Here is a 54,167-nt window from a genome sequence, read left to right as displayed (position 1 = left end):
CGACCGACGCGCGGACGTGGGCGCCGCCGCCAAGCGGTACCTGCACCGTCGACCCCGTCTCGAGAGTCTCGATTGCCTCGACAGCCTCGTCGATTCCTGTCTGTTCGCTCCGATACGATTCGATCTCGGCTTCGAGCGCCTCTATCTCTTCTTCGAGCGCCTGGAGCTGCTGTGAGAGCTGCTGAAGCTGCTGTTGACCGCCACCCATCATGCTGCAGACACCTCGTTGATCTCGATCTGCGTACGCTTTCGGCCGTGTTGGCTCCCGACGAGCGTGTAGATGCGCTCGCGAGCGAGCGACTCACTCTCCGCGTCGACGTCTTTGGTAAACGGCTGGAAGCCGTCTCGGCTCTGGAACCGCCCGCTCACGGTGTACGTGCTCATGTCATCGACTGCGGTAGGGACAGGGAAGTATCTTCCTAAAGCATAAGCGGCGGCCGATGGTACTGAGGCCTAGTCGATGAAGCCGAGCGTCTCTTCTATTCGACCCAGCTCCGGACCGGTCGTGTCTTCGCCGACGACGTAGCCATCGTTGTTTGCGAGGAGTCCAGCACCGACAAGCGGCGCGCCGTAGTTCACCGTCCCAACGTCAGCGCGGACGTCAAGTGCAGCCTCTATCGCCTGCAACTCCGGTTCGCGGGCGTTCGGATGACAGAGCACCCCAGTGTTGTTCGCAACCGCTGCCGTACCGACAGTGTGAACGTCAGCAAGGTCACCGCGCTCAACCGGGACGGCGAGGGTTTTGCCGACCGTTTTCACCGCTTTACGCGGGAGATCGGGGTGGACGTACGCCCCGTAGTTGTTCGCGAGGACGACGTTGCCGGCCGCGTTTATCCGGCCCGGAAGCTCGGCGACCGGGCGATCTGCCGCCTCGGTGATCCGAGCGCGCTCTCGGTCAGTTACGCGTGTGGAGACAACGATACCGTTCTCGTTGCCAACCGCAAGCGAGCCGACGGTGTTCGACCCCCCGACCGTCGTCGCGAGGACGTCGGCATCAAGCTCAGCACAGAGTGTCTCGGCGAGGTCATCTTCGACGTCCGGTCTGACGAGGAGGAGGTCATCAACGACGCGGGCGAAGACCCCCACGTACGACGAGCCGGTGAAGGTCGCCCGTAGCACGTTATTCGGCGTGCTCGGCCTCGACGACCGGCTCGTCGTCTTCGACGAAGCGGGCCGCTCGGACGCGGAGCGTACTTGGTGGGTTCTGCCGGCCGTTCGCCCACACCGCCTCGTTGACAGAGGCGTCGAGTCGAACCTCCTCAGGTTCGACCGAGAAGTGTTTGGCGAGGTGCTGGCGGACGATCTTCATTGCGTAATCTGCACGCTGCTGGACGGGCTTCCCGTTGGCGTCGCGGAGTGGGACCGTAACGACGCGCTCTTCGAACTCTGCAGTGCTCATTTACTCGTCTAGGTCGTTCCGCCGCCAGTTGCGACGCTTGGGGTTTCGGGTGACGTTCATGTCCGTCTTCATCATTACCCACGCGGGCACGCGAGTGTTCTGGCGCTCGGCTTTCGCCAGTCGCTTCTTTTTAGCCTTCGACTTCTCTCCCATAGTGCACTGTACTTTCGTCGGACCGCATAAAACCCCTTCCATACCGCCACGCACCGGGTCACCACGTTTTCTCGGCGAGTCTCGTGTACGCCGCCTGGCATCGTTCGAGCACGCCGATGGAGACACTCTCAGTCTCGGTGTGTGCCTCTCCTGGCTCCGACGGGCCACTCACCACACACGCGGTGCCGGCCGCGGCGAGCCACCCCGCGTCAGTGGCGTGTGGCTTGACGACGTGTTCTGGCGTGTCGAGCCCCCGGCCCTCGTGGACCGCACGTGTCGCCTCGAGTGCAGCCGTCGCAAACGCATCGTCAGAACACCCCATCGGCGGAAGATCCTGCTCGACGACCCACTCGATGCCCGTGCAGTCAGCCACCTGCGCGAGGTCTGCACGGACGTCTGGGACCGTCCGCTCGTCTATCGTCACCGTACAGCGGTCCGGAATCACGTTCCAAGTGTCGCCCCCGTGGAACTCGGTGACCACGACCGAGCCGGTGACCTGCTCGCCGAACACCGTCGTCTCGGGCGTGTCGAGGTCGCGAAGCACGTCGACCGCATCACAGGCCCGGTAAATCGCGTTTTCGCCCGCGGCGGGCTCGGAGGCGTGTGCGGACGCGCCAGTTGCGACCAGCGTCGAGGCCCGACGCCCCTTGTGGGCGACCGCGACGTCCGTGACACCCGACTTCGAGTAGTTGGTTGAGCCCTCTGCGATAAGCGCGTAATCGGGGACGAACCCCTCGTCGATCGCATGTCTCGCTCCCTCCCCACCAGTCTCTTCGCCGACGAACGAGGCGACAGCGAGGTCACGGCCTGCTGGCACCGACGCGTCTCTAAACGCGATGAGACACGCGGCGACCGCACCCTTCATATCGGCGCTTCCGCGGCCGTATATCCGACCGTCTCGGCGCTCAACAAGATACTCACCCGTGATGCCCTCGTCGGTCGTCTGTCGCTCGGCGGGGGACACGACGTCGTGGTGGCCAACCAGCGCGAACAGTGGGCGGTCCTCGTCTGATTCGATGTCGGACCCTGCCCCATCCGCGTCTTCACCGCGTTTGTACGCGATGACGTTTCCGAGGGCGTCGCGTTCGACGGTGGCGTCGGCCTCCGCTCGGAGCCACTCTGTGATTGCGTCGCCGACAGCGGTCTCGTCGTCGTGTGACGGGATCGACACGAGTCGCTCGGTCAGCGCAGCGAGTTCGCTCATGGGTGTGTCTTCTGGGTTGCGTACTTAAATCCGTGCTCAGGTGGTGAACAACTCGGTGTCAGCCGGCACCGCAAAGAGACCTATCCGAACACCGGCGTCCAACCAGCCGTAGCCGTACGAGAATGAGGCAAGTGCGTTGACCGGATCGTTGCCCGCGCGGAAGTGGCGGCCGTCCTCGAGGTACGATGACGCCATCTCGTATACCTCGTCGGCCGCGACGCCGAGTGGTGAGTCAGCTGGTGGGCGGGACTCTGCGGCTTTAAGCGCCTCGGCGAGCATGTTCTCGTACCGGTCAGTCTTCTCTGTGAGGTCGGCACTCATGTATCAGTGCTCGGCGCGTATGTACAAAACCGGCGTGACACGATTTGACAGAAAAATCACTAAAGCTGCAGGTATTCTCCTCGGTTCTGTTTAACCCTACTAGAGACTCTGTGAGCGTCGAACTGCGACTGAAAAGAACAGTATGGGGCCGGAGGGAATCACGACACTCGGTGAAGCGTCTTCTCCGGGGCTGTACTCCTCGATCTCTGTCTTCTCAATTTTCTGACTCATTGATATCCAAATTCGTGTGCTTCTGCTGTCCATGCTGAAATGCCTCTTCGACGGTTGCCTTATCGTAGTACCGCCGGATCGTCGCTGGCTTCGCGTTCACCCGGCTGGCAACCCATTCGATGTCCCCGTCAGTCTCGTTGAGCAGCCACGTGACCGACCCTGTCCGGATCGCATGTGGCGACCGCGACGATGGACAGGACATGTCGAACAGACGCACAGAGTAGTGTGGCACCACACTAATTTTAAATAGGCTGGCCATTTCGGGATATGTATGAGCAGTGATAGCGTCGACTCTGAGAGCAAGGTATCTGGAAATCAAGCAAACATTCCCGCTCGCATCCGTCGGGAGCTCGATATCGATGACGGGGACAAACTCCGCTGGGAAATCGAAGACGACGGGACGCTCCGTGTCCAGATCGTTCAACAGCACACTGGGACGTTCAGTGAGTTTGAGGGGTACGACGGCAACCAACAGACCGACGTAACGGACGACCACGACGCGTGGGGCGTCGACATCGAATAGATGCCACGTGCACTCGTCGATACGACTGTCCTCTTTGCAGCGGCCTACCAGCCCGACGGAGCACACGGCGATGGTCTTGGTATCGTCTACGGGATCGATACCGCCGATCTCCCCGAAGCGGTTGTCCTCGATTATGTCCTGGCGGAGACGCTGAACGGACTGACGACGCACGCAGGCCATGAGTCAGCCGTCGACTTCCTCAACCGACTCGAAGAGAATACACGCTTCCATATCGACTCACTGACTGCCGATACGTTGGCAACGGCGAAGGCGCTCTTTCGACAGTACGAACGGTTCTCCTTCGTCGATGCCTGCATTGTCGCGTATATGCAAACCGAAGGACTTGGCTATCTATATGCGTTCGACAGTGATTTTGATTCGGTCGAAGACGTCTACCGTCTCAACACTGCTACAAATCCGTATCAACCGGGGTGACTCCGATGTCGGGTTCGTTGCTGCCTTACTAACTTGCGTTAGATGCACCTTCTCCGTTGGCTACTGGTCCACTTCTCAGAGCTTGTCACGCCACGTTAGCGAGTTTTGATTTAGCTCTTCTACAGCTGGCTGTCCATGTGTGAGCATCCGGTCAGCGATCTCGATCGCCTGTTGTAGTTCCTCTCGAGAGAGGTGCTTGTACGCAGGGCGGCCCTCAACGTGACTGTACCATTCGTCTTCAAACAGATTATCAAGTAGGACGCGACTGAAACAGTGGTCGAGGTGAATCGGCCAGCCGTCGCTACTCTGTGCTTTTGCTGGTAGCTTCTGGTTCACCTTACGGTCGTACTCCGCGTGCAACTGCGAGAGATCCTCGCCATTGAGCGTTTCCTGTCCCATGCTCGGTATTTTACAGAGCCGCTTAGTTATACTGTCTGCTTGCTGAAAGGGTGTCTATGACCAAACAAGCAGACAGTAGAATTGGATCTAGTACGACATGACGTGGGCGTATTACTGCGACGAGGAGCTGCCGTGTAAGGGCGCTGGACCCCCCGAGCAACGCAAACGGTAATATAAAGAACTCTTGCTCGCGTCTCTAGTGTACGGTCCTCAAATGGAAATTTCAGAGCAACTTCGCTGTCTGTTCTCAGGAAAGATCGAAGAGCGTGATGGGTCGTACGTAGTTGAGGTGCCGGAGCAAGAGCTCCGCCTTGGCGGGCTACAGGCAGACGAGACGTACCGTGTGGCTGTTCTACCGGCATCCGTGGCCAACGAGGCAGACAATACTGACGCTACCCCAGAGTCCGAGCAAGCGTCACAGACGCCCCCTGTTGAAGAGGGCGAACAACGCACCGTTGAAATCGAAGACATTGGCGACCAAGGCGACGGTATCACGCGTGTTGAGCGCGGGTTTGTCGTTATTGTTCCTGACACTAAACAAAGCGAGCGTGTCACGATCGAGATTACCGACGTACGCGAGAATGTCGCCTTTGCCGAAGTTGTTGAGCGCGTCAGTTACTACGAGTAGTCTGAAGCGAGCCTGTCATAGAAAACTTCGCACGGTCTGCCTATCCGGCTCTTGTCAAGACCCGCGTGCAAGATACAACGCGCGTATCTTGTACGTCGTTACTGACGGCAATTTAGCCGATCGTCGAACTAATGAAGTGGGCACCACACATCCATATTGGCTCCATTGCGCACGAGTACGTGGGTGGCGCCACTGGAATGGTACCGGTATCCCGTATTTTTTGTTCGTAGAGCCCCTCCATCTAGTAAGTTAATGTCTATAGGTGACCCACAGAAAGCGGTTGCTTCGCCAATAGAGGTCCTCCATATCGACGACGACTCAGGGTTTCTCGAGTTGACTGAGGCGTTCCTCACAAAGAACTAGAGCAAGCGACAATCACGACCGCAGTCGGGGCTGAGGACGGCCTCGAACGGCTCGCAAACGAGCGGTTCCACTGTGTCGTCTGTGATTACGACATGCCCGGGCAGAACGGGCTCGAAGTGCTTGAGACCGTCCGAGCTGAATACCCAGAGCTTCCCTTCATCCTCTACACCGGAAAAGGCAGCGAGGAAATTGCCGCTGAGGCAATTAACGCCGGCGTCACGGGTTATCTCCAGAAGGGTGGCCCCGACCAGCACCGCCGGCTCGCCAACCGAATCAAACACGCCGCCGCAGAGTATCGCAGCCGCATCGAGTCCGAACGCTACTCGACGGTGTTGCAGGCGCTCAACTACCCGATCTATGTTGTCGATGCCAACGCAGAGTTCGAGTACGTCAACAACGCGTTGCTCGAGCTGACCGGCTACAACCGCGAGGAGATTATCGGGAGCCAGCCAGAACTTATCAAAACCGACGAGGCAGTCGAAACGGCCAATGACATGCTCTCGGAGATCGTCTCTTCGAGCGGCCCAGATACCAAGCAGTTCCGGGTCGACATCCATACCAAAGACGACAACATGGTGCCGTGTTACGACCACATGGCGGCGCTGCCCTTCGACGAGGAGTTCCGCGGTTCTGTCGGTATTCTTCGAGACATCACGCAGGAACAACAGCAAAAGACCGAACTCGTTCGGAAGAACGAACGGCTTGAGGAGTTCACCTCTATCGTCTCCCACGACCTCCGGGCGCCACTGAACGAGGCTGAAACCGCTGCAGCGTTAGCAGAGTCAACCGGCGACGACGAGTTCTTCGAGCGTCTCGAGACCCAGCACGACCGGATGGAGCGGATGATTGAAGACCTGCTGACGCTCGCCCGAGAGGGCCGCACGGTCTCGGAACCCACGCCTGTCGACGTGACCGACGTGGCTGCCGAGGCCTGGGAGCCGTTCTGTGGGACTGGGGACAGCCTTGACCTCCCAACCGAGGCGGTGGTAATCGATGGCGACGCGAAGCGGCTTCGCCAGCTACTCGAGAACCTGCTGCGCAACGCTGTTGAGCACGGCTCGTCGCCAGTAACGGTGTTGATCGGCCGGTACGACGATGGCTTCTACGTTGCCGATGACGGCCCAGGTATCAACGAGGCCCGTCGTGAGGCGGTGTTCGACCCAGGGTATACCACCGCTGATGATGGCACGGGCTTCGGATTGACGATCGTGAAACGAATCGCCGATGCCCACGGTTGGGACGTCAACGTGACCGGGAGTGATGCTGGCGGTGTTCGCTTTGAGTTTGCCGTCGAACCGGAGGTGCGCGTTCCCGTCGAGCCACCAGCTGAGAGCTGACCGATACATAGGCGCAGTTGATGAGCACGCTCGCAACCGGGTCAGGGGCCGACGTCCAATCCTAGGCAGTGACGTTCGCTGCCCAATTGGATGCTAACTGTGACAAAGTCCGGCGGCTCCACGCCAAATCAGAGTAATCTGCTGTGTTGAATAGATTCTGAGTCACGGTTACAGCGGCTCACACAGTGGTTCTATGTTGGTGATGGCGAACATCAAGACGATTTCACGGAACTGCCGATACCAGCCCAGCGCTCGCACGGCGTCGCCGAGCGAGTGCTTCGTTGTCGAGTACGATGTTTCGGCCATCCAGCGCTGAGAGTAGCCGTTTGCTCGGTTGAGCGCGTTGTTCACAGTTGCGTTCGCTGACGACCCACGGTAATGAACAAGGTACTCCACGTCATATGCGGCGATTTCGTACTCGGTATGCCAGTCTTGGAAGCCGTTGTCGGCGGCGACGGACTGCAGGTCGTCCGCGTTTCGGCGGACGACCTGCGGTCCGGTCTTCGTATCATGCTTCCATCGAGCTGCGATGTGAACATCAAGAACAGCAAGCGATTCCACATCAGTCAATGTCGTCACTTTTAGCGTCTGTATCGTCCGTCCTGCCCGCTGGCGGAAGTACGCCGACGCACGTCGGCGGTCGAAGAACGTGCTGTCTAGAGCGGCGTGACCAGATTGCGGGTGCTGCTGCGCTGAAACGCGCAGCAGCGCCCGCCACACCCACATTTTCAGCCGATCGAACGACTTGTAGATCGTGCTGTAGTCCGGGAGGTCGTCCCGATCTAAGCCGAGTGCGTCACGAATCTCGGCCACATACTTCAGCCGATTCGGCGTTTCACGGTAGCTGTGGTCGTCTTCGAGCCGAAGACAGTGCAGAACGACGTGTTTCCAGCGGGCGAACCCGCCGCTGGCGGGCTCGCCCGCGTGCTTCCCCAACGCTTGTTTGACTAGGTGCCGACACTGCTCAACGAAATCGAGGAGATCGACTTCCATGGACAGAATCGATTTCCTCGGCTTCGTCCTTCTACTCCGTGATATAAGCCGATTAGATCGCTATTCAACACGGCACACTAAGTGGGTCTTCGGCGATAACTAATGGGGTACACTGAGGGTGGTTGTGAGACAGGTATTGAGCAGTGACCACGCCGGAAGTCAGAATCTCTTCTGGCGTCGCTCGGGTTCCGATTCCGGCTAGCTTCTCGCTGTATGACTGCCTGCTTCGAACGGCAGCGTTCGTGAGAAAGAGTAACTGGAATCCAGCGTCTCGAAATGTCTGGACGCCGTCGGCGGCGGTCCGCCCCGGCCGCACTGATCGAACACCACCCGACACACCCCGACCATGACCACACTCCACATCACCGTCGACGACCGAGAACAGCTCCGTCAGGACGCGATCCAGTTCGTCCAAGACGTCGAGGCCGACACTCTCGACGATCAGGATGTAACAGCAACGCTCCAGTTCGGCACCTACGACGACTTCGTCGACAGTCTCACGCCGCTGCGCCTCGAGCTCATTCGGGCGATCGCCGAAGAGGTGCCCGAGAGCATGCGCGAGGCAGCGCGTCTCGTCGAGCGTGACGTGTCCGACGTCCACTCGGACCTGAAGCAGCTGGAAGTACTGGGCATCCTCACACTCGAAGAGGGCGGGCCCAGCGGTGCGATTCAACCCGTCGTTCCGTTCGACCGCATCGAGGTCCACATCGACTACCCGCTCATCGATAGCGGAGACGCCGATGGGACACCCGCGAGCGCGTAGTCACCACCCACCGCTCTCGGAGTGTTGTGAGGTTCTCTCAGAGCAGGCTGTACTGAGCGATCCGGCCTACTCGAATTGGGAGATGATTCCGTGCGAGATACGCGCTCTGTATTCACCAGCGCCAACGAGATCTCCTCAGATCCTGTCAGTAGTGGGGTGCGAGATGCAGAGGATGTAGTCAGCACCTGAACGATGTTATTTTCTCCGTCTATATCCTGAATCAGCCGGTAGAATTCGCTTGCGTGTTGGCCGCCGGAAGCTCTGTGATTTTAACGCATGTTTCGGTGACCATGCTGGAGATACATGTATCTGTTAGGTAGTGGTGTAAGAATAAAGCATATTTTAATTAGTTTGTACCTCAGATCGCGGAGTTAACCCCAGAAGTCAAGCACATTATCGACTGCCCTGTCAACGAAACTTTCCTGATATCGTACGAGGAGTTGCATCGTCAACTCCTCGTCGGCAACGGTGTAGAGCGTTGTTCGGCCATCTCGAACCTCGGAGATAATCCCCTCTTCAACGAGGCGTGACACGTGCCAAGAAACCGTCGCTGGTGCCACGCCGACCTCTTCGGCGATTGCCCCATTTCGGGCCGTCTCCTCTTGTATCAAGAACAACAAGACATGGCGGGTCGTCTCGTATCGGAGGGACGACAGTATCTCACGCTCTTCACTATCAAGTTCCTCGGCAACGAACAACCGACGTTTACCCTGATGGTCCTCGCTCATGAGCACGTCATAGTTTTCGAGCGTGTCGAGATGGTGCTGTAAAAGCCCGGTCTCCATATCGAGTTCGCGCTTCGCTTGGCTGAAGTGAACACCCGGGTTTGTTTTGACGTATTCGAAGATCTCTTTCCGCGTCTCTAGCTCAAGGATGTCTTCCTCGCCGTCGTGAGGTCGGCGTCTAACCATCTGCGTTTCGTTTCTGTGAGCCGGGTGTGGCGCATGGGGATATCATCTTGGCTGCCAGTCGAAGCGCCAGATTACTGTCGATAACAAGAGGAGTGCAATCCCGAGTGCAAACAGGCTCGTGAGCAACTCGAAGTGTGGGATCCCTTCCTCGAAGAACTCGTCACCGACCTCTAATATGAGATCGGTTGCGAGTAGCGCTGCGAGCAGCGCAAGGACCAGAATACGACGGACCCGGGTGCGGTAGTAGGCGAACGCGGTAACAAGAACCACGATCATCGTCACTAAGAGCGTAAGAGCCCGTATGAACGTTTCCGGTTCAAACAATTCAATCTCCGTCATATAATGAAATTGGGTGTGGGGGCTATCTAATTATTTGCCACGGTGGTCACACGCGACCGTTAGTTCTGACGGTCATATTGTTGAGCGACACCACCGTTTATTCGTCGTCGCTGTCTTCGTACTCATCCTCGTCGTCCGCCTCCTCATCTTCCTGCTCATCTTCGTCGTCCATCTCTTCGTCTTCCCGCTCATCTTCGTCGGCTTCGCTCTCAGTTTCGAGGACCGTACCATCGTCTGCGTGGACGGCAACTTCAGTTTCTGAGCCGTTTGCCGTCACGAGTTCGACTTCGTAGACGGGTGCGCCATCCTCGGTTTCGAGTTCAACTTCGTCAACAGTTCCGTTGGCTTCGGCAGTTGCGATATCAATTGCTTCTTGCTCAGTGAGTGAAACGTTACTCTCCGAAATCGAGTCTTCGTCCATCTCCTCGTCTTCGCTCTCAGTTTCGAGGACCGTGCCATCGTCTGCGTGGACAGCAACTTCGGTCTCTAAGCCGCTTGTCGTCACGAGCTTAATTTCGTAGACAGGTACGCCGTCTTCGTTTTCAAGTTCAACTTCATTAACAGTCCCATTAGCTTCGGCAGTTGCGATATCAATTGCTTCTTGCTCAGAAAGTGTGACGTTACTCTCTGGAATTGAGTCGTCGTCATCAACGTCCGATACGAGTGATGATCCACTCCCTTGCGCGAATGCTACCCCGCTGCCGACAACGGCGAGCAAGGCGATTGCAACAACGGCACCTCCGATTATCTTCCGACTGTTAGATTCCATCAGTTTCGTAGCCTCACTACGACTATACGGGACCACGTGTAAAGTGTCGTTTGGTATATGAGTCTAGCAGTGGTACACGCCTCTAACAACTCATTACATCTGGAGTCTGTAGATAATTGTAATCGCTCTACCAGTCACATATCATCCGATAATAGACATATTTGTTAATCCGGGACGTACATGAGACACAGCGCAAGTTGGTCCAACAGCAGTATCAATAGATTGAGTCTGTTGAGTCTATTATAAAATCAACTCGTGATAACGGCCTCCAGAGAGATTCTAAAACGTGCCGAGTGCAAGTCAAACACAGCCAATATACGGACTGTAGTAACCGATTCCACCATATTCGCCTTTGGAAGTCTCTGCTGCTGACTCTGCGCTTTGTATCCATCAGCGCCTTCGCGAACCCCCCGATATCTGTCAAGAACTCCGTGACCGATACAGAGGTTAGGTATATTACGAGACTGTCGGATCAACCACGACGACGTTGTCATCCCTGTAATTTAATTACCATTCCTATCGCTTACTGACATATGCCGAATAGTCATGGACAGAGGCAGGAAGATGAGGAGCGACTGATTGAGGCAGTTGAGGAAGAGGGATGGGCTCACTTCCCAAACCCGCCTGACTGGGTTGTTGATGCAGCTAAATCGGACGGCATCCCGTCTGCGACCATAGGATTTGAAGCAGCACAGAAGAAGTACCACGGAGACAATTACGTCTATCTTGCCGTCTCCTCTGTTCACGGGAATCATCTCCACGTCTTCTCGCAAAAGAAATCTGAATACTTCGAGACAACTCCAGAGGAAGGGACCTGTCCAAACTGCCAAAAGTACATCAAGAGATATGAGGAGGATGACTATCTCACCTGCCACCGCTGTGGTTGGCAGTACAAACCACTGAAAGAGCGGTTGACTAATTTGATCTGACCCGATCCCAAGACGATTCTGAGCAACTCCGCAACCTCTGCTATATTGACCGATCTACCATCCGCTCCTGCTACATGAATCAGCTGTATCTGATTATGATATCTGGTGCATATGCGCGTTGTACCTTGCACGCCACTCAGAACATTACTTGGAACTGGTAGGATTCCCGTCGGTCAGTTCGCAGCTCTCATCGACCGGCTGTTTCAGGTGAGAATATGTCTGAAGAAGAGGAGTTCAACAGGGCCACATCAGCGTATACCAACATGACACTGCCTCTCTATTTCGACTTATCTTCGCAGGCATGCACGCGAATCCCCCATTCGGCTACTGAATTGACCCGATCGACGCCAAAACACCACCCTCTGAGCATGGTCCTACATAGTTTTATGTAGCGTCTGCCAGTAAAGCCTACTGTGCGCCTCGCCGACTACGACGAAAGAGACGGGAAACGAGTCTGGCTCAACCAGACCGATGAGAACGACGAGGTTGCGGCGCTCATCGAGCAGGCGAAGTCCCCCGAGCAGGAGATCGCCTTCCGACTCGGTGCGCAGGCCGGACTTCGCCGCGAAGAGATCGCGAGTGTCACGACGAACGACTTCACACACGCACCAGACGGGTTCTTGCGTGTCTGGAACGACTACGCGAAGCGCGGGAAGTATCGCGAGACACCAATTCCAGAAGAACTCGCCAGCTCCGTGCGAACGCTGTCGTACAATCGCGACCCAAACGAGGCTATCGTCGGCGTCGAACCAAACTCGATCTACCGCTGGGTGAAGCGTGCGGCACAGGCCCTTCAGACTGAGACTGGCGACAAAGGCTGGTCGTACCTCGATGTCCACGATCTTCGACGCACATGGGGCGGGCATCTACTTTGGGACTGTGGCGTTCTCCCGGCCGTCGTGATGTCGTGGGGCGGGTGGGAGGATTGGGAGACGTTTCGGAACCACTACCTTGGTGAGATGTCGCCCGCAGCTGCCGAGCGAGAGCGTGAGAAGATTTCCTTTGTGTCTGGTAGCCGCGACCAGGGCGCTGACTCCGGGCCAGTGTTCCGGCCAACCGTAGAAACAGCACCGCCGTACTAGAACGCGATTCAGTGAAAAGCGCTACTGAGAACCTTACTTCTCAAACAGCCTTCTCGCTCTCACCCCCGTCGCACGAGTGTCGCAGGTGCGCTGGGATGTTCCCGACCACCTCGTCGCACACAGGGCAGGTGAACTCGAGTTTCCCAGACCGACCCGACGGGTTGTTCACCGTTACGGAAGTTTCCGGAAACACCCCACCTATGGTTTTATTCTCTGGCGGAGAGGTCACCCATTAAGAGATGATCCGCGATGCTCGCGTCCTCCGGGCTGGGTTCGTCCCGGGGGAGGTAGAACATCGCGACGCCGAAGTGAATCACCTGTCGAGCGTGCTTGAGCCTCTCACGAACGGTGACCCCGCAGAGACAGCAATCGTCACCGGACCCAGTGGAGCCGGCAAAACGTGTCTCTCGAAGTTTGTCACCGAACGACTTCGCGAGGAGGTGCTTGCTGTGCAGACAATCTACGTTAATTGCTGGCGCAATTATACGCGATTCCGAACCCTGTACCAAATTCTCGATAGTCTCGGGACAACCATCGACATTCACCGCCAGTCAACACCGCATGACGAACTCGTTGACCGACTCCAGCGGTACGACGGCCCTCGAACCGTCGTTATCCTCGATGAGGTCGATCAGTTGGAAGACCCGAGTATCATCTACGACCTCCACAGTCTCCCACAGTTCGCGATTATCTGTATCGCGAACAAGGAAGAAGAGCTGTTCAGCCGCGTTGACGATCGTCTCGTAAGCCGGCTGCGCTCCAGCGAGCACGTTCGGATGGACAAGTACCATGACGAGCAACTCAATGACATTCTGAGTGCGCGAGCGAAGTGGGGGCTTGAGGAGGATGTCATCACCGACGACCAACTCTATCGCATCGCTGATGCGGCCGCTGGTGACGCCCGCCTCGCAATTGGGATCCTCCGAACAGCAGCCAGCACCGCTGACCGTGAGAATAAAGAACATATCACGGACACTATTCTATCGAACGCCGCCAAAGATGCCCGGGCGCAGATCAAACAACGGAGTCTCGACTCACTCACCCCTCATCAGCGGACAGTGTACGATATTGTGCGTGAGCATGGCCCGATCGGACCGGGCACTATCCACGCTCAGTACATAGAGGCGGTTGAGGACCCACGAACAAAACGAACGGTTCGGACGTATTTATCAAAGATGGAACAATACAATCTGCTGGAAGCGGTAGGGACAAGCCGTGACCGAGAGTATTCACTTGCTGACTCTACGGCAGCATCACCAATCGAGTGATCACGCTGAAATGTAGCCAGTTCCCATCGGGGCTAACAGTATCCACAAATAGGCAAGGCGAGTACCTCGGAGCTTTGACTCAAGACAGTTCACGCAGCAAGGGTGATTATAGCAATTAACCAATAAATCGTGCCAGAGTGCCACCTTGTTGGTTAATTTGACTTAGAGACAGAGTGTGCTATCCGGAAGCGGCTGCGGAATCAACCGGAGGAATTGAAAAGTCGATAAATAAGAAGGGGTCACCGACTAGCGGTGGGCTTTCCTGAAACACGGAAGCGCCACGCCGCAGCTTATCGGGAATGTAGACAACTAATCGGGTATGGGAGAACACTCGACGTCGAATCGATTGGCGGTGGACCAGCCGACACGGGGAGCTGACCGTAATCGGCCCCTCGCTGACCAAGCCGATCCGGCTGCGGACGAGATGCTGTTGCCGTCACTCGGCAGCGGTATCACGCTGCTCGACGTCAAAGGAGGCCGCGGCGTCCCAATTTTGCAGTCACTCGTGCTTGACCACCTCCTCTTACACGATGGACCTGCCTTCTGGGTCGACGCAAACGGCCACGCGACGACAACGACACTCGCTCAAATCGCCCCGAGTCAACGATTGCTCGACCGAATCCATGTCGCCCGCGGATTCACCGCGTATCAGCACTATACTGCCGTTTGTGACCTTCAAGCGGTGGTGAACCAAACAATCCAGAGGTCCACTACTGATACCGGGACAACCGTGAGCCGAACAGTAAGTCGCGACGGGGATGCCTCGCCCCACACGCCCGCGCTTATTATTGCACCAGCGGTCGACGCCCAGTACCGCGCCGACGATACCCTCAGTGAGACTCACACACAGACGCTTCACGCCCGGAGCCTTGCCCGGTTGGTGGCTTACGCCGAGGGGTACGACATCCCGGTGCTCGTTACACGGAGCGAGCGAACCGACTTCACCGAACCAGTCGCGAGGGTTGCCGACCACCACATCGAGTGCGATCAGACGCGGATGGGCCCACGGGTCGTCGGTGAGGACTTCGAGACGCTCGTCTATCCCGTCGGCGACGGCGCGTACTACCAGACGACGTTCGCGTACTGGCGGCAGCTACTCGCGGCGCGCGCTACGCAGGTTGGCGTGGAACCGACATCGCCTGCACCGTCGACGCCGGTTCTGGAGAGCGTCGGAACGGGCGTTCCAGCTGACGGTGAGACAGTGGCGGCCACTGCGGACCCCTTGCTCGATGCGTGGACGGCAAGCGGTACGAGAGGCCGATAGCGATGGGGCGTACGAACCCAACCTACCGTGATGCATTGCGGGCCATCGAAGAACGCTGGGCAGAGTTCCGGCGGGCATTGCGGCGTCGAGACCAGCCGCGCTTTGACCGACTGTTCAACTACGCCTACGAGCACGCCGACGCGAGCGGACTATTGAACCATCAGAATCCACTTCTACCCATGCTATTCGGCATCGATCTCGAACAGGAGGCTCGTCTTGACGAACATGAGGAACGACTCAAAGAGCTCGAACGGGGACTCAAACAACGGAAAGCGAGCCACGACCGAGAGCATCACCAGGATGGAGCCACAGAAGGACAAAACTCGACATCATAGCGGTCGATATCGAGACAACTAGCTGTGACGTCGACGGCCAGCTGACTGTCATCGCGTTCGACCGGACGTTGGCTCCCGGATCTTCCTCAATACGGACGGGCGAGCACGGCCGTCAAATCTCGAAGTACGGGTCAACGAAGGATTGTTGAGCTCGGTCCCGATATCGGTCCAGTAGAGCGATCATGTAACCGACCCCACCCTACTTCGCTCGGTTGTGTGGCCTCGCTCGTTGAGGGTGGCGTGGGACCGACGGTCCCACGGACCATGCGATCGGGCGCGTAGCGCCCGTGAGCAGATGGGCTTTGATGTGGTTCTCGCCTTCAGTTGGCGCGATGGGGCGTCTTGTGCGCCCCACCTACCGGACGCCCTTTGGGGTCGACAAACCCACCATTCAGGGCCGGGCTACTGCGGCCCGTACTGCGCGCCACGTGTGGACGCACAACACTATCTGGAGGTAAGATATGGGACAACATAGTGGTTGCGAAAGCTCGTGTCGGCTTCCTCTCCGGCCTACTCGCGTCGCGCTTCCGACTGAGCGTCGGAACCCCTCGCTCTCTCCTCACGGGCCGTGCACGGCGCTCCGTGCCGCAAATTCGAGGCGGTGAAGCCGCCTCGCAAGGCCCGTTCGGATGGTCAGCGGGACCTCCGGTCCCGCACGACTTGAGGCCGGAGGCTCCGCCTCGAAAACTGCTGAACACAAGTCGTGTGCTCAACCGAGTTACGGAGAATCGAGGAGAACGCCTCGCGCTTACGCGCATGGAGGATGTCAAGAGTCCCGAGTCGACCGAACAGCAGTGGGCTAGCAACATTCTCGCCTACGGTGGATTCTCCGCGTCATTGATCCCCTCAAACGTACCGTGTGTGTACGCGTATCGCCACCGTTGGAGAATCGCTCGCGTGACAAGATCCACCTCCGAGACAGTAATACAAGACGGTTCAACGGGACGACTCGGTGCATCGGGCGGTGGATGGAAGTGTCGTCGCGGCGCGTCGGGCTTCGGGTGGCAATCGAATCGAAAGTTTTGCTCCTGGTCATCCGTGTAGTGGGCAGCGTAGTTGCCGGTGAGGCTCCACCTGACGTCGATCCGGGCAGTGGCTGCCTCTCCCACACCGTCGGCCAAGTCAGCCGACAGCATCTGGGGATTCAACGGATCGTCCAGTGCCGCTGCCTCAACGAGCGGCTCCTGCTCAGTGAAGAGGTTCTGGATCTCCCGTAACGCCCCGGCGTCGATCGGACCAAAGGCATCAACGTCCTTGGTCTCGGTTACGTGCGGACGCTCTGAGAACCCCTCGTCATCGGTCATACGACGACAGAGGTACTGTCGTCGCCACCATCCTCCGTATCCGTGCCTGTCAGATGCCCGGTTCGGCTTGCTTCACCGATCGCGAGGGTCGCCTGTGCGAGCGCGAGGTTCCGGCGCGTTGTTTGCCACTCCCTGAGGAGTGCGCCGTGGTCGCTGTCGGCGTCGTCGACATCCAGTTCACGGGCGAATTCCTCGGGTGAATCGACACCGTATTCCTCACGCCAGTCCCGGAGCTGTGTCTTCAGATCAGCGATGCCGGACGCGATCTCCTCAGGTGTCCGTTCCGCGAGCAGCGACTGTGCGTGTTCGGTTACAATAGCCGTCTCCGACCGGCGGTATTGTGTCGTCTGTCCGTCCTGCGATGTCGTCACTTCGCCAGCACTGTTGAGCGTCCGCAAGTGCTTTCGGGCTGTGGTCGGCGAGACGCGAGCGCGGTCGGCAATCTGCGCGGCGGACGCGGGGTCGTAGGCACGACGGACGATTGCGTACACTCGTTCGAAGGGTGTCGTCTCCTCGACCCACTCTTGTTTGACGACATCGTTTACGTCCCAGTGGTCGGAACCGCCGTCCGGACGCAGTCGGTATGCAGAGGGTATCTCGCCAGCCATTATACTTTGATCCATGTGAGACCAACTTATTAATCTGTGTATCATTATATTAGCTTGGCTATGTATGTGATGTGAGACAATCACCACATTTCTTACCCAATAACGTCGCTATTTGCCCGCGATTGGTGGCAAAGACGTGATCCCGGAACCAATCCCGGAAGCAACTGTCGACGCGCGACTGGGATGGTAGCGGCTGGTAACGGTGTCGTCAGTAGAATATTCCGAACTGTGGAAACGACACGCCGCGGTTAATCAGGCACTGAGGCGTTCGATTGGAACGAGATATCACAGATGCCGTTCAGCATCGACTTTCTGGACGATGGTCGTGTACTGGAGTGGGAGGCAACTGCTGACGGTGCAGTGGTGACTAAGCGCCATGATTACACCCCACGGTTCTACGTCGCTGCTCGCGAGCCTGACGCCGACATCGATCTTACAGCACTTCGATCGATCTACGATCATCATCCTCAGGTCGTTGCGACCGAGATGGTGACGCGGCATCCTGGGTTCCGTCGCAATGAGGAGCCAGTCCTCGCCGTCGATGTCACTCATATCGACCGCGTCACCCCACTCGCCCGTCAGGCGCGCCAGCTGTCGGCCTATCCAGTTGGTGATCTCGCCTGTTTCAACGTGGACGTCTCACGAGAGTTTCGGTACTGTCTGGAAAACGGCGTTGACCCGACACCGGCGAGGGAGCTATCGACGCTCCAGCTCAGCGTTCCGGTGACCGAAATGAGCAACAACATCTATGGCGAACTATCTGTCGCCGGCGACACCGTCACCGGCTCGCCGACGGAGATCCTGACGGCAGTCCAGGCAGCCCTCGAAGCACACAATCCGGACATCCTAGTTTGCTCGACGAGCGAAATCATCCCGACGCTGTACAAGATGGCGACGGACACCGGAGTCGACGACTTCTCGCTGAGTCGGTTGCCCGACGTCGACTACCAGCAACTCGCGAGTCGGTCGACATACTCGAGCTACGGCCGTGTCGGTCACTCACCGGCGCGGTACAACGTACCCGGGCGGGCAATCATCGACGAGTCGAACACATTCTTTTACGGAGAGACGAATCTTGATGGCGTCTTCGACCTCGTGTCGCGCTCAAAGAAGCCCGTCCAGGAGCTCGCGTGGGCGTCAATTGGGAATGTCCTCACGGCAATCCAAATCTGTGAGGCCCACGACCGCGGCGTCCTCGTCCCGTGGAACTCCTGGCGACATGAGTTCTACAAGCCGATGGGGACGCTCCACAACGCCGACCGCGGCGGGTTCATCTTCGCGCCCGAGGTCGGCCTCCACGAGAACGTCCACGAACTCGACTTCTCCTCGTTGTACCCGAACATCATCTGTACTCAGAACGTCTCGCCGGACGTTATCCGGTGTGAGTGCCACCGCGACCGTGACGACGTCCCCGGCCTCGGATACTCGATCTGCGACGACCGGGGCTACCTCGTCGATGTGCTACAGCCGATTATCGACGCACGCGACGAGATCAAGGCGGCCATCCGTCGCGAGAAGGAACGAGACGACCCCGACGAGGACCGGCTGGCGGAACTCGAGGGACGGTCGGGAGCGCTGAAGTGGATCCTCGTCGCCTGCTTCGGCTATCAGGGGTTCAGCAACGCGAAGTTTGGCCGCATCGAGTGCCACGAGGCAATCAACGCGTTCGCTCGCGAAATTCTGCTGACGGCGAAACAACGGCTGGAAGCTGGCGGCTGGCGGGTCGTCCACGGCATCGTCGACTCCATCTGGGTGACGCCGAACCCTGACGTCGGCGATGGGGACCGCGAAAACCTCGAGACACTCGCGACGGCAATCACCGAAGAGGTCGAGATCCGCCTCGAACACGAAACCCACTACGACTGGGTGGCGTTCGTGCCGCAGCGCGAGAGCGACGCCGGCGCGTTGACAAAGTACTTCGGGAAGGTCGCCGGCAGCGACGAGTTCAAGATACGCGGTATCGAAGCCCGGCAGCGCTCAACCCCGCCGTTCATAGAGGACGTCCAGTGGGACTGTCTCGAACGTCTCGGGGCGACTCGATCTCCGAGCGCCGTAATCGAACGCCTTCAGGACGCGATCAAGCGCCTCTACGCTGGGACGGTGCCGGTTGAGCAGCTCGTCGAACGGAATCGTGTCTCCAAGCCGCTGGAAGGGTACACACAGAACACGCAGAATGTGGCGGCGCTGAAGCGGGCTCGGGACCAGGACCTCGTCATTCGCCCAGGGCAGGACGTCAAATATGTGGTTGTTGACGATAAAAAAAGCTCGCGAGAGCGGGTTGCCTTGGCCCACGAAAAGGTCGAATCGTACGATGCGTCGTACTACGAGACGCAACTTATTCGGGCGGTGGAGAGCCTACTGGCACCATTTGGTTGGGATCAGACGGTGATCCGGCAAGTGCTCTCTGGCACACAGGTCACTGACCTATCGATGTACGTCCTACGAAATCATGATCCTTGCGGCACTGGATAATATCCTTTGTATGTCAGGATCACTCTGTGTTTACCTGTGGAGGTGGTTCCTGCTGGCCGGGATTAAGACTCAAGCCGAGTATGGACGTGGCGTGGTCAATACACAATTCAAACGTTTCTATGGTTATATCATATTCGAGTTCGCTGACGATTTCGCCTTTTTTCAGGATGTATTCAATTTCGGGAAGGGCAAACCGCGGTTGATCGCCACACAGCCCGCAGCCGCGGGGACGGTGCCATAGTGGCTCTGCAGAGATTACACCAAACACGGCTCTGTCACAGTCGTCACACAATCCACAGCGCTGATACTGGCCATACTTGTCAATTACCAACCGGGCAACATCGACATTACCACACAGGACACACTCCATTTGATACTATTTAGTTATCTCGGCCAAAATTTTCATGACCACATTTAGCTTTTCATATACTGTAGTACATATTTACATCTAAAATAAATAAGTGGCCGCTCAGTTACCACTCAACAGTGTTTGAACGAAGAACGAGGTAATGCGTTCGACACAACGGGGGTGTATGGGTCGACTCTAGAATCGTTATTTCGGTCGTGGCGGGGCCTTCCTGATCAGGCTCAGCCGCTTCCCACGGCTCTAGTGTGATAGACGCTTTCGACTGACAAACGATACATTCCCACAGGGTATGCTTTCTATATTTATCAAGACATGTGCCAAATATCAACCGTTCACAATTCTCACAGAGACTGTCAGTGTACATAGCGAGACGGTGGTCGTAAATTACCCGGTTACGCGCATCATCGGTGTTACACACAATACAATTCATCTGTCTCAATCACCAAACAGTTTCTATTTGAGAGTACGACGAAATGCTACGTATTATACTTTTTTGCCAGATTACTTTGACTAGCCGGTAAAGATGCTCTGTAGCCGATTCTATCGGCTTTACGATTACTATCAAATACATAAGAAGAAGGCATGTATAATATGGCGTATGTAAAGATATCACACCCGGTAGGTGAGTTTCATAACAACCAATCGTAGTGGCGTTGGCCGCTGTCCACTCTGCGGTGAATTGACACCGAAAATGGCTATTCTAATAGAATACTCCGTAGGTGAGGAGAAGCGCCAGTACATCAAGTGTAAGGCATGTAAACAGCCAGTTCGGCTCAAATACTGAATAGGGGGTTGATCCAAGTGCGATCAGAGTATCCTACTTCTCGCTGTCGTGACGGGCCGCGGCCTCGTGCGCCGTGTCGAGGACCTCTAACCCCACCGGATGCAGGGTAGGGACAGTCCCTCACGCCCGGTCGCGACCGTCGAGGCCTTCATACTGCTTCAGGCGACTGTCGATCTCCCACGCTTCCCAGCCACACTCGTGGTAGAGGACGTCGGCGTCGCCTGTCTCGTCACCCCGCCGTCCGTCAGGGCGGTTCTGTCGTCGCTCTCGTCGTCGTCGTGCCGGTTGTTCTCGATGACGTACGCCAGCATCACGACACCGACCGCTCCGATCATGGCGCCGCCGGCGTGTGACACTAGCGCCATGCCCGCGCCGACGCCCAGGCCCGTGCCGACGCCAGCGAGCCAGTCTGACGGGACGTTCATGCTTCCCTCCAGTAGTCGACCACGTGGCTCGGGTTCGACACGTCGTGTTCCCACGCCGAATCGTCGCCGACCTCGAGGTACAGCGTCGCTTCCGCTTCACACGTGCAGCAATACGCCGAGATGATTCGGCGCTCGTTCGTGTCGCACTCGTACGGCTCTGAATCGGACGGGGCGCGCGTATCGACGTTCTCAGCCGCGCCGACCACGCGGTGTCGGCTACTCATCGGTGCTCACCTCTCGAGCTATATGCCCGATATTCTGTTTCGCGACTGTCTTCGCCTCATGCCGAACGTACGGATCTGCACTCTCAAAGCCGAGCGCAAGACGATCGAGGGCAAACGTAAGCTGGCTCTCGAACTCGTCTGTGTTCATCTCGCCACCTCCGCGTTCGACAGTTCCTCGAGCCACTCACGTGCTTCCCCGCCGTCCGTCGCCGGCGCGGTCGACGCGGTCGCCGACTCACGCGGTTCGACGTCTTCGCCATCGAGTTGCCCGATCACGACCGAAACCGAGTGAATCCCCTGGTGCACGGCGATCGCGTTCGCCTTCTTCAACTCGTGAATCACCGTTCGGCGAACCGCTTCTTTCGCGATATTCAGGTGATTCGCTAGCAGCGACTCGGCTGTATCCAGCTCGAGGCGGCCGCCGACACCCGTGAGTTCGACGAGCTTCCCGTGCGCTTCCCGCGCTTTCACCGGCAGCCCGGTGTCGTCGATGTCGGCGTCGTCAGTATCCTCACCGTACGTCGCTGTGATTGCGTGTCGGACCGCGTCTGCCAGCGAACCGTGTTCGTCTTCGGCCTCTTCGAGCGCCCGCAGGATACGCTCGTCACGGACAGTCGCCTTCGCGACCCGCGACATCTCGCTCATTGTGCGCTCACCTCGTCGGCATCCGCATCCATCAGACGACGCGCTAGCGTCCCCTTGTTGATCGACGGCCCGCTCGTCTTCCGGGCTCGTCGCGTCGGCTCGTCGAAGCGGGCACAGCAACTCTGACAGCGGTACCGCGCGTCGTCTGTCGGGTGCGAACTCACTGAGAATGTTCGGTGGTAGATGTCCGATAAGTCACACTCAGGACACGCCAGGATCATCTCGCTCATCGGCTCACCCCCCAACGCCTGCGAGCACCCGCCTGCCCGCATAATGCGTGCCAGCGCGCGCGCCGCGCTAAGTTCGCACGCACACACACGGATGCGTCACGTGGGCACCGATTTCGATACCCCCCCGTACCCTCGTACGACTCGCCGGATTCTGCTGTTTTCGACTTTCCTGAGACTTCTGGCTGCAAATTCGTGTCGTACGACTCGCTGGACCAGTCGTACGACTCGTACGTTCCAGCTGTTCCACCCGAAACAGTGGAAACGGAGGTCATCGGTTCGCACCCCCGTCGGCCACGGCCGGCTGCCGCGTCTCGGTGTCGGCGCGCTCGCGGTCGGCGTCGTCGACCGAGAGCCACCACGGCGGCGAGAGGCGGGTGCGGCCAGTATCCAGGTCGGTCACTGCGAGTTCCGCATTACACCAGCGCCACCAGAGGAGGGCGACGTGAGCGCACCAGCTGCGGTAGCGGTGTCCGTCGCAGTCGCACTCGGCTCGAAGTTCTCCCTCGTAGAGTGCGAACAGCACGCGGTGGCGACTCATCGAAGCGTCGCCCTCGAGGCGGCTGAGAAGCGCGTCGAACTCGGCGGGGTTCACAGCGCCGACGGTCGACTCGGCGGCTTGTGCACGGTGCCAGCTCGAAGACGTCGACCACCCGGCCGGGAATGCGAACGCTTCGGGTTCGCCGAGCCGGTTCGTGATCTGCTCGCGCTGTTCGTCGACGGCGGTTTCCACCGTCATGGCGGTGAGCACCTCCGAACGAAGTTCCCGACACCACCCGCGTGCCGGTCCTCGATGTGCTTTCGAACCGCGTCGTGGACCGCCTGTTCTCCACACCGCACTTTCGAGATCCACGAATCGTCGTCGAACCGAGTGTTCACCTCGTAGAACCGCACTTCGTCGCCAGTGACCTCACGAACGTAGCCGTTCCACCCGGCTCGGCCTTGCCACAACCGTAGCTCGCCGTCAGTGAATAGCTCATCAATCTCGACGAGCTGCCGCTTGGTGACGATCGCGCTCGCCACGTTGCGCTCGATCTCCACGTCGACGTCGATGTCGACGCTCATTCTTGACACACCCCGTCATCGAGCGCCGCACAGTCCTGTCGGTATTCGGTAATGTAGAGTCCGCAGTATTCGCAGACCTTCGGCTGAACACTGACCTCAGGTTCAGTAACCTTTATTTTCGGTATGGGGCCGGAGGGATTTGAACCCCCGATCGACTGATATCTCCGGCGCGCCTCGGAACTCCAGAGGGTCGTCAACACGAGCGATGATCAGTCGCCCGCTCGGTATATCAGTCTGGAGTGTCGTCCCGGGCGCGGCCTCTGGAGTCAGTCGCCATGCCTGGCTTGGCCACAGCCCCGCCGTGTGTTGCATCAGGAGAATACGGGAACGCGGGTAAAGGAATTTCGATCGGGACCCGTGTTCGCTATTGCTCCCTGTCGTCGTCGCTCCAGTCGCACTCTTGGCACTTGTAGCCGGTCACAAACTCGGTAACGCTTGGCATGTAGCCGACGGAGATGACGTCTCCGCCGCAGTCGGGACACGCGTGGTCAGCGTCGGCTATCGCCTCCGCTTCAAGAACGTCGTCTCCTTCGATTAACTCGGCGAGCTTGCCCGGGGTCACCATTCGGCCCTGCACGACGCGGTTGGTCATACCAGTCGTTCCGTCTGCGGCACCTAAATCCCGTCGGAGCCCGTTCACCGGCCACCCGATACCCGTCAAGGTCGAACGCCAGACGGGTGGTCTCACCGCAGCTCACATCCACGGCGCCCGGGAGTCGTCGTCCGCGAACGGGTCGTCGCCGTCGGTATCCGCGGACTCATTGCCGGCTCCGACACCGACGTGCTCGTCAACAAGCCCGCCCGGATACGGGGCGTCCGTCGGGACATCGTCGGAGTCCACTTGCTTTTTTCCAATATCAGCCTCGTCGACTTCGTCTGTTTCGCCATCGTTCTCGTCACCGACCGCTGCATGGTCCCCTCCGTCACCGACCGCCGTCGTCACGTTATCGTCAGTTGGCCGGGGCGCAGTCGCGTGCTCAGCGTTTGGATCGTACGCGAAGAGCGCGGTGACCGCAAGTACCGCCAGCGCAACCGGCACCTCAGTCTGCATCATCCCGAACGGCCGCAACAGAATCGGTAGTGCAAGGACACCGAGGGCGACCGACGAGCCGAACCGGAAGCGGTCGATGTCGACTCGTCCCCGAAGATGCGGCGACAACACGGCGACGACAAGCGCGAAGCCGACGCCCACTGCGGCTGCTGCGGTCCCGTTGAGGACGTATTCGGTCGACGTTTCGATCGCGAACCCGCTCGGGTCGAAACTCGCGACTAACCCAAGCCCGATGATCACAGCCGGTCCGGGAAGATATCGGCCGAACTCGGCGCTTGCGGTTCGCGCGGCAATTGAGAGGATCACTAGGCCGGCGAATCGCTCGAAGATGGCGAGATTGAGTAGCCCTCTGAGCGTCGGCGCAAGCGCTGCTTCTACGGCGGCAACCGGAATAATAATTGCGCCGATAATCAACACCGACACCACCATCTCCCGGCGGCTGCCGTCCATCTCAGCGAGAATCACGGCGATCGTTGCTGACCCGCCGAAGATGAGTATCCCCGTCTCGATCACCCCAACCGGCGAGGCCAAGACACCGGCGACGACGAGCGCGGCGAAGATACCATCAACGAGTGGCAGCGCCATCACCGTCGCCAGAAGCTTCGTTGCACCGCCGACGCGCTGCTCAAGCTGGAGGGCAACCGGGTGTTTTGAGACGCTCATTCAGGGATGATGCCCATACCCGTGGGACACGCGGTATGACGCGGACGACCGTCGATGGCCGTCACTACGGCCACCGGTGTCGGCGCCAACGAGGGCCCGAGCAGTCCACGATGTAAACACGCACGTATTGCCGGGTGTAAAGTGTCCGCCGAACTCGAGCGTCGGGTGACCGGCGATACGGGCGTTTTTCGGACTGTCGGAGTCCATACGGTTACTAATTGTTCCGGTGATGTTAAATATTGTGTGAGTTTTACCCGCACGACACCCCTTGGGTACGGGTTCGATCTCCAGTGAGCGTTGATTTTCAATGAGCGTTCGATCCCCGGGCGCTAGTCCAACCCAGTGGCGTATGCCGTCGAAATTCACGAACGTGGATATCGGATCCACGCAGGATGAGAGACCCACGCACGGATATGCTGACTCACAACGCTTTTGCCGACGCCCTCACGACGGTTTACATGGCGACGGAACCCGACCCGTTCTCTGCGAAACTCGAGGTCCCCGAAGCGTTGACCTTCGACGATGTACTGCTCCGGCCACGCGAGAGCCGCGTCGAACCCGACGACGCCGACCTCACGACGGCGGTCTCAAAACACGTCGATATCACCGTACCGGTGCTTTCAGCGGCGATGGACACGGTCACAGAAAGTGGTATGGCGATAGCGATGGCCCGAGAGGGAGGCCTTGGCGTACTCCATCGAAACATGACTGTAGAGGAGACAGCAGCCGAGGTCGAACGCGTCAAACGTGCTCACGAACTGGTCATCCGGCGCGACAACGTCGTCACCATCTCCCCGGAGAACACGGTTCGTGAAGCAGACGAGCGCATGGAGCGCGAGGGCGTTTCAGGGGCTCCCGTCGTCGACGAAGACGACGTGGTGCTCGGAATCATCTCCGGTACCGACATTCGTCCGTATCTCGAAGTCGGCGAGGAGGACGCTGTCAGCGAGGCCATGACCGACGAAGTCATCACCGCACCCAAGTCGGTCGACGCCCGGGAGGCACTTGAGTTGATGTACGATCATAAGATCGAGCGCGTTCCGGTCGTCGACGACGACGACCACCTCTCCGGGCTCGTGACGATGCAGGGCATCCTCCAGCGGCGCGAGCACGAACAGGCGGCCCGCGACGACGGCGGACGGCTGCTAGTCGGCGTCGCCGTCGGACCGTTCGAAGACGATCGTGCGGTTGCGGCCGACGAGGCCGGCGCCGACGTCCTCTTTATCGACTGTGCACACGCGCACAATCTCAACGTCCTCGAGTCTGCAGAAGCAATCAAGTCAACGGTAGATGCCGACGTCGTTGTCGGCAACGTTGGCACACGTGAGGCAGCCGAGGCGGCGGTTGGCTTCGCCGACGGACTCAAAGTCGGCATCGGCCCGGGGTCGATCTGCACGACGCGCGTAGTGAGTGGCGCCGGAATGCCACAGGTGACCGCCGTTGCGGAGGTCGCTGACGTCGCCGCCGATCACGGAGTTCCGGTGATTGCTGATGGGGGGATCCGGTACTCCGGCGACGCGATCAAAGCCATCGCCGCGGGGGCAAGCGCGGTGATGCTTGGATCGTATTTTGCGGGAACCGAGGAGGCACCTGGTCGGGTGATCACCATGCAGGGAAAAAAGTACAAACAGTACCGTGGGATGGGCTCCGTGGGCGCGATGAAATCCGGCGGTGGCGACCGCTATCTCAAAGACGACGATGGCGACGAGGAGTTCGTTCCAGAGGGTGTCGAGGCAGCAACTCCGTACACGGGGACGCTCGCTTCAGAATTGCACCAACTCGTCGGAGGGATGCGGTCGGGAATGGGGTACGTCGGTGCGGCGACGATCCCAGACGTCCACGACCGTGCCCGCTTCGTCCGCGTCTCCAGTGCTGGACAGACCGAAGGCCACCCACATGACGTGATGATCACCGACGAGGCGCCGAACTACAGCCCGGGGGAGTAAGCATTCGTGTCGCTCCACCACCTCCGCCGCAACGCGATTACTCGGAAGGAGTATTTTAATATGGTTTGGGGCCGGTGTGTACGTGTGAGAGAACTCGTTGCTCGGGTGACTCATGAGTGAATCACAGCCGCTCGTGCTGGTCGTCGAAGACGAACCCGACCTCGCAGATCTGTACGCCGCCTGGCTGGGTGACGACTACCGAGTTCGGACGGCCTACGGCGGTCACGAGGCGCTCGATGTCCTCGACGACGTCGACGGCACTGTGGACGCCATCCTCTTGGACCGTCGGATGCCGGGACTTTCGGGCGACGAAGTGCTTGCGGCGGTCAGAGAGCGAGGCGTTGACTGCCGCGTCGCGATGGTCACCGCTGTCGAACCGGATTTCGACATTCTCGAGATGGGATTTGACGACTACCTCGTCAAGCCAGTCGCGAGCGATACCCTCCGTGAGACCGTCGAGGGACTCCTACAGCGTGGCGAGTACGATACGGGCGTGCAAGAACTCTTCGCGTTGACATCGAAAAAGGCGATGCTTGAGGCCGAAAAGAGCGCGAGCGAACTCGCCGACAACGAGGAATACCAGGCGCTTACCAACGAAATCGAGGCACTCCGTGCGGACGTCGATGACTCGCTCGAGGCGGTCACGGAAACTGACGACTTTGAGGGGCTCTTTCGCGAGTTCGACGTCGACGCCTGATCGCGTCGTACCGATTCCCGATCGCTACGTCACCCCGTTCCGTAGGCGTCGCCGGCGACGGATTAAATACGAGCACGGCGAAGGCGTCCGTAGATGCGTCTCACCTCGTTGCCGCTCGCCGCACCCATAACCGACCACCTCCGCGAGCGTGGGATCGAGGAACTCTACCCCCCACAAGCTGCGACCGTCGAATCTGGTGTCTGTAGCGGCGATAACGTCGTTGCCGCGATGCCGACGGCTTCTGGGAAGACGCTCGTCGCCCAGTTGGCGCTCCTCACAGCTAGGGGCCCCGGACTCTACGTGTGTCCACTTCGTGCGCTGGCCCGCGAAAAGTACGAGACGTTCGCGTCGCTGCCGGGCGTCGACGTCGGCATCTCGACAGGAGACTTCGATACGACGGCCGAAGAACTGGCCGGCCACGATCTCGTCGTTGCAACGGCGGAGAAAGTCGACTCGGCGATCCGGAACGGAGCAACGTGGGTCGACGACCTGGCGTGCGTCGTCGTCGACGAGGTCCATCTCCTCGACGCGGACCGGCGCGGACCGACACTCGAGGTCACACTGGCAACACTCCGCCGACGAAACCCGGAGATCCAGGTGGTCGCACTTTCGGCGACCGTCGACAATCCCGAGGCGATCGCCGATTGGCTCGATGCGACACTCGTCGAGTCAGAGTGGCGACCGGTTTCGCTTCGAACCGGTGTCTGTGACGGCGATCGAGTCAGCTTTGATAACGGCACTGAGACCGCAGTCGACGTCTCAGCCCCGCCAGAACGTGCAGACGCCTCCAGTGAGGCCCGCTCGGCCGACGGCGACCCCTTTCCTGACGCTGATGAAACGGTCGACGAGACAGCGATCACCGCTGCGCTCGTCGCCGAGACTGTCGCGGCCGGCGGCCAGTGTCTGGCGTTCGTGCGCTCGCGGGCCGAGGCCGCCCGGCTCGCAGAACAGCTCGCGGCGGACGACCTCGCCAAGCAGATGGGCATCGAAAAAGCGGCATCTTCGGCCGCTGATGCCATCAGCGACGTCGACGGCACGGTAACGGGGCGAACCCTTGCCGAGTGTGTGCGGTCGGGTGTTGCGTTTCACCACGCGGGGCTTCGGTCGGGACACCGGGCGGCCGTCGAACGGGCCTTTCGCGACCGCAAGATCGCGTGTCTGTGTGCCACCCCGACGCTTGCGGCCGGTGTCAACGTCCCCGCCCGCCGCGTCGTCGTTCGGGATCAACGACGCTACACGGGGTCGTCGATGGAGTGGCTGCCGACGCTCGAGGTTCACCAGATGTGCGGCCGCGCGGGTCGCCCCGGGCTCGATCCGCACGGAGAAGCGATCCTCGTCGGGGAACCGTCGAGCCGGGAGACACTCGTCAACCGGTACGTCGATGGGGAGCCCGAAGCCGTGGAGTCGACGCTCACCGCACCGGCATCTCTTCGGACGCACGTCCTCTCAGGTGTCGCAACCGGATTTGCCGCGACAGAAGCTGAGATCCTCGACGTATTCGAGGGGACGTTTTACGCGCGTGAGACAGGCGCCGGAGGGCTTGCCGATGACGTTGCCAGAGCCGCAGACGACCTCGTCGAGATGGGGATGATCCGTCGGGCCGGCGGCGTCGACGACTATCGACTAGTCGCCACTCCGGTCGGCGAGACGACATCGAAACAGTACGTTAGACCCGAGACGGGAACGAAAATCGTCGGCGGTCTGCAAACGGCGAGCCAGATGGAGGCCGCGACGACGCTCACGGCGTTCGAGGTGATCTGTGTCACCCCAGACATGCAGGAGACGTATCTCGGTAACCGTGAGCGTGCGGCGATGTACCAGTTTGCTCGGGACAACGCTGCGCATTTGACGACGAACATGGGTGAGACGGCCGACTTCGAGTCCTGGCTCGAGTCGGTCAAAACCGCCCGCATCCTTGACGAGTGGATCGACGGCGCGACAATCGAGGAACTGGTCGAATCGTACCGGCTCGGCCCAGGAGACCTCGACTCACGTGTCGAGCGTGCCGAGTGGCTGTTGAGCGCGGCCGCAGCACTCGCGGAAACGATCGACGTGTCGGTTCCCGCAATCACCCGAGCACGGTCACGACTCTGATTCGCGGTCAAACCCACACGCATGCCGGCTCTGATGGCGGGTTCATGTGTACGCCGAAGAGACCGATTAGTCGGCCGGCTCGGCCGCTCGGTGGTACGGGGTTCGTGCGATCGTCTCCCGGAGCTCCGCAAGCGACTCTCGGCTGACGTCACCGGCGACAGCCATCACGGCGAACACCTCCTGTCGTGAAACCTTCACTCCGGCCTCGGTGAGTGCATCCTCCGGCCGCGAGCGAAGCTCCCTGAGTGTTCCGACCGCGAGGAGGTACGGGACCGTCCAGGCTTCCATTGTGTTCCCGTGGGTGAGCGGCATGCTCTCGAGGTACGCTTGGGCGTCATCGAGGAACGACCGGGCGTACTCGGCCGTGCGACCGACCACTCGGGCAGCCGAATCCCGGTGTTCTGGGTCGACGACCGACTCCTGGTCGACGCCCTCGGCGGCCAACCACTCTGCGGGGAGATAGACGTTGTTCTCTTCGGTGTAGTCGTCGTAGACATCCTTCGAGACGTTCACCAGCTGTAAGAGGAGCCCAAACTCCTCGGCGGTGTCTCGGAGCTTCGAGACGCGGTCGTCGGCGACGTCGCCACGGGCCAGAAGGTTCGTGATGAGCGTGCCAACTGTTCCGGCGGCGTAATAGCAGTACTGTTCGAGTTCGTCGCGGTCGTCGATCCGGAGCCCACCACGGTCTGCGTGGCGATCGACGAACATCGCCATCCCGTCGACCATCTCCACCACAGGCGGGACGATCGCCGAACGCACTTCGGGAGCGAACTGCTCAAAGGTCGCGACGATCGTCGGTGACTCTGCGACGACGACCCAGTCGTCGGTTCGCTCACTCGGCGCGGGGAGCCACTCGTCGATCGACGCCCGAAAGTCGGCGATGTCGGTCTGCTCGTCGGGGTCGACCGCGTCGCGGTAGGTCTCGAGGAGCGAGCGCTGTGTCTCCGGCGGAATGTGTCCTGCGTCTTCGACGGTGTCGGCGACCCGACAGAGGAGGTAGCCGAGACAAATATGCGACGCCATCGGTTCTTCGAGCACCTTGACGGTCAGCGCAAACGTCCGAGACACGCCCTGGACCGCTTCGTGGCACCACTGGAGGTCGGCGTCGGTGGGACCGTATTCTCGTCCGCTCATTCAGTTACCGTTCTTTACGTCACTACCCATAAAAAAGCCTCGTGGGACGCATCGCACACCGGCGGGTCGCCTAATGCGATACGCTCGCCAGAGCAGAGTCACCGTCACTCACGGTCGCGTTCGAACGCATTGGGCCCCAATTCAGCAGCATCGCCGTCCGAAACGGCGTCAGTGCCGCTGTCGTCGGTTTCACTACTGTCGGTGCCACTATCGTTGTCGTCCGGTTTTTTTCCCGAACCGGACACAGTCCCGTTGGCCGTCGGTTCCGGCTCATCACTACTCGATTCAGGCTCTGTATCGCTCGATTCGGGTACCGACTCGGAAGACACGACCTCGGCGTCGACCCACTCGAAGGCTGGCTGCTGGGGGCGTCGGTCGTCGAGTGATGCCTGCAGCCGCGACGTGAGCGCGTCACAGAGGGTGACCGCGTCGTCGGTGTCGATGTCGACTGCGGCCGCATCGTCGCCCACGAGCGAGCTCGTGCCCGCGGTGTCGGCGACGACCGTCGCCACGTTCCAGCGCCGCTGGAAGAGGCTTCGTCTGTCGATCACGTTTTGCATGCGATAGTAGGGGACGGCCTTCACGCTTCGGCTCCAGACGCCGTTTCGCGTCAAAAGGTGGTCCTCGCCCAACCAGTAGCCGCGGTGACGCCACTTCAGGTGCGCCGCAGGCGGCACCGCGAGGAGCAGTAGGGCCGCCGCATACCAGGGAACACCGACTTCGGTGAGACTATGGACGGCGAACGCAGCGCCCACAAGCACACTCACGAGGATCAGGTACCGAATCCCGTAGCGCCACTGGACCCGTCGCGGAGGACGGGTGAACGACGGGTCACCGAACGACTCCACTTCCTGAGCCAGGTCGTACACTCGATCGCGTCTCGCGATCGGGATCGCCGCCTGATTCCCGTCTTCACCGCCCTGTCCCGGTGCGTAGCCGGCGGTTTCGATGGTGAGTGTCGCATAGCCAAGTGCGCGCTTTGCTGGGTTGTCGGTGATGGTGAGCGTCTGGACCTTCTCGGTCGGAATCGAACCGCTGTACCGGCGAAAAAGGCCGCGTTCGTACCGAAGCTCGTCGCCGGCTCGAGAGAGCCGGAAACCGTAGTAGTTCGAAAAAGAAACCGCCGCACCGAGCACCCACGAGACGAGGACTAGCCCGCCGACTGCGGCGATCACCACGCCGCTGAGCGCCACGGCCGAGGCATCTGGAAGAAGCCCGGAGACCACCGGCACGGATCCGGACCCAATGAACACGAGGAGCCCGATGAGCCGCCCGTCGAACGACAATGCCCCAACGAGTGCGAGCTCGCGGGGGGAGATCTCGAACAGTAGCTGCTCGTCTGGCCCCTCTGGTGCTGTGTTGGATTCACCCTCCTGGTTGGACTCTACACCACGTTTCAGCCGCTGTACCTCGCGTTGGAGGTGTGTGGCGGCCTCGGGAGTGACAAATCGAATCGCCCCCTCTGTCTCTGATCCACCGGCCGTTTCAAGATCGATGGCGGCGACACCGATGGCCCGCTGGATGACACTTCGACTCACGTCGACGTTCTGTATCCGTCGATACGGGATCTCTCGTTCCCGCCTCGAGATTACCCCCGACCGAATGTCGAGTGTGTCGGTGGTCAGCTCGTACTCATACCGCCGGTAGTAGGCTACCTCGTAGGCGAATACAACCGTGAGGACACCCCCGGCGAGGCCGACGGCCGGCAACAACCCCAGCCGTGCGGAGTCGTTGACGACGAAGAAGATCACGAGTACGACTCCAGAGACCTTCTGCAGGGCTCGGTACGGGATCGACTGTGGAGCGAGTTTCACACCGCGTCCTCCCCCTCTGCGCGGATCGCGAGTCGTTTTAGCTCTTCTCGGAGGTCGCTTGCACCCGAGGGGGTGAGTCCCGGGATCCGAACGTCGGCCCCGCGCGAACCAGCCGTGTACACCACACAGGAGGCGAGCCCGGCGGCACGCTCGACTGGGCCACGCCGCGAATCGACGTGCTGGATCCGAACGAGTGGAACCGTAGTCCTGACCTGCGTGATCACGCCTCTGTCGAGATAGAGTGCGTCCTCACGAATCTCGTAGCGCCATCGTCGGTACCGTATCACCGCGTGTGCCGTGCCAAGCGTGAGGAGGACCCCGCCGACGACGAGCGGCGCCCACGTGGGGAGGTACGCTAGGTACGCGGCGCCTCCAACCGGTGCAGAGAGGACGGTCGCAACGAGCACCGCTCGAAGAACCCAGACAATCCGTACGCGTGGATGGAGCCGCTGTGTCGTCATCGACGCCCCTCAGTTAGGTGTCCGGATCTCATGTGAACCCGTTGGGCGTGGCCCGGTATAAGATCCTGCGGAACGGACAGACACACAGTATGCCGCATGTCATCGAGGGTCACTACACGCGCTAGATGTCTCCGATGAGCTCACTGCTGTGTCTCGGGGGATGTTTCTCACCGTCGGTCACACGGCACGGAGCCGGTCAGCGGTTACCTCGATCGGCTCCGCGTAGTGAGCGATCGGGTCACCGTCCGGCACGTCGAATCCGTTTGCCTCGAAAAGCGAGTTCGTCCTGACCGTCACCGTTGCCGGCCGAAGTGTCCACGGCTCGTGGGCGATCTCACCGCGATACAGGCGCCGGCCGGCCGTGTAAAACCGGTAGTTCTCCAGTAAGAACGCCGAGCGCGATCCGGAAACCGGTGTGAACGACTCGCCGGTCGGTTCGTACGTCGCGTCGAACGTCACTCGGGCGTCGCCACCGTGCGTCCGGTCGCTCGTGATCGTGATCGCGTCCTCGTCGCGATCCACGCGCATCTGTGCCCGATAGTACGGCAGCGAAAAGAGGCGTCTGGCAAGTGTCACACCGATCGCATCGGCTGCGTCGAGACTGTAGAAGTAGACGCCAGGTCCGGCCGGCCCCGTGACGTACGTGCGTACGTTGAGCTCGGGGAACGACCGGTCGATAGGCGACCCTCGCGGCCGAATTGACTCCATGACGAATGGCACGACACCGAGGTACGCGCCCCCCTCGTAGGTCGCAACCTCTAGGCCGGCCGGCAACGTGTTAGCGACCACGGATGGATCGACGGGCCAGTGTAAAAACAGTCCGTCACGCCAGGTCATCTCCAGCCAGCGATGACCGAACATACTCAATATAATGCTGCGAAGGCTATAATCCGCACGATCTTAGTGTTCTCACCGGTCGTCGGTACTCCGGCTGCGCCGTCCCGTCTCAGGGCCGCGCGTCTCTGCGGCCTCGCGGTCATCGCTCGACGCTAGCTCGGAAATGGGCGTCTCCCCCGCTTCCTTCCACTCTCCAACCCCAGAGGGATCGAGGTGGACGTGGACGTCACCAACCCCGGTCAGCGATTGCAGGCGGGTGACGAGCTCGGTCTCTATCTCGTGGGCTCGTCGGAGGGTCATCTCGCCGTCGACTTCCGTGTGGACCTCTACTTCGAGGTCGGTGCCGTCGTAAAACACCTTCAGATCGTGGACCCCGACGACCGCCGGGTGGGCTCGAAGCGCCTCGACGACGCGGTTACGATCGCCCGGTGGCGGTGCACCGCCGACGAGATACGTCACATTTTCCCGGCCAATCTCGACGCCTTGATAGACGACGACGAGACTCACGAGTGCGCCAGCCAGTGGGTCGAGCACCGGGATATCGAAGAAGACACCGGCGACACCGACGACCGCGGCCACACTGGTGTAGATGTCGTTGAGACAGTCTGCAGCGAGCGCGTCGAGTGCGGTCGAGCCGAGGTCGCTGTTCACCCGGCGTGTATACCAGTACAGGAGGTACATATCCGCTATCGAGAACGCCAGCGCGATAAATAGGAGTCCGCTAAACCGCACGTCGCTGCCGAACCGTAGCCCCTCGACTGAACTCCAGAGGAGGTTGACGCCCAACACGACGATCACGGCGCCAACGAACAACGCGGTCAGCGGCTCGATTCGCTGGTGGCCGTGCGGATGTTCGGCGTCTGGACCGTCGTACTGTGTCCCACCCCACACCAGCACCACTACGCTGGCGACGAGGTCCGCGACCGAGTGGGCGGCGTCTGCCAGCAGCGCCACGCTGCCGAAAGCGAGCCCGGCAGCTCCTTCGGCGGCGATCTTCGCTGCGTTGCCGAGCACGTTCACCCCCGCGGCGCGCCTGAACCGTCGCTTCTCGTCGGGGACCGACCCAATCGCCATACCGATACTCACCCATCACGAGTGTTAAGTTGCACGTCCGCGATCCCCATTGGTTGCGCGTGTAAGTGTCTATCAGCTGGGTACCCGCTGACGGAGATCTCAACGATGACCACACGAACGGATACGGTGGCATCTTTATCGAACGTCGCTACGACTGCCGCAGATGTCGTCGCCGATTGGTCGACGGTGACGCCGTCAACCGCTCCCAGTGCGTTTGCCCAGGCACCCGCTCGAGGGGAGTCAATACGGAGTCGAATCACATGGGGAGCGACAGCCGACTCCGGGAGCTCAATTCGGCGACGGTCAACAACCGAGGCTCGCACGTGAACGGGTCCCGTCTGAGTGACGGTGGCTGCCCCAGCGGCCGGTCGCGTACCGACGAGCGTGACGACGGTTCGATCTGCCGATCCACCCAGTGTGACGATCGGTGGCCTGTCGCGACCTACCGTCCCAGTGTTATCCGTTCGAAACCGAAGGCCGGACTCGTAGCCGCTGACGGTGTCATCCCGGCTGTATACGACCGACCCGACTCGGTGCGTCACGTGTGTTCCGACCCGTTGGCCCCTTGCATCGACCTGCTCAACAGTCATTGTCGTCGTAGGCGCGATCGTGAGTTCTCCCCTGCCGGCGTGCAGCACCACCGCTCCTCCACGGCTTTCAGATCGCCTGATTGCACCCATCACTTCTGAAAAGGCCGCGATTGCTCGTTCGCCACCGGCGACGTACACGCGATCGCGTTGGTCCTCAAGCTCTGTGGTACCAACGGCGAGGATCGGAATGGTTGCTCCGATGATCAGCGCGAACACCAGCACATACCCCACCACGTCGCTGACTCCCCGCATATCGGGGTGACCCAGCGGCGACGACATCGTGGCGTGTCTCACAGGATCGCCGCCGCTCATCGCTCTTGCACCACGATTCGGCCGGCCGTCGGGTCGCGTGAGTCTGGTCGGTACACTACCATCACCGGTCCGCCACGAACAGTCCGCTCGGTCACCGTGACTCGCGAACGGTGCACGAAACTGACTGCCCTCGCGGGATGGCTGCTCTGCACGACGACCGCGTCAGCAGTCACGGTTATAGAGTAAGCGTGTCCGCCGATATGTGCTGGAAGGTCGACGGTGGTTTGTGCGACAAGTGAGGTCGCCTCCGTATGAGGCAGTGTCTCGGCCCGGTCAGCCTCTGCCGTCCGCGCGAGTCGATCCACTCGCTCGAGCTCCCCCGCGGTTGTCTCTCCGATTACGGTGAGCTGGTCCGTTACCATTCGTTCTGTGTGTGTCTCGGTAAGGCCTCCGAGACTGACCGTGAACGCGGTAAGAAAGAGCGCGCTCACCGCGAGTGCGACGACGTATCCAACAACCGTACTCGCCGCTCTGTTGTCCCCGTATGTCGGCTCACGCACGTGGCTCACCCGGGGCTACCCGAACCGCCGTTTCGAAGCGTTGCGTCTCGGTCGCGTACGCGACAGCAACCGTGGTGTCGTAGACACCCGGTGTGATGCCATTGTGCCCAGCGGGCGGAGGCGACGCGGGTGTGGTGGCTGTTTGTACCGTTGCCGTCAGCCTGCCGTGGACTGCATCCGCGTTCTCGACACCAATCCGGTACGGTTGTGTGGTCGCGAGCGCCTCCGACGGCCACAACCCGGGACACCGGGTCGTCTCAAGTCGCTCGGTGCTCAACGCAAGCCGGAGCAACGCGTCGTCGGTTACAGCGGATACAGTACAGACGACCCTCGGTGTCTCTCCGTCGGTCCCGGCCGCGACGACCACACCTGCTGCCGTCCGGTAGACGTACACCGCTGTTGTCGTCGATGGCGTCTCGAAGACGACGTGAAACGCTTCCTCACTCGTATTCTGGCGGGTCGTCGGCTCGAGCTTCGCAGGGTCAAAGACGAGCGTGACTCGACGCGACCGGTCCACGTTGCTGGCAACGGTGTAAGCGGTCGCTCCGCTCTCGTTCACCAATGATCCGTCTGTCCCGTCGGCCGATACGATCCACCCTGGAGTGGTCCGTGATAGGCTCGTTTCGAGGTGTCCAACTGATCCCCGGTCTGCAGCGCTCCGCGCCAAGTCGACATCGAGCCTCTCGATCCCGGAGACGACGCCCTTGCGTGCTGATTGTGGCGTCTCATGCTCGGCGCGGTTCACTGCGCGGAGGATCCGGTCTGTGCCGTCGACGGCTGCTGCTCGATAGCGCACTGCGTCATCGCCCGGTGTCGTCTCATCGGTCGTCTCGGCAACCGTGTACGCCGCCGTGTTTACCAGTAGTACGAGTGTGAGGAGCATCACAGCGACGATGATAGCGGTCAGCGCGAGCAGTTGTGCACGCGCTGGCGTCGCCTTGTTCGGCCGAGTAGCGATGTGGTCTTTCATGGACGCCATACGACGAGTTCCACCTCCACAGAGGCGTACACCGCCCCATCACTGGTTGGCGGCGCGTAAAATCGTTCGTCAGAGCTGGCATCAAGCTGCATGAGCGTTCTATCGTTGAATCCGGGCGCAGTCAGTGACGCGTCCGCCGGTATCGTTATCATACGACTCGCGGTTACCGCAGTTTTACTTGGGACGCCAAGTTCCACGATTGGCTGGCGATCGACTGTCGAGGTGCCGGACATGTCTTCGGTTCGGTAGACCACCGTCAGAGTGAACGCGAGCCCGCGGCTTCCAAAGGTGCGTTCGAGCGTTCGCCCGAACGCTGTCGGGGGAATAGCTTCGCTGTACGACCCGTTGCCGGTGGGTCCGGCGACGGCGTCGGCGACTGGATTCCAGTACAAGACAGTTTCGAGGAGTACGCCGTTCGCTGCGCTCGTCTCGAGGAGGTCGACTGCGGTCGTCCGATGGAGTGAGCCCCCCTCGGGAGTCGCGTCCGGGGTGGTCGCCACAGCGGGAGGCATCGCCTGTATCGCCACGCTGACGGTCGAAACGAACACCAGCGCCGCGAGCGCGACTTCGATTGTGTGTGCTTGTCCTCGACCACTTGACCTGACCTCGGTAGTAGTTTGTGGTGACATTATCACCACACCCACACTGTGAGGACGTACGCGCGCCCGCCGATCGAGACGACTCGGCTTGACACGGCCGAGCCAGTGAGCGGAGAGTCGACCGAATGTGTGACCGAACTGCCCGCGGTCGACCGATCAAGCCGACCGGTGATGTGGCCCCGATTCGTTTCGACACTGAGAGTGATTGCCTGTTCAACCGCAGGCTGATCGTCGAGCTCATGAACAGCGAGACGAAGGCCGCCGCTGTCGACCAGCCCGTGTACCTTGACGTCCGTAAATGGACACCCAGCGCCCGCTGCCAATCGCTTGTCTGCAGTAAAGAACGCGACACTACAGACCGGCGAGAGGGTTCCCGGCTCGGAGGCCACGTGGAGGACAGGCGGCCCACCGGGCCCATCTGTGGTCGCCCCAAGCAGGTCGATGAGCCACGCAGCGATTCGGTCGGCAACGATCTGGTCGGCGGCCGCCGATCCGCCGGTCGTATACGTCGTCACCTCTCCGAGCGGGAGCATCGCCCCAATAGCGGCTCCGATCACTAACACGAGGAGCCCGGCAGCGATGACGAAGTCGATCTGCGTCTGTGCCCGCCGCCGTCCGATGTGTGTGCTGTCAGTATTCATCCGATGACACTCCATACTCCCAGTGCCACCGCACCGTATGCGAGGATAAACGGGATGCCAGCCCGAAGCTCACCGGCACGTAGATACCCGCTCACTACTCCCGAAACGACCGCCTGCACGGTCGCCGCGTGAAAGAACGCGAGCGAGAGCAGGGCCGGATCGATACCGACGCCGCTACCGGCACCACCGACGCTGGTGGCCATGCCCGCAGATGCACTGCCTGAAGAGAGCCCGCCGAGGGCACCGACGAGCTGTGTCTGTAACACGGCCATCACACCAAGCATCGTGAGGTACGTTACCCCAATGACGGTTACCTGTATTCGCGTGCGTGACCGTCGTTCGCGCTCAAGCTCGTCGCGTACCTCAATTGTTTCGGCCGCCGTGGTCAACACTGTAGCGATCTGTGACGACGCGGATCGTGCGTCCGCGATCAGTGTGACCGTTCGCGCGAGTCTCGGCTCAGCGTACGCGTTGTTGAACTCGACGAGTGCTTTGTGCAGTCGCATCCCGTTTGTAACCTTTGTGTGTACATCTCTCAGCTCCCTCGCAAGCGGGTCAGAGGACCCCGCCGAAACGGTACGGAGCGCTTCTACCAGCGTCTGTCCCGTCTTGTTTGCGGCTGCGAGGGTTCGAAGCGTCTCTGCGAGTCGGTCGGTGACCTCTCGACTTGTTCGCCGATTCCACTCAGCAATGACGCCAAGCGGCCCGACGACGACAGCCACAGGTACGTACACCCAGATGGCGGTCGACCGGACTGGACGCTCGATCCATGCCGTCGGCACGACCGGCGCGTGACCGGAGAGGCCCGCTACAGCCACGAGCCCCATCGCAAGCGGAAGCGTTACCAACAGTGAGTAGTATGGGTGCTCCTGCAGGAGATCTTGTGGGGCCCGAAGCGCCGACGCGATTCGGTGTCTCTGTCTCGCTACACCGATCTGGTCGAATAGCGCCTCTCCGTCGATGGCTGACTCACTGGCTGAATCGACGTTCTCCTCTTGAGCACGACCGTCGGCAGTCGGACTGGGTGTATCGAGGGAGCCATCGCCCGGTTCGTCCCGCATCACAGCCGCCACGAGCACCAGGAACACGGCCCCTGAAAGCGGGATCAACGCATACACCGTCACGAAAATGAGTCTGGTGGTCGATTCCCCCATCGTCGCCACGACGACGAGGACGATGATCAAAAGCAGCGGAAACAAAGAGAGCGTCACGTATAGCTCACCAAATAGTTCGAGTGTCTCAAGACGACGCTCTTGATCACGCCTGTTCAGTCGGCGGTAGCGCTCTGTTTTCTCTCGTAGGAAGGGATCGATACGTCCCCCAGCATCAACGACAGCGACCAGATCCTCAATGAACGCCGACAACGACTCTGACGGCGTCGCATCCGATCGTCGACGGAGCGCGCTCTGATAATCCGTCCCGGCGTACTGCATCTCCGAAACGACGCGCTGAAATTCCACCGACACTTCGCCGTAAGCATCCTCAGCACCGGCAAGCGCCTCAAGCAGGGCGAGCTGATCGAGGCCGCCCGCAGCGAGGGCGTACGCGTACGCGACTGCGTCCGGGAGCAGCAGGTCGATCGCCCGTCTCCGACGCGCTGCGTGCGCGTACGGCCGCAGCAGCCACCCGACGGCGCCCCCGATGCCTCCGAGCCCCCCAACAGTCACACCGGCTAGTCCAGTGGCTAAGACTGTGCCGAACAGCCCGTACCCAAACACTGCGCCCACAGCCGTGAGAAACACCCCCGTGACGGCTGCGATACCGACCGCCCGCGTCAGGTACGCTGCGGCCGTCCCGCTTATGTTTGCCTGCACGAGCGCGCGATCAACACTGCTGATCATTGTTCCGCTTGGATCGACCCACTGACGGAACCACGGTGTCAAACGACGGCCAATCCGGTCGACCAATCGACTGATACACCCGGTGCAGTCACCACGCTTGAGTCGGTCCACACCTCGGTGGTCCCAGTCAGTGACTGCCGTTCCCGGAGTGGAGTTCGTCTCTGCTTCCTTACCCATCGACGCTACCCTCACTCTGGCTTCCGCGTGTGCCGATCCATCGTGTGATGTCGCCCGGTCGAATATCTCCGATGTCAGTCGACGGACTGGAGCGCTCAGGTGGCGTGGTATCCGGACTGGCCGACTGGCGTTCTCTCGATTTGACGCGCGATGTATTTGCACGTCTCGAGAGTGGTGGAGTTGCCTCCGCGAGCACGGCGGCAGCCGTTTCCCGGAGTGTCTCGTTCGGCGATGGCCGCGGGGTCATCGCTTCGGTTTTCGGATCGACGTCGATCTGTATCGACTCCATCGTCCGGAGCCCATCGAGTGACTCCGATAGCGTCCTGCTGGCTATCGATTCGAGGACAGCCTCTGGATCGCGTATCGTCGCCTGCAGGGTCGCTGCGACCGCTGCATAGTCCGTGATATCCTGCGTAATGAGGTACGATAATACGACTCGGCGGCGCCGAAGCGCCGTTTCGAGCCGGTCCCGACTCCATCCCCGTTCGCGTCGTATCTGCTCGAGAATACTCGATTCAGCTAGCTGCTCGAACGCATCCGCGTCGGCCCGCCACCGAAACACGTCTTTGACGGTTATCTCGTCGTTTTCGGGGTCATATCGGTTCACCTCTGTAATGGAGGTGTTTCGTCTCACCCGCTGGCCACCGATGCGCGTCGACCGCTGTACACACACCAAATCGAGCGCCGTAAACATGCTCTTTGAGACGTTGATCGGGTCGGTCGTGAAGCGCCTGAGGACCTCGTCGACACTATCGGCGTGAAAGGTGGTGTACGTCGTATGGCCGGTCGACATCACTTGAAACGCCGTCCGGCCCTCCTCACCCCGTACCTCGCCGACGACGATGTACTCCGGGCGCTGTCGGAGCGCCGACTCGAGGAGGTCGAACTCGTCTATGGCGTCACTGTCGTCTACAGAAAATCCCGGCCGCGTGACCGACGCGATCCAGTTGCGTTGTGGGAGTTCGACTTCTCGGGTGTCTTCAATAGAGACAATCTTCGCGTTCGACGGAATGAACAACGAGATCGCATTCAGACAAGTAGTCTTCCCGGAGGCGGTCCCGCCGGCGAAAATCAGGTTCTTATCATTCTCGACACAGAGCCACAAAAACGCCATCTGGTCGAGCGAAAACGTCCCCCAGCTGAGGAGGTCGACAGGCGTGTACGGCACATCAGCAAACTGTCTGATCGTGTAGTTCGTTCCGTGGTCAGCGACTGTGTGACCCAAGGTGAGCTGTGCGCGTGAGCCGTCCGGAAGCGTCGCGTCTACCTGCGGACGTCGCGTCGAAATACCACTTCCTGCCTCCTGTGCGAGCCGCCTAACGAAGTTGTCGAGTTCGTCGCGGGCGTGCTGTAGATTCGTAATAAGCTGCTCGTGTTCGGTGTGGTGAACAAAGACGGGTGAGTTGTAGCCGTCACAGGAGATGTCCTCAACACGAACGTCGTGTGTGATCGGGTCGATGGCCCCGTAGCCGACAAAGTCGCACGTCAGGTGGTACTGCAGCTTCGCCACCTGTGTAGGCGAGAGCGTCGTTGAGTCCACCGACGAGTTCGTTGTCCCTATCGCGTGCGATGCCGTACTCCCGCCGCTGAGTCGCTTGGGAATCTGTACTGCTTCGGCGGTGATACGTGCGACCGCCTCAGTGGCAGCGTCAACCGTATCCGTGATCCACCCTGTTGAATCACAACTGGGACCACTAGTGCTCGGTCCTCCTCCCTCGGCGTCGCCTCCCGATAGAGCGTATGGGGAGAGACCGTACCGATCGAGCAAACGTCGATACTCGTCGATGACGACTGCGCGCCGCTCCGCTCGCGACGCGGTCCCAAGCTCGTCGGCATACGGAATCGACGAGCGGAGTTCGGCCGTCAAGAACGTGAGAAGGTCCGTCTCAACCCGCGTGAGGTGCGGTTGAACAACGTAATATTTCGCTTCGTTCTCCGTTTCTGACCAGAATACGATCACGAATGCGTGCGGTTTGTCGACCCAGTATCGGTCTACCTCACGCAGGTGTGTCTTCGCGTCGGTCGAGACGGCCTGCTCAAGGTCGTATCGCGTCACCAGCGTCTCGGTGCCGTCTGTCGTAGTAAAAAACGCGTCCTCGTTGAGTACTGAGTCCACATCGACGGTCCGCTCGTCAACCACACTAGCCAGCGCCACGCCCATCCGCTTTGCGCGGTCGACGGCTGCAGATAGCGTACCACCATCTGTTGGACCGGTCGTGACTGACCCTAACGGTGCTGGTGTCGGGCGAGCGTGTTCGGCCGGTTCCTGGGTCATATCCGGCTTGGCCGCGGCTTCTGGTATAAACCTCCGCAGCGACGATGTACCAGCACCCGTTGCGGTTTTACCTGTCTCGCACCACAGATACTCGCGTGAGTCATCTCCGTCGTCTCGGCGACGCGCGAGTGCGCCGCCGGGTCCGCAATGCGGCTGCGGCCGAGTTGCTCGGTCAACCACGGAGTCTCGCGGCTGTCGCGGTACTAACGGCGGCGATGGTGGGCGTTGGCGTGGCGTACTATCTCGACACGCTCTCGTCAGTTCCGGTGGCTCTCTGGCCCCTGTACGCCGATTCTGCGGTGGCCACCGCACTGTGTCTCATCTCGCTTGTGACGATCGCACCGACCGTTGTGTCTGGTGCGCCGCTCACGTCGGTACCGGCGACTCGGGGGCGTGCGTACCTCTATACGGTCTCGTTCGTGTGGCTCGTCCAGTTCGGTGTGTGGCCGCTCGTATCGCTCAATCTCGCGTTCGACGCGTACGTCTCGGCTCCCGATGCGTGGGTGTACTACTGGGGCGTGCTCGGCACGCACCTGCTTTTTGTCGCCATTGCGCTGTTGTTTCCGACTTTCGGTCGAACGACACCTGGTGCGCTTGTGTTCGCGCTCTGTCTCGGCGTCACTAATGTCGTCGTCGATTACGGTCTTGGATACCACCCGCCATTGCTGTACGAGCCAGGAGCGATCCTTGCAGGCGCGACACTCGTTATCTCCGTGTTTGCCGTGTGGCTCGCAAGTCGTTCGTTCCGTCGCATAGACGCACCGGCGACGTGACGTCTTCCACAGCTGAGACCTGACATACAGACATGGGCACCGCAATTGGTACGAGCGCGACGGGATCCACGCGAGCGCAGCGAGCGTGGGTCAGTCGCGCCCGTGAGCAAGTACAGTGGAAGATATGGCGCGACGGGATCCACGCGAGCGCAGCGAGCGTGGGTCAGTCGCGTCCGTTCGCTCGCTGCGCTCGCTCACGGGCGCGACGGGATTCGAACCCGCGATCGAGGGGTTAGGAACCCCTCGCCCTATCCGCTAGGCCACGCGCCCAACCGGGCTGCTGTGTGGAACGGGCTCCCGTACGGTGAGGAAGTGTTTATGCGCTCGGTTCGGTTTCGCTCTCAAGCTCGTCGCTCTCTTCGACGGTGTCGGGTGCCGCCTCAGCAGCCTCACCGTCTTGCATCTGTTGCAGCTCGTCTTCGACCTCCTCGCGGCCCTTCTTGAACTCGCCCATCGCCTGGCCGGTCGATCGGGCCAGCTTCGGAATCTTGTTGGCACCGAACAGCAGCACCAACACGAGCAGGATGATGAGGAGCTCCGGACCCGCCGGAATGCCGCCGATTAGTGGGATCGCAGTTGCCATCTCTACCCGTCCGTAACCCTGTTGCGATTATAGTCTTTTTGCCTTCTAGGGGTCCAGCCCCGGGAAAATCGACTAGACCAGCCCGTATATATCCCCTCAAGCCGATACATAGCATATGGTGGATGTAGGAGACGACGCCCCCCTGTTCGCTGCCACACTCGTGACCGACGATATCGAGCCGTTCACGCTGCGTGATCACCTCGGTGATGGACCGGTCGTACTGGCGTTTTTCCCGGCGGCTTTCTCGCGCACGTGCACCGACGAGATGCGCACGCTTCGTGACGATCTTGATGCGTTCCCAGCAAACACGACCGTCTTCGGTATCAGTACTGACCTCCCGCACGCACTCAACGCCTACCGCGAGGAGTACGACCTCCCGTTCGGCCTCGTCGCCGACCCCGACCACGACGCGATCGAGGCGTACAACGTGGTCGAGTCGTTTGACCGCTACGGCGTCGACACCGTGGCTCGTCGCGCCGTCTTCGTTATCGATGCGACGGGAGTCGTCGGATTCCGTTGGCTAGCCGACAACCCGGGACAAGAGCCCGACTACGGGGTGGTTGCTGAGGCAGTTGGCGACCAGTAGTCGATGTCGCGGTAGCAGTCGATTCCGGCGACACCCCCGCTGAGGTCACCGCCCGATCGGCTCACGCCTCCTCAGTCCCCGCTTCCTCGCCGGACGCTCCGTCGTCGGCCGCCCCGTCATCAGTATACGCCGATTCGGGGACGATGTCGACGGCAGCAACCTCATCGTCCGGCTCAAGGTCCATCACAATGACACCCATCGTGTTGCGACTCACAGTAGAGATTTCTTCGACGCGCGTGCGGACGATCTGGCCGTCAGCGCTCATCGCGACGAGGTGGTCCCCGTACGTGACCGCCTCGATAGCGACCACGCTCCCGTTTCTCGATCCGGTCTTAATGTCAACGAGGCCCTTACCGTTCCGCGACTGTGGCCGGTACTCATCAAGATCCGAGCGCTTGCCGTAGCCGTTCTCGGTCACGGTGAGCACCCAATTGTGGTACCCCTCGTCGATCGCTGCGACACCGGCAACAGCGTCACCGGCAGTGAGGTTTATTCCAATGACTCCACGTGCGGTACGACCCATCGGGCGGACGTCTGACTCATCGAACCGGATCGCCATGCCGTCTCGACTCCCAATCACGATATGACGGGTGCCATCCGTCACTTCGACGTCGACGAGTTCGTCTCCGTCTTCGAGCCGAATCGCTCGGATACCGGTCGACTGGATGTTCTCGAAGGCTCCAACGCTCGTCCGTTTGATGTAGCCGTCTCGAGTCACCATCGTGAGGAACTCATCATCATCGAGGTCGGCCGTGTTCACCACCGCCTCGATCTCTTCGCCGTCGTCGAGATCAAGCAGATTCACGGCCGACTTCCCGCGGGCGGTCCGCGACAGCTCGGGGATCTCGTACGTCTTCAGCCGGTAGATCTGTCCGTGGTTCGTCACCACGAGCAAATAGTCGTGTGAGTTAGCGACGAACACCGACGAGACCTGGTCACCGCGTTTGAGATCGGCGCCGATGATCCCCTTGCCACCACGATTTTGCGTCCGGAACGTCTCTAGTGGCATTCGCTTGATATAGTCATCCTCGCTCATCGTGACGACGTACTCGGCTTCCGGTATCAGATCCTCGTGGGTGACCGTCCCGGTGTCCTCGATGAAGCTCGTTCGGCGGTCGTCATCGTACGCCGACTTGACCGACTCAAGCTCGTCGATGATCACGGCGTCGAGTTCGTTGGCATCTTGGAGGATCGTCTCTAACCGTTCGATCCGGTCGACGACGTCCTCGTACTCCGACTCGATCTCCTGTGTCTCGAGAGAGGTCAACGACCCGAGCTGCATCCGAACGATGTGTTCAGCCTGCGCCTCAGAGAAGCCGTAGTCGTGTTCGAGCGCTGCTCTCGCGGCCGACCGGTCCTCTGAGTCCTGAATCGTCTCGACAACGTCGTCGACGTTCTTGAGCGCCTTCAGTCGGCCTTCAAGGATATGTGCACGGTCTTCACGCTCTGTAAGCTCGTGGCGAGACCGTCGCCGAACCACCTCACGGCGGTGGTCGACGTAGTGCTCAAGCGTTTCTTTCAGATCGAGCACCTGCGGCGAGCCATCGACGAGCGCGAGGTTGATAACCCCGAACGTCCGCTCAAGGTGACTCTCTAACAGCTGGTTCTTTACGACGTCAGCGATCGCGTCACGGGCGAGTTCGACGACGATGCGGATGCCGTCTCGGTCTGACTCGTCACGGAGATCGCGGATCCCCTCGATCGACCCGTCGTTTACGTCCTCGGCAATTCGTTCGACGAGCCGTGACTTGTTCTGCTGGAATGGGAGCTCAGTGATCACGATTCGACCCGCCTCGTGATTCACCTCGAACTCAGCACGGACCCGGATCCGTCCTCGGCCGGTCTTGTACGCCTTGTGAACGGCGTTTCGGCCGACGATGTTCGCACCTGTGGGGAAGTCCGGTCCCTTCACGTGGTCCATCAGGTCCTCGACGGTGGAGCCGGGGTCTTCAATTAGCTCGACAGTCGCGTCGATCACCTCCCCAAGGTTGTGCGGTGGGACGTTAGTCGACATACCAACGGCGATCCCCGAGGACCCGTTCACGAGCAGGTTCGGGAACGCCGACGGCAACACTGCGGGCTCCTTGAGTCGGTCGTCGTAGTTTGATTCAAAATCGACCGTGTCGCGTTCGATGTCGGCCAACAGCTCCTCGGCTATCGGCGACATCCGAGCCTCGGTGTACCGCATCGCCGCCGGAGGGTCACCGTCGACGGAGCCGAAGTTCCCCTGTCCATCCACGAGTGGATAGCGCATCGAGAAGTCCTGGGCCATTCGCGCGAGCGTGTCGTAGATCGCGCTATCGCCGTGCGGGTGGTAATCACCCATCGTCTCGCCGACGATCGATGACGACTTGCGATGAGCGGCGCCGCTCGTGACGCCCGCTTCGTGCATCGCGTAGAGAATCCGCCGATGAACTGGTTTTAATCCGTCGCGGACGTCAGGGAGCGCTCGACCCGCGATGACCGACATCGCATAGTCGATGTACGACTGCTCCATCTCGTCTTCGATACGCGCGTTCGTCACCTGTGCGGCGCGAACGTCTCCGGGGTCTGTTGGCGGTGTTTCCGAGCTCATATGTCTACCCACTCCGCTTCGGTCGCGTGTTCTTTGATGAACTGTTTTCGCGGCTCAACAGCGTCACCCATCAGCACACTGAACATCCGATCGGCCGCGGCCGCATCGTCGACGTTGATCCGCTTGAGGATCCGATTTTCCGGGTCCATCGTCGTCTCCCACAGCTGTTCTGGGTTCATCTCGCCGAGTCCCTTGAATCGCTGTACCTGATCCGGCGATCCATCACACTTCGACGCCACGATCGCGTCACGTTCCTCCTCGGTCATGGCGTCGTACGTCTCCCCACCGTTTCGAATTCGGTACAGTGGCGGCTGTGCGGCGTATACGTAGCCGGCTTCGAGAAGTGGCTTCATGTGTCGGTACAGAAGCGTGAGAAGCAACGTCCGGATGTGGGCGCCGTCAACATCGGCGTCGCTCATGAGTATCAGCTTGTTGTACCGTGCCTCCTCGACGTCGAACTCCTCGCCGACACCGGCACCGATGGCGGTGATAAGTGCACGAATCTCGTTGTTCTCCAGGATCCGATCGAGACGGTGTTTCTCGACGTTGAGTATCTTCCCTTTGATCGGTAGAATCGCCTGGTTCTTCCGGTTACGGCCCTGTTTGGCGCTTCCGCCGGCACTGTCACCCTCCACGATGAAGAGCTCCGATTCGGCCGGGTCGCGGGTCTGACAGTCAGCGAGTTTGCCTGGTAGCGCCGTCGACTCCAGTGCCGACTTTCTGCGTGTCAGCTCCTCTGCTTTCTTCGCCGCTTTTCGGGCTCGTGCGGCCTCGGCTGCTTTGTGGACGATCGTTCGAGCAGTATCTGGATTCTCTTCTAGGAACGTCCCCAGCTTCTGGTGTGTCGCCGACTCAACAACGCCGCGAACCTCGCTGTTTCCAAGCTTCGTCTTGGTCTGTCCTTCGAACTGCGGGTCCGGGTGTTTAACCGACACCACGGCCGTCAGTCCCTCACGAACGTCCTCACCGGTCAGGTTAGCGTCGAGGTCGTCAACGAGCCCGTGTTCGTTGGCGTAGTCGTTGATGACGCGGGTGAGTGCAGTCTTGAACCCCGTAAGGTGTGTTCCTCCTTCCCGGGTGTTGATGTTGTTTGCGAAGGCGTGTACGGAGCCCTGTAGCTCTTCGGTCGCCTGCAGCGCGACCTCGACGTGCACGTCGTCGGCCTCATCAGCAAAGTAAATGACATCCTCGTGAATCGGCGTACGGGTCTCGTTGAGGTATCCGACGAACTCGCGGATGCCGCCGTCGTAGCGGAACGACTCTTTTGTCCCTGCACGCTCGTCGGCGAGGGTAATCTCGACGCCAGAGTTGAGAAAGGCGAGTTCGCGGAGCCGGTTTGCGAGCGTCGACGCGGTGAACGTCGTCGTCTCAAATATCTCCTCGTCGGGCCAAAACCGGATCGCAGTGCCGGTGTCCTCGTCGGGCGCTAGCTCACGAACCTGTTCAAAGCCGTTGGGCTCTGGCTCGCCGCGACTGAACGAGTGTTTGTAGACGCCACCGTCGCGCCGCACCTCGACTTCGAGTCTCTCTGAGAGTGCGTTGACCACGCTGACACCGACACCGTGGAGCCCTCCAGACACCTGATACGACTTCGAGTCGAACTTCCCACCGGCGTGTAACACCGTCATGATCACCTCGAGTGCCGGCCGGTCGTACTTTTCGTGAGTGTCGACCGGGATGCCGCGGCCGTCGTCGTGGACGCTCACGGATCCGTCGTCGTGGACGGTGACCTGGATCGACGCACAGTACCCCGCGAGCGCCTCGTCGATAGCGTTGTCGACGACCTCGTAGACGAGATGGTGGAGCCCGCGGTCGTCCGTCGATCCAATGTACATCGCCGGACGCTTACGGACGGCCTGCAGGCCCTCTAAGACCTGTATCTGGCCTGCTCCATATTCAGTCTCCTCTGGCATAGAACGTATCATAGATAGTTCGTGATGGCTTATAAACCCGACGCACGCGCGCGGGCGTGACAATACCCATCCCGGGTACGGCTACCAGTCACACAACCCGGGTACGCCTGTCATTTCGCGTGCCGCAGACATGCGTTCAACTGCGGAAGAGACCGTGTTATGGGGGTTGCGTGCTCACTCTGTGCTTCGGGGGTTGTTCGGATGGTAGGCCGTGTCGTACTCGCCCGGGTTCGCGTCGATCCGATCGGGGTTGATACGTCCGGCTAGCAGCATGAAATCGAGCACTGTACAGTGCAACATCGCCTCGACCACTGGCACCGCCCGGGGCGGAAGGACGGGGTCGTGACGGCCAACGACTTGGACCTCCTTTTCTTCGCCCGTCTCCCAGTCGGCCGACCGCTGCTTCTTCGGGATCGACGTCGGCGCGTGCCACACTGCTTCGCCGTAGATCGGCTCACCAGTGGTGATACCACCTTGGAGCCCGCCGTGGTCGTTCCCGACCGGAACCGGGTCACCCTCATCGCTTACCACGTGGTCGAACGACTCGCCGTCATCAAACGTCCAGTCCTCGTTGCGGTCGCTGCCGGCGACGTCGGACACTGCCCGGCCGAGTCCGTACTCCACCGCGGTCGTCGCCGGGATAGAGAATAGCGCCTGTCCGAGACGGGCGGGGAAGCTGTCGAACCGCGGCGCTCCGAGTCCGCGTGGCACGCCCCGACACTCGAAGTATATCGAGCCGCCTATGGAGTCACCGCGCTCCTGGTACGTCTCGATAAGCGACTGCATCTCGGCAGCCGCTTCGGGGTCTGCACAGCGCACGTCGTTCTCTTCGGACCGCTCAAGCAACTGCTCGAAGCTCACCTCGTCGGCGCGGACGTCGCCGATCTGGTTAACGTGAGCTTTGATCTGGACGTCGTACTCGGACGCCGCAAGCACCTGTTCTGCGACCGCCCCGGCGGCGACCCAGTTCACCGTCTCACGCGCCGATGAGCGCCCACCCCCGCCCCAGTTTCGAGTGCCAAATTTCGCGGAGTACGTGTAATCGCCGTGTGACGGTCGAGGAGCGGTGACGTACGGCTCGTACTTTCCAGAGCGGGCGTCTTTGTTCTGAATTACCATCCCAATCGGGGTACCGGTGGTGTAGCCGTCTTCTACCCCAGAGTTCACCATCACCTCGTCGGGCTCGCCACGTGAGGTCGTTATCATCGACTGGCCCGGCTTTCGTCGGTCGAGTTGTGCCTGGATGGCCGCTTCGTCGAGTTCGACGCCAGCGGGGACGCCGGAGACGGTGACGCCCATGGCGTCGCCGTGACTCTCGCCGTAGGTCGTCAGCTGAAAGAGTCGGCCAAACCGATTCCCGTTCATACGAGTGCGTGGGCCCGGGGGCATATAGTGGTTGCAATCTGGCGACGGACGGATGCGATTTGGCGACGGACGGATGTGATTTTGCGACTCGTTTCTCGGCCGCACGACAGAACCGATGGCGGTTTACTCCCTCCTGTCGTCTCGCCAGCCATGCGTGAGTGGCTCACCTCTGACCTCGGCGTGTATCTCCTCTCCGGGCTCTTCTCGCTAATCGTCTTTCTTGGAGCCCTTGGTGTCCTCTCGGTCTCCCTACCGGACGGACTCGGTCAACGACGAACCGCCGGCCTCGTGGTCGGGTACCTCCTCTTCGTCGCCGTCTACACGATTGCGTGGTACATCTATGCCGGTATCGACGCCCGTGAGCAGATTTGAGGCACCCCGACGCGCAACCGCCACGCTTTATTAATGGCACCGAGTACCGGCGACATGGACCAGTTGCGGCAGTCGCTCCTCGACGCGCCGATCATCGAGAAAGGCGAGTACCAGTACTTCGTCCACCCGATAAGCGACGGCGTCCCGATGCTCAAGCCGGAGCTTCTCCGTGAGATCGTCATCCGGATCATCCGGAAGGCCGAACTTGAGAACGTCGACAAGATCGTCACCCCCGCTGCGATGGGGATCCACATCTCGACCGCGCTCTCGCTCATGACCGACATCCCGCTCGTCGTGATCCGCAAGCGTCAGTACGGACTCGACGGCGAGGTTCCGTTGTTTCAAGAGACCGGGTACTCTGAGTCGGAGATGTACATCAACGACGTCAAGTCGGGCGACCGGGTGCTCGTACTCGACGATGTGCTCTCTACGGGGGGCACAATGAAGGCGATCTTAGACGCCCTCACCGACGAGGTCGGTGCTGAAGTCGGCGACGTCGTCGCAGTCATCAAGAAGGCCGGTGAGAACGAACTCGACGCCACCGACTACGACGTGAAGACGTTAATCAACGTCTCCGTCGACGACGGCGAGGTCGTCGTCACCGATGCCCTCGGCGACGGATAGGAGGGCACACTCTACGGTAACTGGAAAGCGTCGCGTAACTGAAAGGCGTCGCGTAGGGCGTACTCAACGCAGGAGGCTTTTGCGTCGTCGGACCAACGGTTGAGATGCATGTCACACGCGCTATTCGTCGTGAGCGAGGAGGGCTATTGGGCCGAAGAGTGTATTGAGCCGCTGACGACGCTCGAAGACGCCGGCGTCGAGGTGACGGTCGTAACGCCATCGGGATCCCCACCGGTCGTCGATGACCGCTCTCTAGACCCCGAAGACGTCGGTGAGGAGGCAGCCGATCGCTTTCGTGACATCCACGAGAGCCACCCGGTACTGCGCGATCCAGAGCCGATCGCGGCGGTCGAGGCTGTCGACTACGACGCGGTCGTCTTCCCCGGTGGACACGGAACGGTGTGGGACGTCACGCAGGATCGACACGCCCGGCAGCTACTGCTCGATACAGTCGCCGGCGACGAGGGCGTCGCGCTCGTCGTTTGTCACGCGGTCGGGATCCTAGCATTCACCCGAGAGGCCGACGGCGGCCACCTCGTCGAGGGCCGGTCCGTGACTGGGTTCCCGAACGCCTGGGAGGAAGGGATTGTCGACGAGTACGACCGGCTCCCGGACGGCCGAAAGCTCCCGTACTGGGTTGAAGACGAGGTGCGACTCGCGGGTGGCGAGTGGGACGCCGAGCTCGACGCCGACACGAGCGTTACCGTCGACGGCGACCTGATCACGGCCCGGGGGCCGCCGTCTTCGGCGGCCGCAGCAGCGACGCTGCTCGAACAGCTGTGAGTCCGATACCCGTCGCTATCGTATCACGAACGTCGGCTCGTCCACCCGTTCACAGCGACACGCCGGGCAGCGCGAGGGGGCATTTATCCGGTCGTCGAAGCCGTCAAAGCCGCAGTCGCGACACGTCGGTGGTGAGACGAGCACCGACTCGTCGCCGTCGACCGACTGAGCGACGTGTCTGAGGTGCTCGTACACCGTCGATGGCGGAAGCGATAGCGCCGCACCGAGTTCGGCGGCTGTCGCCGGACTCGCTCTGAGTTGGTCGGCGATCTGCTGGCGGGTCGTCTCCATACCCGCTCATCGTGACCAACTGAGTTAATCACAACGACCACCTGTCACACCTGATCGGTGGTGTGCTCGCTGTGTGCTCAGATACGAACCAGGACGAGCAACCATGTGTAAGACACTAGCACATCGAGACACTGGTGACAAACTCAGTTGTGGCGCGCGCCTCGCAGGCCGCCGAAGGCGGGCTTGCGAGCGCGTGCGAGGGATGAGCGAGTCGCCCGTGGGCGACTCGCGAATCGGCTGGGGAGGGTGTGGATGAAAGAGGTGTGCGAGTGCCGCGGAGTCGTCTCGATCATACAACCACCACACACGTATAGAATCGGCTGGGGAGGGTGTGGATGAAAGAGGTGTCCGAGTGCCGCGGAGTCGTCTCGATTATACAACCACCACACACGTATAGAATCGGCTGGGGAGGGTGTGGCTGTAAGAAGTGTCCGACTATCGCACGGTCGTGTCGGTTGCACTCCCACCGCTACATACGTATTGGGGAGTGGGTGGCTGTAAGGAGTGTCCGTGCGTCGTGCAGTCGTGTGATTCCTGTGTGCGCGACCGACGAGGCATACACACGTCGCCACGGTGTACCCTCGCCGCCGTGAGACGATGACTACCACCCAACAGGCTCCGGACACTACGTTTGACCACGTCCTCCCCAGCCGATTCACATCGTCGCCCACGGGCGACTCGTCCATCCCTCGCACGCGCTCACGGGCACGCCTCTGGCGACCCGTGAGGCGCGCGCCATAGCTGATTGACATCCTCCCTGCGCTGAAGCGCGAGGCTTTCTCCTCGATTCTCCGTAAGGGAGTTGAACACATTGAGTCGTACCGCACACAGACACGACAGTCGATTGAGT

Annotated in this window: 64 protein-coding genes and 2 tRNA genes (1 of these 66 running past the window's edge); 20 read left to right on the top strand and 46 right to left on the bottom strand. The window is 60.4% G+C overall.

Annotated features, from left to right (window positions below):
- The 8 genes from pfdA to ACWUI7_RS09205 all read right to left on the bottom strand — a co-directional run.
- Positions 1-208: the start of a prefoldin subunit alpha gene (pfdA, locus tag ACWUI7_RS09240; RefSeq protein WP_496642059.1), read on the bottom strand. It extends 245 nt beyond the left edge of the window; only the first 208 of its 453 coding nucleotides appear in the window; its start codon is at positions 206-208; its stop codon lies beyond the left edge, outside the window.
- Positions 208-384, bottom strand: coding sequence for a 50S ribosomal protein L18Ae (gene rpl18a, locus ACWUI7_RS09235; RefSeq protein WP_496641934.1), 177 nt, complete (start codon positions 382-384; stop codon positions 208-210). Before rpl18a ends, pfdA begins: the two co-directional genes overlap by 1 nt.
- Before the next feature lie 69 nt (positions 385-453).
- The gene (locus ACWUI7_RS09230) at positions 454-1,119 is read right to left on the bottom strand and encodes a translation initiation factor IF-6 (RefSeq protein WP_496641933.1); all 666 of its coding nucleotides are present in this window, start codon (positions 1,117-1,119) and stop codon (positions 454-456) included.
- Between the two features lies 1 nt (position 1,120).
- Positions 1,121-1,399 carry a 50S ribosomal protein L31e gene (locus tag ACWUI7_RS09225; protein ID WP_496641932.1) on the bottom strand — a complete coding sequence of 93 codons (279 nt, stop codon included), beginning with the start codon at positions 1,397-1,399 and terminating at the stop codon, positions 1,121-1,123.
- Positions 1,400-1,552 (bottom strand): 50S ribosomal protein L39e, encoded by a 153-nt coding sequence (locus ACWUI7_RS09220; protein ID WP_435160348.1) that lies wholly within the window; start codon positions 1,550-1,552, stop codon positions 1,400-1,402.
- Between the two features lie 58 nt (positions 1,553-1,610).
- Positions 1,611-2,756, bottom strand: a complete 1,146-nt coding sequence (locus tag ACWUI7_RS09215; protein WP_496641931.1) for a M20 family metallopeptidase — start codon at positions 2,754-2,756, stop codon at positions 1,611-1,613.
- 36 nt (positions 2,757-2,792) lie between these two features.
- Positions 2,793-3,077, bottom strand: a complete 285-nt coding sequence (locus ACWUI7_RS09210) for a DUF357 domain-containing protein (protein WP_496641930.1) — start codon at positions 3,075-3,077, stop codon at positions 2,793-2,795.
- A 214-nt stretch (positions 3,078-3,291) separates the two neighbouring features.
- On the bottom strand, positions 3,292-3,525 hold the full coding sequence (locus ACWUI7_RS09205) for a hypothetical protein (protein WP_496641929.1): 234 nt from the start codon (positions 3,523-3,525) through the stop codon (positions 3,292-3,294).
- 54 nt (positions 3,526-3,579) lie between these two features.
- On the opposite strand from ACWUI7_RS09205, the gene ACWUI7_RS09200 reads away from it, so the two are divergent.
- Positions 3,580-3,831 carry an AbrB/MazE/SpoVT family DNA-binding domain-containing protein gene (locus ACWUI7_RS09200; protein ID WP_496641928.1) on the top strand — a complete coding sequence of 84 codons (252 nt, stop codon included), beginning with the start codon at positions 3,580-3,582 and terminating at the stop codon, positions 3,829-3,831.
- Positions 3,832-4,266, top strand: coding sequence for a PIN domain-containing protein (locus tag ACWUI7_RS09195; protein ID WP_496641927.1), 435 nt, complete (start codon positions 3,832-3,834; stop codon positions 4,264-4,266). It begins immediately after the preceding gene.
- Positions 4,267-4,341: 75 nt separating this feature from the next.
- Here ACWUI7_RS09195 and ACWUI7_RS09190 read toward each other — a convergent pair whose 3' ends face one another.
- Complete coding sequence (locus tag ACWUI7_RS09190) at positions 4,342-4,665, bottom strand: hypothetical protein (protein ID WP_496641926.1); 324 nt, start codon at positions 4,663-4,665, stop codon at positions 4,342-4,344.
- 214 nt (positions 4,666-4,879) lie between these two features.
- On the opposite strand from ACWUI7_RS09190, the gene ACWUI7_RS09185 reads away from it, so the two are divergent.
- Positions 4,880-5,293 (top strand): TRAM domain-containing protein, encoded by a 414-nt coding sequence (locus ACWUI7_RS09185; protein WP_496641925.1) that lies wholly within the window; start codon positions 4,880-4,882, stop codon positions 5,291-5,293.
- Between the two features lie 374 nt (positions 5,294-5,667).
- A complete protein-coding gene (locus ACWUI7_RS09180; RefSeq protein ID WP_496642058.1) occupies positions 5,668-6,993 on the top strand; it encodes a sensor histidine kinase in 1,326 nt (441 codons plus the stop codon).
- Positions 6,994-7,161: 168 nt separating this feature from the next.
- On the opposite strand, the gene ACWUI7_RS09175 is transcribed toward ACWUI7_RS09180, so the two are convergent.
- Positions 7,162-7,986 (bottom strand): IS5 family transposase, encoded by an 825-nt coding sequence (locus ACWUI7_RS09175; RefSeq protein WP_496641924.1) that lies wholly within the window; start codon positions 7,984-7,986, stop codon positions 7,162-7,164.
- A 64-nt stretch (positions 7,987-8,050) separates the two neighbouring features.
- Complete coding sequence (locus ACWUI7_RS09170; protein WP_496641923.1) at positions 8,051-8,302, bottom strand: hypothetical protein; 252 nt, start codon at positions 8,300-8,302, stop codon at positions 8,051-8,053.
- 30 nt (positions 8,303-8,332) lie between these two features.
- Here ACWUI7_RS09170 and ACWUI7_RS09165 point away from each other — a divergent pair, with 30 nt between their 5' ends.
- Positions 8,333-8,749: an HVO_A0114 family putative DNA-binding protein gene (locus ACWUI7_RS09165; RefSeq protein ID WP_496641922.1), complete on the top strand. Its 417-nt coding sequence runs from the start codon at positions 8,333-8,335 to the stop codon at positions 8,747-8,749.
- A gap of 371 nt (positions 8,750-9,120) precedes the next feature.
- Here ACWUI7_RS09165 and ACWUI7_RS09160 read toward each other — a convergent pair whose 3' ends face one another.
- The 3 genes from ACWUI7_RS09160 to ACWUI7_RS09150 all read right to left on the bottom strand — a co-directional run bounded on the left by ACWUI7_RS09160 (position 9,121) and on the right by ACWUI7_RS09150 (position 10,768).
- Positions 9,121-9,660, bottom strand: a complete 540-nt coding sequence (locus ACWUI7_RS09160; protein ID WP_435099268.1) for a winged helix-turn-helix transcriptional regulator — start codon at positions 9,658-9,660, stop codon at positions 9,121-9,123.
- Positions 9,661-9,702: 42 nt separating this feature from the next.
- Positions 9,703-9,936 (bottom strand): hypothetical protein, encoded by a 234-nt coding sequence (locus ACWUI7_RS09155; protein WP_496641921.1) that lies wholly within the window; start codon positions 9,934-9,936, stop codon positions 9,703-9,705.
- A gap of 160 nt (positions 9,937-10,096) precedes the next feature.
- Positions 10,097-10,768 carry a PepSY domain-containing protein gene (locus ACWUI7_RS09150; protein ID WP_496641920.1) on the bottom strand — a complete coding sequence of 224 codons (672 nt, stop codon included), beginning with the start codon at positions 10,766-10,768 and terminating at the stop codon, positions 10,097-10,099.
- A 533-nt stretch (positions 10,769-11,301) separates the two neighbouring features.
- Between ACWUI7_RS09150 and ACWUI7_RS09145 the strand changes: the two genes are divergently transcribed.
- From ACWUI7_RS09145 to ACWUI7_RS09125, 5 genes are all read left to right on the top strand, one after another.
- Entirely contained in the window at positions 11,302-11,697 is a 396-nt protein-coding gene (locus tag ACWUI7_RS09145; protein ID WP_496641919.1) for a hypothetical protein, read from the top strand.
- 413 nt (positions 11,698-12,110) lie between these two features.
- Positions 12,111-12,779 (top strand): tyrosine-type recombinase/integrase, encoded by a 669-nt coding sequence (locus ACWUI7_RS09140; RefSeq protein WP_496641918.1) that lies wholly within the window; start codon positions 12,111-12,113, stop codon positions 12,777-12,779.
- A gap of 239 nt (positions 12,780-13,018) precedes the next feature.
- Positions 13,019-14,047 (top strand): Cdc6/Cdc18 family protein, encoded by a 1,029-nt coding sequence (locus ACWUI7_RS09135; RefSeq protein WP_496641917.1) that lies wholly within the window; start codon positions 13,019-13,021, stop codon positions 14,045-14,047.
- A 319-nt stretch (positions 14,048-14,366) separates the two neighbouring features.
- Positions 14,367-15,311, top strand: a complete 945-nt coding sequence (locus ACWUI7_RS09130; RefSeq protein ID WP_496641916.1) for a hypothetical protein — start codon at positions 14,367-14,369, stop codon at positions 15,309-15,311.
- A 2-nt stretch (positions 15,312-15,313) separates the two neighbouring features.
- Positions 15,314-15,646, top strand: a complete 333-nt coding sequence (locus ACWUI7_RS09125) for a DUF8156 family protein (protein WP_496641915.1) — start codon at positions 15,314-15,316, stop codon at positions 15,644-15,646.
- 815 nt (positions 15,647-16,461) lie between these two features.
- Here ACWUI7_RS09125 and ACWUI7_RS09120 read toward each other — a convergent pair.
- Positions 16,462-16,950, bottom strand: a complete 489-nt coding sequence (locus tag ACWUI7_RS09120; protein ID WP_496641914.1) for a toxin-antitoxin system TumE family protein — start codon at positions 16,948-16,950, stop codon at positions 16,462-16,464.
- Complete coding sequence (locus ACWUI7_RS09115; RefSeq protein WP_496641913.1) at positions 16,947-17,573, bottom strand: winged helix-turn-helix domain-containing protein; 627 nt, start codon at positions 17,571-17,573, stop codon at positions 16,947-16,949. The genes ACWUI7_RS09120 and ACWUI7_RS09115 overlap by 4 nt, the downstream gene beginning before the upstream one ends.
- 276 nt (positions 17,574-17,849) lie before the next feature.
- Between ACWUI7_RS09115 and ACWUI7_RS09110 the strand changes: the two genes are divergently transcribed.
- Positions 17,850-20,030, top strand: a complete 2,181-nt coding sequence (locus ACWUI7_RS09110; RefSeq protein ID WP_496641912.1) for a type B DNA-directed DNA polymerase — start codon at positions 17,850-17,852, stop codon at positions 20,028-20,030.
- A gap of 19 nt (positions 20,031-20,049) precedes the next feature.
- Here the strand turns inward: ACWUI7_RS09110 and ACWUI7_RS09105 are convergent, their stop codons facing one another.
- Positions 20,050-20,400 (bottom strand): hypothetical protein, encoded by a 351-nt coding sequence (locus ACWUI7_RS09105; RefSeq protein WP_496641911.1) that lies wholly within the window; start codon positions 20,398-20,400, stop codon positions 20,050-20,052.
- A gap of 619 nt (positions 20,401-21,019) precedes the next feature.
- On the opposite strand from ACWUI7_RS09105, the gene ACWUI7_RS09100 reads away from it, so the two are divergent.
- Positions 21,020-21,181 (top strand): DUF7837 family putative zinc-binding protein, encoded by a 162-nt coding sequence (locus ACWUI7_RS09100; protein ID WP_496641910.1) that lies wholly within the window; start codon positions 21,020-21,022, stop codon positions 21,179-21,181.
- A gap of 158 nt (positions 21,182-21,339) precedes the next feature.
- On the opposite strand, the gene ACWUI7_RS09095 is transcribed toward ACWUI7_RS09100, so the two are convergent.
- From ACWUI7_RS09095 to ACWUI7_RS09045, 11 genes are all read right to left on the bottom strand, one after another.
- Positions 21,340-21,606 carry a hypothetical protein gene (locus ACWUI7_RS09095; protein WP_496641909.1) on the bottom strand — a complete coding sequence of 89 codons (267 nt, stop codon included), beginning with the start codon at positions 21,604-21,606 and terminating at the stop codon, positions 21,340-21,342.
- Positions 21,603-21,830, bottom strand: coding sequence for a hypothetical protein (locus ACWUI7_RS09090; RefSeq protein ID WP_496641908.1), 228 nt, complete (start codon positions 21,828-21,830; stop codon positions 21,603-21,605). The genes ACWUI7_RS09095 and ACWUI7_RS09090 overlap by 4 nt, the downstream gene beginning before the upstream one ends.
- Entirely contained in the window at positions 21,823-21,978 is a 156-nt protein-coding gene (locus ACWUI7_RS09085) for a hypothetical protein (protein WP_496641907.1), read from the bottom strand. Before ACWUI7_RS09085 ends, ACWUI7_RS09090 begins: the two co-directional genes overlap by 8 nt.
- Positions 21,975-22,475 carry a hypothetical protein gene (locus ACWUI7_RS09080; protein WP_496641906.1) on the bottom strand — a complete coding sequence of 167 codons (501 nt, stop codon included), beginning with the start codon at positions 22,473-22,475 and terminating at the stop codon, positions 21,975-21,977. Before ACWUI7_RS09080 ends, ACWUI7_RS09085 begins: the two co-directional genes overlap by 4 nt.
- A complete protein-coding gene (locus tag ACWUI7_RS09075; RefSeq protein ID WP_496641905.1) occupies positions 22,472-22,705 on the bottom strand; it encodes a hypothetical protein in 234 nt (77 codons plus the stop codon). Before ACWUI7_RS09075 ends, ACWUI7_RS09080 begins: the two co-directional genes overlap by 4 nt.
- A 268-nt stretch (positions 22,706-22,973) precedes the next feature.
- A complete protein-coding gene (locus ACWUI7_RS09070; RefSeq protein ID WP_496641904.1) occupies positions 22,974-23,441 on the bottom strand; it encodes a hypothetical protein in 468 nt (155 codons plus the stop codon).
- Complete coding sequence (locus tag ACWUI7_RS09065; RefSeq protein WP_496641903.1) at positions 23,438-23,767, bottom strand: hypothetical protein; 330 nt, start codon at positions 23,765-23,767, stop codon at positions 23,438-23,440. Before ACWUI7_RS09065 ends, ACWUI7_RS09070 begins: the two co-directional genes overlap by 4 nt.
- Positions 23,768-23,891: 124 nt before the next feature.
- Positions 23,892-24,065: transfer RNA gene (locus ACWUI7_RS09060), tRNA-Trp, on the bottom strand.
- 66 nt (positions 24,066-24,131) lie between these two features.
- Positions 24,132-24,359: a DUF5795 family protein gene (locus ACWUI7_RS09055; protein ID WP_496641902.1), complete on the bottom strand. Its 228-nt coding sequence runs from the start codon at positions 24,357-24,359 to the stop codon at positions 24,132-24,134.
- 102 nt (positions 24,360-24,461) lie between these two features.
- Positions 24,462-25,481: a DUF5794 domain-containing protein gene (locus ACWUI7_RS09050; RefSeq protein ID WP_496641901.1), complete on the bottom strand. Its 1,020-nt coding sequence runs from the start codon at positions 25,479-25,481 to the stop codon at positions 24,462-24,464.
- Positions 25,482-25,688: a DUF8099 family protein gene (locus tag ACWUI7_RS09045; RefSeq protein ID WP_496641900.1), complete on the bottom strand. Its 207-nt coding sequence runs from the start codon at positions 25,686-25,688 to the stop codon at positions 25,482-25,484.
- Between the two features lie 251 nt (positions 25,689-25,939).
- Between ACWUI7_RS09045 and guaB the strand changes: the two genes are divergently transcribed.
- The 3 genes from guaB (at position 25,940) to ACWUI7_RS09030 (ending at position 30,218) form a co-directional block, all read left to right on the top strand.
- On the top strand, positions 25,940-27,427 hold the full coding sequence (gene guaB, locus ACWUI7_RS09040; RefSeq protein WP_496641899.1) for an IMP dehydrogenase: 1,488 nt from the start codon (positions 25,940-25,942) through the stop codon (positions 27,425-27,427).
- 112 nt (positions 27,428-27,539) lie between these two features.
- The gene (locus ACWUI7_RS09035) at positions 27,540-28,124 is read left to right on the top strand and encodes a HalX domain-containing protein (protein ID WP_496641898.1); all 585 of its coding nucleotides are present in this window, start codon (positions 27,540-27,542) and stop codon (positions 28,122-28,124) included.
- A 93-nt stretch (positions 28,125-28,217) separates the two neighbouring features.
- Positions 28,218-30,218: a DEAD/DEAH box helicase gene (locus tag ACWUI7_RS09030; RefSeq protein ID WP_496641897.1), complete on the top strand. Its 2,001-nt coding sequence runs from the start codon at positions 28,218-28,220 to the stop codon at positions 30,216-30,218.
- Between the two features lie 66 nt (positions 30,219-30,284).
- Here ACWUI7_RS09030 and ACWUI7_RS09025 read toward each other — a convergent pair whose 3' ends face one another.
- The 12 genes from ACWUI7_RS09025 to ACWUI7_RS08970 all read right to left on the bottom strand — a co-directional run bounded on the left by ACWUI7_RS09025 (position 30,285) and on the right by ACWUI7_RS08970 (position 43,452).
- Positions 30,285-31,352: a phytoene/squalene synthase family protein gene (locus tag ACWUI7_RS09025; RefSeq protein ID WP_496641896.1), complete on the bottom strand. Its 1,068-nt coding sequence runs from the start codon at positions 31,350-31,352 to the stop codon at positions 30,285-30,287.
- Between the two features lie 104 nt (positions 31,353-31,456).
- On the bottom strand, positions 31,457-33,166 hold the full coding sequence (locus ACWUI7_RS09020; protein ID WP_496641895.1) for a PH domain-containing protein: 1,710 nt from the start codon (positions 33,164-33,166) through the stop codon (positions 31,457-31,459).
- Entirely contained in the window at positions 33,163-33,627 is a 465-nt protein-coding gene (locus tag ACWUI7_RS09015; protein ID WP_496641894.1) for a PH domain-containing protein, read from the bottom strand. Before ACWUI7_RS09015 ends, ACWUI7_RS09020 begins: the two co-directional genes overlap by 4 nt.
- A gap of 177 nt (positions 33,628-33,804) precedes the next feature.
- Positions 33,805-34,488, bottom strand: coding sequence for a YqjF family protein (locus ACWUI7_RS09010; RefSeq protein ID WP_496641893.1), 684 nt, complete (start codon positions 34,486-34,488; stop codon positions 33,805-33,807).
- Between the two features lie 48 nt (positions 34,489-34,536).
- Positions 34,537-35,538 (bottom strand): cation diffusion facilitator family transporter, encoded by a 1,002-nt coding sequence (locus ACWUI7_RS09005; protein ID WP_496641892.1) that lies wholly within the window; start codon positions 35,536-35,538, stop codon positions 34,537-34,539.
- A gap of 8 nt (positions 35,539-35,546) precedes the next feature.
- Positions 35,547-36,380 carry a DUF7289 family protein gene (locus tag ACWUI7_RS09000; protein ID WP_496641891.1) on the bottom strand — a complete coding sequence of 278 codons (834 nt, stop codon included), beginning with the start codon at positions 36,378-36,380 and terminating at the stop codon, positions 35,547-35,549.
- 56 nt (positions 36,381-36,436) lie between these two features.
- Positions 36,437-36,940, bottom strand: a complete 504-nt coding sequence (locus tag ACWUI7_RS08995) for a DUF7266 family protein (RefSeq protein WP_496641890.1) — start codon at positions 36,938-36,940, stop codon at positions 36,437-36,439.
- Positions 36,933-37,910, bottom strand: a complete 978-nt coding sequence (locus tag ACWUI7_RS08990; protein WP_496641889.1) for a hypothetical protein — start codon at positions 37,908-37,910, stop codon at positions 36,933-36,935. The genes ACWUI7_RS08995 and ACWUI7_RS08990 overlap by 8 nt, the downstream gene beginning before the upstream one ends.
- On the bottom strand, positions 37,907-38,548 hold the full coding sequence (locus tag ACWUI7_RS08985) for a DUF7288 family protein (protein ID WP_496641888.1): 642 nt from the start codon (positions 38,546-38,548) through the stop codon (positions 37,907-37,909). The genes ACWUI7_RS08990 and ACWUI7_RS08985 overlap by 4 nt, the downstream gene beginning before the upstream one ends.
- Positions 38,549-38,550: 2 nt before the next feature.
- Entirely contained in the window at positions 38,551-39,159 is a 609-nt protein-coding gene (locus ACWUI7_RS08980; RefSeq protein WP_496641887.1) for a DUF7287 family protein, read from the bottom strand.
- Positions 39,156-41,177 carry a type II secretion system F family protein gene (locus ACWUI7_RS08975; RefSeq protein WP_496641886.1) on the bottom strand — a complete coding sequence of 674 codons (2,022 nt, stop codon included), beginning with the start codon at positions 41,175-41,177 and terminating at the stop codon, positions 39,156-39,158. Before ACWUI7_RS08975 ends, ACWUI7_RS08980 begins: the two co-directional genes overlap by 4 nt.
- A complete protein-coding gene (locus tag ACWUI7_RS08970; RefSeq protein WP_496641885.1) occupies positions 41,170-43,452 on the bottom strand; it encodes a type II/IV secretion system ATPase subunit in 2,283 nt (760 codons plus the stop codon). Before ACWUI7_RS08970 ends, ACWUI7_RS08975 begins: the two co-directional genes overlap by 8 nt.
- Before the next feature lie 71 nt (positions 43,453-43,523).
- Between ACWUI7_RS08970 and ACWUI7_RS08965 the strand changes: the two genes are divergently transcribed.
- Positions 43,524-44,225 carry a DUF1405 domain-containing protein gene (locus ACWUI7_RS08965; RefSeq protein ID WP_496642057.1) on the top strand — a complete coding sequence of 234 codons (702 nt, stop codon included), beginning with the start codon at positions 43,524-43,526 and terminating at the stop codon, positions 44,223-44,225.
- A 197-nt stretch (positions 44,226-44,422) separates the two neighbouring features.
- Here ACWUI7_RS08965 and ACWUI7_RS08960 read toward each other — a convergent pair.
- Positions 44,423-44,495, bottom strand: a tRNA-Arg gene (locus tag ACWUI7_RS08960).
- Positions 44,496-44,541: 46 nt separating this feature from the next.
- Positions 44,542-44,808, bottom strand: coding sequence for a Sec-independent protein translocase subunit TatA/TatB (locus ACWUI7_RS08955; protein WP_496641884.1), 267 nt, complete (start codon positions 44,806-44,808; stop codon positions 44,542-44,544).
- Between the two features lie 115 nt (positions 44,809-44,923).
- On the opposite strand from ACWUI7_RS08955, the gene ACWUI7_RS08950 reads away from it, so the two are divergent.
- On the top strand, positions 44,924-45,394 hold the full coding sequence (locus ACWUI7_RS08950) for a redoxin domain-containing protein (RefSeq protein ID WP_496641883.1): 471 nt from the start codon (positions 44,924-44,926) through the stop codon (positions 45,392-45,394).
- 61 nt (positions 45,395-45,455) lie between these two features.
- Here the strand turns inward: ACWUI7_RS08950 and gyrA are convergent, their stop codons facing one another.
- The 3 genes from gyrA to aroC all read right to left on the bottom strand — a co-directional run bounded on the left by gyrA (position 45,456) and on the right by aroC (position 51,247).
- A complete protein-coding gene (gene gyrA, locus ACWUI7_RS08945; protein ID WP_496641882.1) occupies positions 45,456-47,969 on the bottom strand; it encodes a DNA gyrase subunit A in 2,514 nt (837 codons plus the stop codon).
- Positions 47,966-49,882 (bottom strand): DNA topoisomerase (ATP-hydrolyzing) subunit B, encoded by a 1,917-nt coding sequence (gene gyrB, locus ACWUI7_RS08940; RefSeq protein WP_496641881.1) that lies wholly within the window; start codon positions 49,880-49,882, stop codon positions 47,966-47,968. Before gyrB ends, gyrA begins: the two co-directional genes overlap by 4 nt.
- A 174-nt stretch (positions 49,883-50,056) precedes the next feature.
- On the bottom strand, positions 50,057-51,247 hold the full coding sequence (gene aroC / locus ACWUI7_RS08935) for a chorismate synthase (RefSeq protein WP_496641880.1): 1,191 nt from the start codon (positions 51,245-51,247) through the stop codon (positions 50,057-50,059).
- 150 nt (positions 51,248-51,397) lie between these two features.
- Here aroC and ACWUI7_RS08930 point away from each other — a divergent pair, with 150 nt between their 5' ends.
- The 3 genes from ACWUI7_RS08930 to ACWUI7_RS08920 all read left to right on the top strand — a co-directional run bounded on the left by ACWUI7_RS08930 (position 51,398) and on the right by ACWUI7_RS08920 (position 53,026).
- Entirely contained in the window at positions 51,398-51,619 is a 222-nt protein-coding gene (locus tag ACWUI7_RS08930) for a hypothetical protein (protein ID WP_496641879.1), read from the top strand.
- Between the two features lie 54 nt (positions 51,620-51,673).
- Positions 51,674-52,243 (top strand): hypoxanthine/guanine phosphoribosyltransferase, encoded by a 570-nt coding sequence (gene hpt / locus ACWUI7_RS08925; protein WP_496641878.1) that lies wholly within the window; start codon positions 51,674-51,676, stop codon positions 52,241-52,243.
- Positions 52,244-52,351: 108 nt separating this feature from the next.
- Positions 52,352-53,026 carry a DJ-1/PfpI family protein gene (locus ACWUI7_RS08920; RefSeq protein ID WP_496641877.1) on the top strand — a complete coding sequence of 225 codons (675 nt, stop codon included), beginning with the start codon at positions 52,352-52,354 and terminating at the stop codon, positions 53,024-53,026.
- Positions 53,027-53,041: 15 nt separating this feature from the next.
- Here ACWUI7_RS08920 and ACWUI7_RS08915 read toward each other — a convergent pair whose 3' ends face one another.
- A complete protein-coding gene (locus ACWUI7_RS08915) occupies positions 53,042-53,317 on the bottom strand; it encodes a transcriptional regulator (protein ID WP_496641876.1) in 276 nt (91 codons plus the stop codon).
- Positions 53,318-54,167 lie beyond the last annotated feature (850 nt).

Source organism: Halorubrum orientale, from assembly GCF_059623105.1.
The sequence above is the reverse complement of the archived record's forward strand: the minus strand, read 5'-3'. Positions and strand labels throughout refer to the sequence as shown.

What these genes read in the sequence shown, in the direction of transcription:
- ACWUI7_RS09035 (WP_496641898.1), top strand. Translation starts at nt 27,540, where the DNA reads ATGAGTGAATCACAGCCGCTCGTGCTGGTCGTCGAAGACGAACCCGAC.
- ACWUI7_RS09025 (WP_496641896.1), bottom strand. Translation starts at nt 31,352, where the DNA reads ATGAGCGGACGAGAATACGGTCCCACCGACGCCGACCTCCAGTGGTGC.
- ACWUI7_RS09055 (WP_496641902.1), bottom strand. Translation starts at nt 24,359, where the DNA reads ATGACCAACCGCGTCGTGCAGGGCCGAATGGTGACCCCGGGCAAGCTC.
- ACWUI7_RS09010 (WP_496641893.1), bottom strand. Translation starts at nt 34,488, where the DNA reads ATGTTCGGTCATCGCTGGCTGGAGATGACCTGGCGTGACGGACTGTTT.
- ACWUI7_RS08975 (WP_496641886.1), bottom strand. Translation starts at nt 41,177, where the DNA reads ATGGGTAAGGAAGCAGAGACGAACTCCACTCCGGGAACGGCAGTCACT.
- ACWUI7_RS09030 (WP_496641897.1), top strand. Translation starts at nt 28,218, where the DNA reads ATGCGTCTCACCTCGTTGCCGCTCGCCGCACCCATAACCGACCACCTC.
- ACWUI7_RS09080 (WP_496641906.1), bottom strand. Translation starts at nt 22,475, where the DNA reads ATGAGCGAGATGTCGCGGGTCGCGAAGGCGACTGTCCGTGACGAGCGT.
- ACWUI7_RS08980 (WP_496641887.1), bottom strand. Translation starts at nt 39,159, where the DNA reads ATGAATACTGACAGCACACACATCGGACGGCGGCGGGCACAGACGCAG.
- ACWUI7_RS08990 (WP_496641889.1), bottom strand. Translation starts at nt 37,910, where the DNA reads ATGAAAGACCACATCGCTACTCGGCCGAACAAGGCGACGCCAGCGCGT.
- ACWUI7_RS09190 (WP_496641926.1), bottom strand. Translation starts at nt 4,665, where the DNA reads ATGGGACAGGAAACGCTCAATGGCGAGGATCTCTCGCAGTTGCACGCG.
- ACWUI7_RS08955 (WP_496641884.1), bottom strand. Translation starts at nt 44,808, where the DNA reads ATGGCAACTGCGATCCCACTAATCGGCGGCATTCCGGCGGGTCCGGAG.
- ACWUI7_RS09045 (WP_496641900.1), bottom strand. Translation starts at nt 25,688, where the DNA reads ATGGACTCCGACAGTCCGAAAAACGCCCGTATCGCCGGTCACCCGACG.
- gyrB (WP_496641881.1), bottom strand. Translation starts at nt 49,882, where the DNA reads ATGCCAGAGGAGACTGAATATGGAGCAGGCCAGATACAGGTCTTAGAG.
- ACWUI7_RS09120 (WP_496641914.1), bottom strand. Translation starts at nt 16,950, where the DNA reads ATGACCGATGACGAGGGGTTCTCAGAGCGTCCGCACGTAACCGAGACC.
- ACWUI7_RS09075 (WP_496641905.1), bottom strand. Translation starts at nt 22,705, where the DNA reads ATGAGCGAGATGATCCTGGCGTGTCCTGAGTGTGACTTATCGGACATC.
- aroC (WP_496641880.1), bottom strand. Translation starts at nt 51,247, where the DNA reads ATGAACGGGAATCGGTTTGGCCGACTCTTTCAGCTGACGACCTACGGC.
- ACWUI7_RS09085 (WP_496641907.1), bottom strand. Translation starts at nt 21,978, where the DNA reads ATGAACACAGACGAGTTCGAGAGCCAGCTTACGTTTGCCCTCGATCGT.
- ACWUI7_RS09160 (WP_435099268.1), bottom strand. Translation starts at nt 9,660, where the DNA reads ATGGTTAGACGCCGACCTCACGACGGCGAGGAAGACATCCTTGAGCTA.
- ACWUI7_RS09105 (WP_496641911.1), bottom strand. Translation starts at nt 20,400, where the DNA reads ATGGAGTGTGTCCTGTGTGGTAATGTCGATGTTGCCCGGTTGGTAATT.
- ACWUI7_RS09095 (WP_496641909.1), bottom strand. Translation starts at nt 21,606, where the DNA reads ATGAACGTCCCGTCAGACTGGCTCGCTGGCGTCGGCACGGGCCTGGGC.
- ACWUI7_RS09000 (WP_496641891.1), bottom strand. Translation starts at nt 36,380, where the DNA reads ATGCGGGGAGTCAGCGACGTGGTGGGGTATGTGCTGGTGTTCGCGCTG.
- ACWUI7_RS09015 (WP_496641894.1), bottom strand. Translation starts at nt 33,627, where the DNA reads ATGACGACACAGCGGCTCCATCCACGCGTACGGATTGTCTGGGTTCTT.
- ACWUI7_RS09070 (WP_496641904.1), bottom strand. Translation starts at nt 23,441, where the DNA reads ATGACGGTGGAAACCGCCGTCGACGAACAGCGCGAGCAGATCACGAAC.
- ACWUI7_RS09155 (WP_496641921.1), bottom strand. Translation starts at nt 9,936, where the DNA reads ATGATCGTGGTTCTTGTTACCGCGTTCGCCTACTACCGCACCCGGGTC.
- ACWUI7_RS09005 (WP_496641892.1), bottom strand. Translation starts at nt 35,538, where the DNA reads ATGGCGATTGGGTCGGTCCCCGACGAGAAGCGACGGTTCAGGCGCGCC.
- ACWUI7_RS08970 (WP_496641885.1), bottom strand. Translation starts at nt 43,452, where the DNA reads ATGACCCAGGAACCGGCCGAACACGCTCGCCCGACACCAGCACCGTTA.
- ACWUI7_RS09110 (WP_496641912.1), top strand. Translation starts at nt 17,850, where the DNA reads ATGCCGTTCAGCATCGACTTTCTGGACGATGGTCGTGTACTGGAGTGG.
- ACWUI7_RS08950 (WP_496641883.1), top strand. Translation starts at nt 44,924, where the DNA reads ATGGTGGATGTAGGAGACGACGCCCCCCTGTTCGCTGCCACACTCGTG.
- ACWUI7_RS09115 (WP_496641913.1), bottom strand. Translation starts at nt 17,573, where the DNA reads ATGGATCAAAGTATAATGGCTGGCGAGATACCCTCTGCATACCGACTG.
- ACWUI7_RS09135 (WP_496641917.1), top strand. Translation starts at nt 13,019, where the DNA reads ATGATCCGCGATGCTCGCGTCCTCCGGGCTGGGTTCGTCCCGGGGGAG.
- rpl18a (WP_496641934.1), bottom strand. Translation starts at nt 384, where the DNA reads ATGAGCACGTACACCGTGAGCGGGCGGTTCCAGAGCCGAGACGGCTTC.
- ACWUI7_RS09175 (WP_496641924.1), bottom strand. Translation starts at nt 7,986, where the DNA reads ATGGAAGTCGATCTCCTCGATTTCGTTGAGCAGTGTCGGCACCTAGTC.
- ACWUI7_RS09050 (WP_496641901.1), bottom strand. Translation starts at nt 25,481, where the DNA reads ATGAGCGTCTCAAAACACCCGGTTGCCCTCCAGCTTGAGCAGCGCGTC.
- ACWUI7_RS09195 (WP_496641927.1), top strand. Translation starts at nt 3,832, where the DNA reads ATGCCACGTGCACTCGTCGATACGACTGTCCTCTTTGCAGCGGCCTAC.
- ACWUI7_RS09185 (WP_496641925.1), top strand. Translation starts at nt 4,880, where the DNA reads ATGGAAATTTCAGAGCAACTTCGCTGTCTGTTCTCAGGAAAGATCGAA.
- gyrA (WP_496641882.1), bottom strand. Translation starts at nt 47,969, where the DNA reads ATGAGCTCGGAAACACCGCCAACAGACCCCGGAGACGTTCGCGCCGCA.
- ACWUI7_RS09165 (WP_496641922.1), top strand. Translation starts at nt 8,333, where the DNA reads ATGACCACACTCCACATCACCGTCGACGACCGAGAACAGCTCCGTCAG.
- ACWUI7_RS08985 (WP_496641888.1), bottom strand. Translation starts at nt 38,548, where the DNA reads ATGTCACCACAAACTACTACCGAGGTCAGGTCAAGTGGTCGAGGACAA.
- ACWUI7_RS09090 (WP_496641908.1), bottom strand. Translation starts at nt 21,830, where the DNA reads ATGAGTAGCCGACACCGCGTGGTCGGCGCGGCTGAGAACGTCGATACG.
- ACWUI7_RS09125 (WP_496641915.1), top strand. Translation starts at nt 15,314, where the DNA reads ATGGGGCGTACGAACCCAACCTACCGTGATGCATTGCGGGCCATCGAA.
- guaB (WP_496641899.1), top strand. Translation starts at nt 25,940, where the DNA reads ATGGCGACGGAACCCGACCCGTTCTCTGCGAAACTCGAGGTCCCCGAA.
- ACWUI7_RS09150 (WP_496641920.1), bottom strand. Translation starts at nt 10,768, where the DNA reads ATGGAATCTAACAGTCGGAAGATAATCGGAGGTGCCGTTGTTGCAATC.
- ACWUI7_RS09220 (WP_435160348.1), bottom strand. Translation starts at nt 1,552, where the DNA reads ATGGGAGAGAAGTCGAAGGCTAAAAAGAAGCGACTGGCGAAAGCCGAG.
- ACWUI7_RS09225 (WP_496641932.1), bottom strand. Translation starts at nt 1,399, where the DNA reads ATGAGCACTGCAGAGTTCGAAGAGCGCGTCGTTACGGTCCCACTCCGC.
- ACWUI7_RS09200 (WP_496641928.1), top strand. Translation starts at nt 3,580, where the DNA reads ATGAGCAGTGATAGCGTCGACTCTGAGAGCAAGGTATCTGGAAATCAA.
- ACWUI7_RS09215 (WP_496641931.1), bottom strand. Translation starts at nt 2,756, where the DNA reads ATGAGCGAACTCGCTGCGCTGACCGAGCGACTCGTGTCGATCCCGTCA.
- ACWUI7_RS09210 (WP_496641930.1), bottom strand. Translation starts at nt 3,077, where the DNA reads ATGAGTGCCGACCTCACAGAGAAGACTGACCGGTACGAGAACATGCTC.
- ACWUI7_RS08930 (WP_496641879.1), top strand. Translation starts at nt 51,398, where the DNA reads ATGCGTGAGTGGCTCACCTCTGACCTCGGCGTGTATCTCCTCTCCGGG.
- ACWUI7_RS08915 (WP_496641876.1), bottom strand. Translation starts at nt 53,317, where the DNA reads ATGGAGACGACCCGCCAGCAGATCGCCGACCAACTCAGAGCGAGTCCG.
- ACWUI7_RS09065 (WP_496641903.1), bottom strand. Translation starts at nt 23,767, where the DNA reads ATGAGCGTCGACATCGACGTCGACGTGGAGATCGAGCGCAACGTGGCG.
- hpt (WP_496641878.1), top strand. Translation starts at nt 51,674, where the DNA reads ATGGACCAGTTGCGGCAGTCGCTCCTCGACGCGCCGATCATCGAGAAA.
- ACWUI7_RS09130 (WP_496641916.1), top strand. Translation starts at nt 14,367, where the DNA reads ATGGGAGAACACTCGACGTCGAATCGATTGGCGGTGGACCAGCCGACA.
- ACWUI7_RS08920 (WP_496641877.1), top strand. Translation starts at nt 52,352, where the DNA reads ATGTCACACGCGCTATTCGTCGTGAGCGAGGAGGGCTATTGGGCCGAA.
- ACWUI7_RS09145 (WP_496641919.1), top strand. Translation starts at nt 11,302, where the DNA reads ATGCCGAATAGTCATGGACAGAGGCAGGAAGATGAGGAGCGACTGATT.